Raw genomic sequence first — 50,166 nt, 5'->3', positions numbered from 1 at the left:
AGATGTACTTTTTTTGGGGAAACTATTCTCTGGCTTAATTGGCAGAAAAAATGGAAAATAAGTTCCAGTTAAGGAGTGAGTTTAAGAGGACCCTATATTTCTTTATAAAAATAGAATTCAAGGAAGATTAAAAACTAAATAGGGAAAATTTACTTTCCCATTACTTTTATGCTCCCGTTTCTTTTAGACGCCCCTTTTCTCAGGTACGCTGGGAAACAGAAGCCTTTGCGCCCGACCAAGGGATTTTTTGATCAGAGTCCGAGCGCACTGAACCCAGAAAGGAGAATGTCCCTCGGGTCGAGGCCTGTAACCTGTAGCATTACATATGCCCCAAGGAAAGTACCTATCATACTTCCGATATTGGCAAAGCTGGCCACAAGAAGAACACGCATGAACCTGTTTTTAAACATTTCTTTGAAAGTTTCTATCCCTGCAAGGGCTTTAATATCGTCAGTGGTTGGACTTCGCTGTTTTGCTTCTACCAGACCTGCAAACCAGCCTGCAGCCATCATAGGGTTCAGAGAGGTTAACCAGGCAACCGAAAAAGCTGTGAGAGCAGAGTATGGATGTCCTCCTGCCAGCAGGGCGCCGACTGCGCTCAGGACCCCGTTAATGAGGAACCACCATCCGAAAGCTATCAAAAGGAGGTTCAGGGGGGTGCCCGATGCGAGGAGCAATAAAAAAACCAGAAGCGCGAGACCAACTATTCCAAAACCGATAATTTTACCGATTCCAATGCGCTTCTTCGGAATCTCCATAAGAGTGCTAAGTGGCGGAATGCTCTTTGGGTTTTTCAGGTAGTTAATTATTCCTGGTTTATGTCCTGCACCAACAACTGCAACAATAGTTTTATTTCCGCCTGCAGCCACCTTGAGGATGCTACCTGCAAGGTATGCGTCCCGCTCATCTATGAGAGTTTCAGCCGCAGTTGGGGCAAATTCTCTGAGCTCACCGACAAGGGCTGTGACAACATCCTGTTGAGTCATCTGATCGATATCGATCTCGGCTCCTTTTCCTATTCCTATCAGGCCGCCTATGAGAGAACCAAGCATTTTTATTTTCTCCAGGAATTTCATGCGGCCCCAGAAACGCTGGAGCGTAACCTGGATATCCCTGTCAATTAAAGCTACTCTGGCTCCTAATGCTTCTGCTTCATCGATTGCGGAAATCATCTCAGAACCGGGTTTTACACCCATGTCTTCACCGATTTTTTTCTGCACATAGGCAAGCAACCAGTTAACAAGGTAAAAGTATACCTTTCCTTCAGTGAGAATTTCCTTTATTGGAAGCTGATTCGTCTCCTGGATATTTCCTTTCAGAGAATCATAACGTGCCCGGCAGAGCTCGATAGCTACAATATCGGGTTTAAGTTTCCTGATAGTATCCCTGACTTCAGCCACGCTCTTTTCCGAAACATGTGCCGTACCTATGAGCACAACCTTTGAAGGCTGAAACTCGACAGCCGGATTGTTCACATCCGGAGACGGAGGGTGGAAAGAAGAAGGAACTGAAATTTCCGAAGCTGAATCAGGAAGAGGTTCCGCAATAAACTCGGAACTTATGTCGAGTTTCACCTCGACCTCTCCGGCTTCTGCTACAGATGGCAGTACAGAAGCCCGGGTTTCCTCTGGCTTGTTGATTGAAGAATCAGAAAGCTTAGACTTTCCGACAGAAACATTATCTTCCGCGGATTCGGTTATAAGTTTGTCCATAGAGTATATTGACTCCTGAGATGAACTATGAAAATTGAATTCAGGATCCTTGTCCTGAGAATCTGTAATTTTAGACCTATCCATTATCAGTCTCTCTGTTGCGGCATATTAGAAGTGACGGATAAAAATGTATAGAGCAGAGCATTTCACCGTATTGCTATGTACTGCTGTCCAGAGTACATTACTCTACCTTCAAGCCCATTGTCAGAATACGTTACTTTATCCATTATACCTTTATCCATTATACTTCCGAATTTTAAACACTTACTGCCGCAAATTCGAAGATATCATGTGAATGGTTTAGCACACAGGTAATTTAATATATAGTATAATTAAGCCATACACATTAAATAAGTTACACATGTTATATAACTGATCTGTAAATAACTGATCTGTAAATAACTGATCTGTAAACAGTCAATCTGTACATAACCAACCTATACATCAATAGCCAATCTATACGTAGCCAATTTGTACGGATCTGAATATGAGATAAGTTATGTTATACCGTGAAATAACTAAATTATAATTGCCGGATACCAAACTATGCTTCAAAGATATTAAACTACACATCTAAGATATTAAACTATACTTCAAAGATATAAAACTATACATCTAAGGTTAAACCATACTTCAAAGATATAAAACTATACATTTAAAATAACCAGATCATAAACATGATATAATTAAATTGTAAAAAAATATAGCACAGGCAGATAAGTAGTCGTGTGATTACCTGCCAGAAATTTGTGTTTTGCTATTTTTACAGTTTTCTTTAACAATTTAGTTTTATTTAGTTTTAAAGATTTTCAGTATGTGTATGCAATCCTTTTTAGGATGAACACTTTTCTTCGGATGAACACTTTTCTTCGGATGAACACTTTTCTTCGGATGAACAACTGTCTTCGGATGAACAACTGTCTTCGGATGAACAACTGTCTTCGGATGAACATTTCCAAAAAGAAATTTTTTGGTGCATCATTCTGATCTGAGCCTCAATGTCCGGACCAGGTCTGTTCTGGAAAGTACCCCTACAAGAGACCCATTATCAATGACCAGAACTCTTCCTATGTTCTTAGATGCAACCAATTTGAGGACATCACTTGCCCGTGCATCCGAAGTAACAGATATGACATCTCTGGTCATAATATCTGAGACCCGTGTTACAGGGCGATCAAGAGTGGAAACGCGCTGGAGATCGGTAAAAGTCACAATCCCTTTGAGGTCGCCCTCCTCTATAACAGGATAACCCATATGCTTTTTCTCAAACATAAAATGAACCAGATCTTCAACATTCATGGAAGAAGGTACTGAAACTACATCTTTTGTCATTATATCTTTTACCAGAACATTTTCTAGAGTTACGGATGCCTGAGTGGAGCGTTCCTCCTCGGATGCACCAACATAAATAAAGAGAGCAATCAAAGGGAACCAGAGGTTTCCTACAAGAATGCCGAAAATCGCCATCAGGATGGCAAAAAATTTTCCTACGGCAGCTGCACTCTGCGTAGCTTTGACATAAGACATTCTCCTTGCATAGAAAGCACGGAGTACCCTGCCTCCGTCCATTGGAAATGCGGGCAGGAGGTTGAAAATTCCAAGCACTATATTCATGACGCCAAGAATCCAGATTGTCAGAAAAACTGGATTTTCAGAAAACGAAGGATTTGGCGCAATTATATTCCTATATATGAAAAGACAGACAGCACCTATAATCAGGCTCGTAAGAGGTCCTGCAAAAGCCATCTTTGCTTCCTGTCCGGGATCCCTTGGCATCTCTTCCATTGAAGAAACTCCTCCGAAAAGGAAGAGCGTGATGCTTTCAATATTGACTCCATAGCGCATTGCCAGATATGAGTGCGCAAGCTCATGCAAAAGGATTGAGGCAAAAAGCAGGATTGCGGTCAGGGTCGAAAGTGCATATTTTGTCGCAGGCGGCTCAACCCCTTGAAAGCCATAAGGATATGGATTAATTGCAAAAATATATGCAAAAATGGGAAGTATTAAAAGAAAGGTTATGTGCAGTCTGATAGGTATGCCCAGTACGCTTCCGATTTTCAGTGCAGATTTCATGAATTAAAAGGCCCCCTTTATTTAACTAATATAGACACTTGATGAAATTAGATGAAATATATGTGAAACATATATGAAACGTATATTCCTGAATACCAGTCAAAAAAACTCCAGTTAAAAAGCTCCGGTTAAAAAACTCCAGTTAAAAAGCTCCAGTTAAAAAGCTCCGGTTAAAAAGCTGTGATTCGTAAAAGTTCCAGGTTTTTTATTAAACAAAAAAATCAGCTAATTCCCTCCCCAATTATTTAAATTCATTATTAAGCGTAGCTGATCCTATTTACTATTTAGCAATAATACTATAGATATTTGCTTGCGCAAAATTGAAAAACGGGGAAAAGGAAAACAGGAAAAAAATCAAAGTTTCGCTGGTGCACCCTGCAGCAAGCTGCGTGGTATTCGACTGAAAAAAACGAAAGTGAGAATAAAAATAAAAAGCAGTAACTTTAAATTTCTGCTGTCACTTTTTTAAGATCCTGCAAAAATATTTCGATGTCTTCCGGGGTATTATGCGGCATAAGGACTAGACGGAGGGCTCTTGGTGTGCGGGTGATTGAGACATTCCAGCCGAATCTTTCAAGAAGCTGTTCTCTGACAAGATCAGGGTCAGGGACTTTCAGAGCAACTACGTTCATTACGGGTTCAAGCAGGGGTTCGAAACCGATTTTTCGAGCTTCTGTGACTAGCTTTACGGTGAGCTGCATGCAGTATTGCACATTCTTTCTGTAACCTTCATGGCCAAGATATTTCATGACAGCGCAGGTAGCGGCAGCTGAGGCTCCGCTCCTGGTGCCCGTAAGTGTGAACTGGGATTTTGTGGTAAGGTATGGAGTATTTACCTTAAGGGAGTCCATGAAAGAAGGGGATCTGAAAAGCAGAGCACCTGACGGGATTGTGGACAGGCCCATCTTGTGGGGGTCTATAGCAATGGAAGTAACGCCTGGCACTTTGAAATCAAAAGACCGGGGTTTTTCGAGGAAAGGAATTACAAAACCTCCGAAAGCCGCATCAACATGCAGGAAAATCTCGTTTTCAAGAGCTATTTCCGAGAGTTCGTCAATAGGATCCACCTGGCCAAACTCAGTATTTCCTGCTATCCCTACGAGTCCTATGGTGTTTGCATTTATATGACTTTCAACAGAAGTGAGGTCCACCTTAAACTCCGAATCCAGTGAAGCCCTTCTAACCTCTATACCCATCATGTCGGCAACCTTATCAAAAGAAAAATGAGCCGATTCAGGAATTACAATATTTGGAGTTCCTTTCAACCCTTCCTTTCCTGCGGTCACAAGGTTTTTCATTCCTCTTACAGCCTGAATATTGGATTCGGTACCTCCTGTAGTAAGGTAACCGCAAACCGAACTCTCACATGAGTCTCCGGAAGGAACATCAATTGAAGGAGCATGAAGAAGCTCCCCAAGCATCCTGACAACCTCCTGCTCAAGCCTGTGGGCTCCGGCAAAAAGCCCGGTATCACCCAGGTTAGCCTCAATAAAGAGCCTGTGAGCCTCGGTTGCGATCTTATGAGGGTGAGTACACATTGAACTTAAAACCCGATAATAATCCGTATCCTCTGACTTTGCATTTTCCAGGTAGGAAAATATCTCTCTTTCAGAAAGACCCTGCACATTCATATAGATAAAGTAAAACCAGTTTTATTTAAAAGACTTATGGAATAAACCTCGAAAAATTGATCTCCTGGACTTTATAAAAGTCCAAAATAGCTTAAATTAGTCAGTAATTATGGATATATTTGAATAAAATATGAACAAAAAGGAATATGGTTAAAAGAAAATAGAAATAGTGGAATGATTTGAAAAATTGAAAAACAAGGAAAAAAGGTAACTGTTTAGCCTTAGCAAAACAGCATCACTATCCATCTTAATTAAGATCCAACGAGCAAAGCTCTATGAATTGATTTTCTTTAATTGTTGGTTATTGGTTGTGTTTTTTCAGTTTATGTAAGTTAGTAATATATCTCTTATTCGACAAAAACAATATCAATAGACTGATTAATAGAGGTTGGATAACTACGAAAAAAGAACTGAAAACAAAAAAGAGATTGGAAAAAAGAAAGAAAAAAGAGCAAGAAAAAATTAAAATAAAAGAAGGGCTTTGAGAAATACTCAACAAAATCATCAACTTTTGAAATAAATCAAGTGAAAGGGGAAGGAAAGAAAAAGCAGGAGAATAATTAAGGACATAAAAGAGAAAAGTAAAAGTAACTATATAGGTTCTTAGATTAACTTTTTAGATTAGTTTAATTAATTCAGAGATTATTAATAAACACCATTTATTTTAATAGCTCTAAAAGAAATTTGTATATTATTTAATGATTTTTGTATACTTTTTTTATATTGCTGGAGACTGTCTAGAGGTTCTCTGTAAATGAAAAATATTGATCCTTAAATTATTAAGGATAATTTTACCTTAAGAATTGGTTTGTTTGAGAGGGACCCCTTCATTTCTACTGGAGAGGATGTTGAGAGTTGGAATAACATGTTTTGCCAGAGATATTTATATAAACGTGTTTAAAATAATATATTTATTTAAATTCTATAATTAAAACTATTTTATGTATTTTAAGTCCGAATTTTTACATATTCATAACAAAGTATATATACATTTAATGTTATAACAAAACAACATTATTTTGTTCCCTTATCAAAATAAAATTATATTTTATTTTGTTCCAGCAAATCCCAAACACGTTTCAGTGGAAACAATGGGGTCCGGGGGGTATATATACATTCCAATGGAAATAAAGGGGTCTTGAAAATATCTTATTCTATCAGTTCAATATTTCATATAACCAATAAGACTCCTCCAGAATAAATCAATCTTGAAATTCAAGTGAAATTTTAATTTCAAAACTTCGACGAAACTTTAGTTTTTTACATTCCAATCTAAAACCTAAATTTTAACCTTAATCTTTCAAAAAACGTAACTTTATATCTTAATCTGGAAACCAAATACTAAAAGTAAATATTTAAATCCTAAAATTACTAAAATCCTAAAATTACTAAAATCCTAAAAATCCTAAAGTTTAATCTTCAAAATCTCGTTTTTGCAAACTTCAATTTGAAGTTTTAATCTTTTGATTGTCAGTCTTTACTTCATTTATGTTTTTTAGTAAAAAACATGAAATTATTCAAATAACAGGCAAAAAGAAATCATAGTACTTTTCAAATCATAGTATTTTCAAATAAAGTACTTTCATGCCAAAGAAATCAATAATAGTTAGCTCAAAATTCTAAAGTCTCGAAATCCTAAATTTTGTCCCTTACAGCCATAATCATCATAATGGCCATAATGGCCATAATAGCCATCTTGGATCGCTTTTATCTTCTGTGTTTTTATCTTCTGTGTTTTTATCTTCTGTGTTTTTATCTTCTGTGTTTTTATCTTCTGTGTTTTTATCTTCTGACATCAGTCTGGTCTTTTAGAGTAAAAAAATAGAGGATAAAATGGAAGGAAAGATAAAAATTAAAAGCGATAAAAAAACAGTTGGTAGGAATACAAACAAGACAAAATTAAAATAGAATAAAATGCCCTGAAAATTATTCCACTCTTTTTCATGCCCTTCCTTTTTTTATGGGGGAAGAGACACCGCCAGCAAGCTGGCGGGGGTATTTTATAACGTATGAATTGAGAAGCAGTTCCGGGATCAAGGGAAATTTTTCTCATATCTTTTGCTCAGGTCAGGTTTCGAGAGGTCCAATATCTTCTTTGTGAACAGTATTTCCATGGAGATTTATATGGTTTACGCGGTCGAATTCTTTGAGGATTTCTTCTGCAGGACCTTTCTTATCCAGAATACTGAGGAGGTAGATTGTTATGCATGAGAGGACGAAGCCAGGGACAATTTCATATATGTCAAAAATTCCACCTGAGAGCTGCTTCCAGACGATAACGACGAGACCGCCGACAATCATTCCTCCGAGCGCTCCATTTCTGGTTGTTTTTCTCCAGAAAAGAGAGAAGAGGATAACAGGCCCAAAGGCAGCTCCAAATCCTGCCCAGGCATATGAGACCAGACCCATAACCGAGTTATTCGGATCTCTTGCTATTAGATAAGCAATTGCTGAAATTCCAATAACTGCAAGCCTGCCCATCCAGACGAGCTCTTTTTCTCCTGCATCCCTTTTTACTATTATCCTGTAGATATCTTCGGTAAAGGCAGAAGCAGCCACAAGAAGCTGGGAATCAGCAGTACTCATAATAGCTGCAAGGATAGCCGCAAGGAGAATTCCTGCAATAATAGGAGTAAACGTACTGTTTACCATCACCATAAAGATAGTTTCGCTTCCCGCTTCTCCAAGAAACTCAGGATAGAGGTAAGCTCTTCCGATTATCCCGCCTGCTACAGCAAAGAACAGAGAGATAATAACCCAGACCATTGCAATAATTCTTGCCTGCTTTATTTTGTCAGGAGATTCTATGGCCATAAAACGGACCAGGATATGCGGCATACCAAAGTATCCCAGGCCCCAGGCCAGGTTTGAGATAAGGGGAATTGAACCTCCAGAAAGAGCAGTCCAGGGGTTAAGCAGCTGCGGATCTATACTTTTAATCAGGCTTACAGTCGACTCATAACCTCCCATTCCCTTTAAGGCTGCAAGGGGCACGAAAACAATGGCGCAGACCATTAGCATGCCCTGGAAAAAGTCAGTCCAGCAGACAGCCATGAAACCTCCAAGAAATGTGTAGCTAATAATTACCAGTGCGCCGATAAGAAGAGATTGCTGATATGGAATTTCAAAAACAGTATTGAAAAGCTTTCCACCTGCTACAAGTCCTGAGGAAGTGTAAAGCAGGAAAAAGACCAGAATCAGAATGGATGAGATAATTCTCAAAGCATGGCTTTTGTCTCTGAACCTGTTTTCAAAGTATACAGGAATGGTAATGGAATCTCCTGCAATCTGGGTATATTGGCGCAATTTTTTTGCAACGAATTTCCAGTTCAGGTAAGTTCCAGCAGCTAGACCCACTCCTACCCAAATAGATTCCATTCCTGACAGGTAAGCATATCCCGGCAATCCCATTAGCAACCAGCCGCTCATATCCGACGCCTGCGAACTCAGCGCAGTAACCCAGCTGTTTAGCTTTCTTCCTCCTAAAATATAATCCGCAAGATTCTCCGTTTTCCGATAATAGAGAACTCCGATGGCGATCATAAAAAGCAGATATACTGCGAAAACAAGTACAATACTAAAATTATCTGATACCATTATTTAACTCCAGTTTTTTAGTAAACTCCAGTTTTTTAGTGAACTCCAGTTTTTTAGTAAATTTCTTGTAAGCTTCTTATATCTAACAAATATCCTGTGTTTTCACAGGTTCCATTATCTTACAGATCTCTGTCCTAATAGCTGTAGATAAGTCATTTTTTACAGTTAACGTTACTTTCGCTCAGATTACTTCCACTAAGATTACTTTCGCTCAGATTACTTCCACTAAGATTACTTCCACTAAGTTACTTTCATCTGTAAATTTGCTAGTTACAGTGATTCTGTCGGTAGCTATTTTCAGAGAAGTATATTATTTATAACACAATTTTATTTTATGCTATTTATTCTATGGGCAATAATTCATAGCAGTTTTATAATACTGTTTTGTTATCCAGACATTATAAACGGTTCGTTTTATTTCGGCGCGTTGGAAAAAATTGTAGAAAGTATTACCATTTTCGATTTATTTTCAAAAATTCTTTTTTAGCTTGAGTCGATAAGTGAAATTGCAGTAAAAAATTATTAAATCAACAATTCTAAAAACCAATCAACAATTCTAAAAATCAATCTACAATTCTACTAATAAATCTTTAAAAAACAATAGGACTTTGAAAAACATGCTATTTGAATAATATTTATAAGTTGCTACATACACATAGCCAATTTTTATGTATTTACACTCCCTAAATATGGTTACTTTTGATGTATGTCCCTTATTTTCAGTTAGACTGTATTTATTTCTTAAGCAACAGTTTTGTTATCGACGATCTTATTTACATCAAAACTGTTTTTATTTTTAACACATCCACTTTCGTTTTAGTATGGCTGTTTGTTTCCCTCACATTATTATTTTGTGCTAAATATTTTTTATCATTCATTGGAAGTAAAGGGGTTCAAAATTTTCCTATATTCTTCCATGCGAAAAAGGGGATTTAAATTTGACCTTCGGGGGTTCTGGAATTACAACTCTCTCATTTTTTTAAAACTTAGTTTGTTGGTGGCGATTTATTCCCGGCGTCTTTAAGGTTAATAGTAGTTCCATTGGAAATGCAGGGCGCTTTACCATAACTATTAATACCGTGTGCTTCCATTGCATCTACTGCAGATATACTTTGAAATCAAATGTTTATATATAAATTTCATCTAAAATTTTGGGTAAAGAATATCCCGATTACAGGTTCTATCAGGGCTTAAGAGATGATTTAAAGTGCGTAACTCACTCTCCAGTTTATCCCCTGCATGTTGAAAATAAAAAATTCAGGCATTAACTTTAAGAAACATGCATTTATCTATCCATCTCCCCTTTGTGAATCTCTCATCCATAAGGTTTGACTTATCAAAATTATACAAAACAACAAACCAGGTTTCAAGAATTACTGAGAATCAAGAGGGACAGACACTTTGAAAATTAACAATTACGCCTTTACATATATCTTTTCCATGTCTGGGTGATATTATGTCTGAACATATTTAGTCTAATATATTCTGTCTGATATATTCTGTCTGATATATTCTGTCTGGATAGTGTTCTGAGTTTTCAATATACTAACTTCGTAATAATGAAAATGGTTCAAAAACTCTTTCAAAGTCTGGATTTAAATGTTTACAGTTTTCTCTCTCATCTGTATCCATGGAAAATCAGTGATATGATTCCTTAATCAGGATTTTCAATCATTTAAACTTGACCTAATAATTGGGACTGAAAAATAGAACTTAAAACTAAAAAAATTATAGCTCAACGACTTAAAACTAAAAAAATTATAGTTCAAAAATTAAGACTGAAAATGGAACTCAAAAATCAAGATTAAAATATGGAACTGTAATAATAAAACTGAAAATTTAAAATTAAAAAAGGAAAAAGGCGTGTATGAACTCATAAAGCGTGCAGAAACTCCTTACCTTCTTTAATTAATTCTTAACTTTGCATACTCTATCTGTGTATTAAACCGTACATATAAACCGTACATATAATCCATCTTAATCCGTTGCATCTGTATATTATAATTTTTATACGAGAGGGTCATTCATGATAAAAGCTCAATCATTAGACGGCTTATTCGAAAAATTACTTGATGGAAAATCAATTTTTAAAAACAAAGAGGTTCTTCGTCCTTCTTATACACCGGACCTGTTATTACACAGGAACGAACAGATAAACAGTCTTGCAACTATCCTGGTTTCTGCACTCAGGGGAGAGACCCCTTCCAATGTCCTCATTTACGGGAAAACAGGGACAGGAAAGACTGCAGTGACAAGATATGTAGGAAAGGAACTTGAAAGGGTAAGTGAAGACAAGTCCGTTTTCTGCTCTGTTGTTTATATTAACTGTGAGGTAATCGATACTCAGTACAGGCTTCTTGCAAACCTTGCCAGGCATTTCGAAGAAGAGGTCCCTATGACCGGGTGGCCCACGGATCAGGTCTTCATGAAATTTAAGGAAGCAATCGATGCAAGAGATCAGGTTATTATCATCATTCTGGACGAAATTGACAAGCTGATTAAGAAAGGTGATGATGTCCTCTACAACCTTTCAAGAATCAATACCGACCTCAAAAAAGCCAAGGTCAGCATGATTGGGGTTTCCAACGACCTCAAATTTACAGAGTTTCTGGACCCCAGAGTCAAAAGTTCCCTGGGCGAAGAGGAACTGATCTTTCCGCCTTATGATGCCGAGCAGATCAGCGATATCCTGAAGCAAAGGGCAAAAATGGCTTACAACGACGGAGTGCTGGGCGAAATGGTAATCCCGCTCTGTGCAGCCTTTGCAGCCCAGGAACACGGTGATGCCCGCCGGGCACTTGACCTTCTGCGTGTTTCAGGAGAAATTGCAGAGAGAGAAAACCAGCCGCAAGTTCTCGAAGAACATGTAAGGCGTGCGCAGGAGAAGATCGAAATCGACCGTGTAGTAGAAGTCGTGCGGACTCTCCCTACCCAGTCCAAGCTTGTGCTTTACAGCATCATCCTGCTCAGGAATCGGGGAAGAGAAGGCAAGAACATCACAACCGGTGAGATGTATAATGTCTACCGCCAGCTCTGTCATCATATTGACGTGGATATCCTTACCCAGCGCAGGGTCACCGACCTTATGTCAGAACTTGACATGCTGGGCATAGTGAATGCCGTGGTAGTAAGCAAGGGCCGTTACGGAAGGACAAAAGAAATTTCGTTGAGCGTTCCTGTGGAAAATACTCGCAAAGTACTTCTTGAAGATTACAGGCTCAAACCTCTTGTAGATTTCAAAGCCTCAGTCTTCAGCAAGATGTTCTCATAAAGTCCGGATTATCTTCCTTATCCGGCCTTTCTGGCTTTTCCATATATTCTTAAGGCAATCTTAACTTATTCTTAATGCATTCAAAAATCCTGCTTTTTTATCCTGCTCCTTTAACTCGTTCTTAAAATGTACTCACAAAGACACTTCCTTTTGATTTTCCTGGTTTATTACGGAAAAAATTTTTCCCACAATTTTCTTTACAGAAGCTTTTCCCTCAATCTTTTAGAAAATATCTTCAGTTTTTCAGGAAATAATATATATGATCCTGTGGTTTGACTAGGAGCATATCATAATTAATATATCATTTAATATGTCATATAGATCTATATTATTCAAGTTCCCATATTATTCCAGTTCCATACTATTCCAGTTTCATACTATTCAAGTTTCTATCAGAGTTAATTATTCTAATTTACTAACTCGTATTTCTATTGAGATTCTAATTGAGATTCTAATTGAGATTTCTATTGAGGTTTCTACTCAAATTTATAGTTCAATCTTATAACTCAAATCTAATGATTCAGGTTTAAAAGGTAATTTTTGATGAAGATAATAGCGTTTGTAGGCATGCCAGCTTCGGGAAAATCCGAAGCTTCCAGGATTGCTGCTGAGATGGGTATTCCTGTTATTATTATGGGTGATGTGATCCGGAAGGAAGTACTGAAACGTGGGCTTGAACCTAATGATTCCAATACCGGAATGGTTGCAACGGATCTTCGCAAGTGTGAGGGCATGGATGCTGTTTCCAGGCGCTGCGTTTCTCAGATCAGGGAAACAGGCTCGGAACTTGTAGTTGTTGATGGTGTGCGCGGGATTGCAGAAGTGGAGTGCTTCAGGCAGGAATTCGGAAAAGGTTTTGTACTGGTTTCCATTTATGCTCCCATTGAAATTCGATTTTCCAGGGTCCAGAAGAGAGGCAGAAGCGATGATATGAACAGTATCGAAGGCCTTCGCCACAGAGACGAACGAGAACTCAGCTGGGGCATGGGGGAAGCTATAGAAGCCTCTAATGTGGAAATCGAAAACAATTCCACTCTTGAAGCCTTCAGAAAAGATGTTGTTGAGGTTTTGGGGAACTATTCAGGATCACGCCCGGAAAAATAACATTTCAAGAACAAATCTGACAGGATAATGTTCAAGAATAAACCCGGAAAATAACGTTTTAAGAACAGATTCGATAGACTAACTTCTCTGAAGATAGTAAGTCATTTCTGTTGAACAGTGTCGAAAATGCAATTCAACTGAATACTTTCCGGAACAATCATATTGAGATTATAGTGGAGTAAATTTATGATCAGTGTAAAGATTTCAGCACCTGTATATCCTACGGAAGACCTTGAAAAGGTCATTAAAGCCATTTCAGTTCTTTTTACGGGAATAGATCTTCAAAAAGAAACTATTGACTCAACGGAATCCGAAAAAGAAGTTTCTCCTTCTTTTCTCCTTACCGGAGAGGGGGGACTTGATCTCCTGTTAAATTTGCACGGACTTATTCGCAGGGAAAAAATTATAGACAGTCTCCGCAACAAGGCTTTCAATAAAGGATTATCCCGGGAAGGGCTTTTAGTTCGTTTTTTGCTCAACAAGCAAGCCGCTTTTGTCGGAGTTCCAAGTGTTCCTGCTGAAGAAGGGTCTCTGGGAGCCATTAAAGTCGTTATCAGGGCAGACTCTCCTGAGGAGATGGAAAGGCTCTTTGAGTGGCTCTTACCTCTCACCGAAGAAGGGGTGCCGGTTGTTGAAGTGGGAATGGACTATGTGGAAAGGGGCTGAAATCTCGAAGTTTAGTTAATTACGAAGTTTAGTTAATTACGAAGTTTAGTTAATTACGAAGTTTAGTTAATTATATTTCAATTCCCGCCCCAAGTTTATGTTAATAAGGGATGTAGTAAAAGGGATTATTTAAAAAGGGCTGAATTGAAAAGGACGAATTAGAAGAGACGAAGTAAAAAGGATGAATTGTCACCATGCAGCTGGATAGAATCAGTTTTTCATCGCGTGCGGTCGTTGAAGATCCTTTTAAATGGGCATACACGCTCGAAGACCATGGGTATACTGGCTGGGAGATCGTACAGGAAGGATCCCAGTGCCTGAACAGCAAGACCTTTCAGAACCTGAAGAATATTTATGATACCACCAGCCTGGAACTTACCCTGCATTTGCCTTTTTCTGATATGAACCTCGCAGGCCTTAATGACTCAATCCGTGCAGAAGTCCTCAGGCAGATGAAGAACTACCTTGCCCTTGCCTCGAACTATGTCAATCTGGCTGTGGTACATCCCGGATATCTCTCACCTTATGGGGTACAGGTTCCGCAGCAAGCCTATATGACAAACCTTGCCTCTATCCGGGAATTATGCGATTTTGCAGCAGATTTCGGGATCCTTGTGGCTGTTGAGAATATGCCTGACTTACCAAAGATTTTTGGCAAATATCCTGATGAAATGCAGGAAATGTTCGATGCTGTCGGGAGCCACAACGTGGGGTTCACCTTCGATGTAGGGCATGCCAACACCGTGGGGCTTGTAGACGAATTTCTGGATCAACTGGGAGAGAGGATATCCCATGTTCACATCCATGACAATATGGGCAAAAAAGATGAACATCTCCCTCTCGGAGAGGGTACTGTAAACTGGAAACAGGTTATGGAGAAGCTCTCAAACTATAAGGGAATTTTTGTTACCGAAATGGCTTCAGTCGAAGAAGGGATCAAAAGCCTCGAGTTCTTAAGAAAGCTATGAGTTCCCTGTGGCTTTTTTACTTGTCGCCTTTTCTTCTCAGCTCTTACCGCCATTTCTCTTTAATTTTTGCCTAATTTTCTCTTTAATTTTTGCCTAATTTTCTCTTTAATTTTTGCTTAATTTTCTCTTTAATTTTTGCCTCATTTCTTTTTCAGTTCTTCTCTTTCATTCCTTTTTCAGTTCTTCTCTTTCAGTTCTTTCTCTTTAAGGTAATGGGTCCAATCTCCATGCCCTATTATTTCAGCTTCGGGTTTTTCATCGTAGACATAGATAAAACCCCTAATTTTCTGATTTTCGATTTCAAGGTCCACATATTCTCTGTGGTACCCCCCGAAAAGCTCCATATAATCAATGGATTTTGCAATTTCAAGCTGTTTTCCGGAAAACCTGCGAACCTCTGCAACCACCGAGCAGCCTTCAGAGGGATATATTCCGGGATAAGGGCCCAGAGAGTAGAGTGCATATCCGCTGACTTTTGTAGTCCCAAGGAATTCCGACCTGTTCTGGAGATCAAAGCGCCGGCTGTTGTATAGCCCGTTTCGCAGGCTGCCGTAAAGTGCCATTACGATCTCTTCGCCTTCCGCCCTTTCGTATGAGCGCTGCCAGCAGATGTTTCGGTGGAAGGTGTTCCCGTAAAGGGTTTTGTCCTTCTCTGAGGTTATGTATTCCCCTGAGCCGTTTTCCATGGCATATCCCTTTTAAACTCGGTCTTAAACTTAATCTCAAACTTATTTTGAAAAGCCGTAAGCTGCAAATCGCTGGGTAAGGTCAAGGTTTGCAAGCAGGAAACGGTCTTCTTTGCTGTAGGCAACCTTTTTGTTTCCCGAAAGTTCCAGCACGCAGGTAGTGCCTGGCTTTGCTTCCTTTGCTTCCTTTCCGTCAACCAGGATTTTCTCAACGCGCACAGGTTCGGACTGAAGTCCCACAAAGAGGTGAAGCACACTTTCTGGCTCTATCTTTTTCGTGAATTTTGAGATCGCACATTCCAGAACGTAGTCAGTGGTTATGTTTTCTTTATCAGAAATGATGAAGCCTCTTTCTATATCTTTGGCCTGGACATTTTTCAGGCGCATGCCAACTCTTGTGCCTGTCGGGGCTTCAGTTATATCCACATCGTGGCTCTGGATTGATTTAATTTCTATTTCCCTGTCCAGTGGAAATATTTTGGTTTTATCTTTTTCCTTTGAGATTCCCTGCTTGACAACTCCAAGAACAACACATCCTTTGCCCATCACATTGAAAGCGTGGTCTATGAAGATTCTTGCAGGTAGGCTGTTAAGTTCTGCATGTTCGACTTCTATTTTCTCTGCCATCTCATTAATTATAGCTTTAAGGTCGTCCACGCCTTCAAAGGGATTCTTTGCGCTTTTGTTTGTGTTCAGGGAGATACATTCCCAGTTCTGGAGTGCGGTTCCTGCAGTGATTACCTTTAGTTTTGCCTTAAATTCGTCAACTGCATGCATGTTGGTGCTGTCCGACTTTGTCAGGGCAATAATTCCATGTTTAAAACCGAGCAGGTCCAGTGCAATGATACATTCTCCGGTATGGGCGTCCAGACCCTGAGGAGGGATGCACAGGACTGCTATATCGGAAATATTCAGTACTGTGACAAGGGATTTCAAGGTTTTCGGATAGCTGTTTGCGTCCACGAAAACCATATTCTTGCCTTCCTTAGCGTTGTTGTACATCGTTATATCGGAAACTGTTCCTTTTTTCCCGAGGTTTGCGGCAAGGGAAGTCCTGCCACTTTTTTCTGTCCCTATAATTGCAACGTTTACCATTGTGAGTCCCCTTTTCTGAATCAATGCTATGTATGGAGTCTTTCCAGACACTTTGAATTTGTGTTGAATGTAAGGATTAATTGAACCTTAATGTTTCTCAGGCAACAGATTTTTGAAATTCGCAACTCTCTTTAAAGCTGCACTGTTTAGACTATGGCTTTCGCTAACTTTGTATCTGTCACTGGTATTAATATACTTCAATCTTTTACTACTAAAAGGAAGATATACAGTTATGAGGGGTTTAAATTGAAAGTAAGTGAATTAGTGAATGATCCTTTAATTGTAGACTGGATTGACACACTTAATCCTGCTATTAATACTAAAAAGCTTTACCTTCAGGCGATGCAAAATTTCACAGATTGGTCTGGAAAGACACCTTCAGATCTGTTAATTGAAACAAAAGACGAAATAAAATCGGGTAAATTGATGAGACAGAGGAAAATAAAATCTTATCTTATCGGATTCCGAAAGCACTTACAGGATCAGAAATTATCAGATCTTTCAATCCGGTCTAAGAGCCTGTCTGCCTTCCGACGCGTACAGGGTAATTGCGTATAAAGTCAGGGGGCGAAGCCTTACATTAAGAAATTTGATTCTCTTCTTTTCTTTTTACCGTGGATAAGATCACTCTAGGCATATATAGAATAATTGACAGGGGTTTGATGAATTATGCTTTTTCTTTGCTAATACTGTTTTATATGACATTATAATCGCCAAATTCAAAAATAAATCAGGATGCCCTAAAAACATAATTATAAAGCCAAGTAATCAAATCAATAGTCATAAATAAGGTATTGAAAATTAGTACAGAAAGTGTGCGAAAAATGACAAAAAACAAAATGAAAACCAAGGAATAAAAACCAATACCGGAATAATAAAAACTAAACTTTGGATCTGTAAAACTAATCATTACTAAATAAGAAATAACAGCATAACTCAAAAAATATGAAGTAAAAATAGAACAGAACTCCATAAAAATTAGATAAAAAGCATACCAAGGGGATTTATCATCGTACATTTCATCATAAGTCATTCTAGAAAGTATCATATAATAAATAAGTACGACAACTAAAAATGGGAAAAAATAACGAACAGCAACAGTCGGAACATTATCAGTAAGATTAATTCTACCACAAGTAATTAACAAGCTATATAATACAACGTAAGTCTGAACTAACCTCTCTTTTTTATCAACCGCTCGTTCCCATAATCTCTCACCTCTTTCAGATTTCTGCTCTCGTTGATTCCCCCATTTATGCAAGTATTCGCGCATTTCAGACCGATCATATATTTTTGTAGCCAATTAATCACCAACTAAAAGATAAAAATAAAAATATATTGAAGTCAGTTGTCACTTTGCATATATCTATTTTTTCTATTTACGATAATCAGCTACCCTATATCTGCTTGAAGAATAAAGCTTTGGGACTATAGGCTGAAAGAGGTTTTTACAATACATATTAATTCAATTTTTGAATTTGCCGCGTAGTAATATTTAAAGGATTTTAGCGCATCATAATCTAACAGCAAATCTCCGATAAGAATTCTAGAATTAGTAATTCTTATAGTAATTTACAATATGTAACCACGATGTTTATTGGAAAATATTCTTTCAGTTATGACACCTTCTAAAAATAAGATTTAGTTACCAATAAATATTTATGCTTATTAAAAAGATCTTTTTACGGAAAAGGCAAGAAAATATATATTGCCTTTAGAGCTAAAATATACTGTAATATATTTCTTTTCGCACTGTTCCCAAGAAAATCAATCAAGAAAAACAAGCAGAAAAAAGAAAAAATCAATCAAGAAAGCCAAAAATAGGTTTTATGGACAGGTGAACACTGTCACCAGACCTCTCCTTCCCAGATCGCCTGAGTTTTATCATTGGTGCTCTTATTTATTTTTTTAATAATTATCAGATACTCGTTTCCTATCGGTTGCGGTTCTTCAAAAATTGCATCAATTCCAAGCCTTTTCAGATAATTTTCAAATTCTGCGGCGGTTTTAAGGTCCTTTACCCTGATTCTGGCTTCCTCATAGAGCCTCTGACCATTCTTTACACTCCGGATTGACTCTCTTAGAGGGTTAAGGATGCTTTCCCCAAGCTGCATAAAGCGCTTTTTGAAATCGGCTTCATTTTCATCCCATTCTACCGTCTGGAAACCTTCTCTAACAATTCTGGAGAGCATATAGTCCCTGCCCGTTTCATTGTAGAACTTGAAGGCATGCCTGAGATCAGAGCAGTTACTCTGGGATGAAGTATATTTCAGGGGGGCAAGAACCATTTCAGGGTCCTTTATCACCACACCTTCGTGCTCTTTTTCCCCAAGTGCCCGGATGATTTTAGCAATTTCTTCTGCGGCTGTCTGCAGGGGAATTTCTCCGAAGTATCGAACTTGCAGAAAGTCGTATTTTTCCAGAATTTCATGTTTTCTTGCTATGGAAAGAGGGTTGCCGCTATTCTTCTCTCGGATATCGAAGATGTAGAACTCCACGGATTCGATACCATAGATTTCTTTTGGAACATAAGGATTGTCAGGACCCAGCATCTCTCCATAAAGTACAAGCTCAGGAAAGTCGTCAAAAAATCTCAGGTCAAGCTTCTCTTTTGCCCTTTCAGTCGTGTAAGGGCAGACATAGCCGCTCCGGGTGATTGCCAGGATCTCGCCTTTTACGTTTGCTACCCTGACATTATACCCGTTCATTTTTTCTTCAACAGTTACCTTTTCAAGCCCACTGAAATGTTTTTTAAGCGTGGGGTCCAGTACCATGGCTCTCCGGATCTTAGGAAAACCCATAATTACTTCAAACGAATCATCTTTTTCGTAAAGCACTGTTCCCCTTTCTATACGTGAAATCTCTTTGTCGAAGCGGAAAAGGTAGTCATGCTTTCCCCAATTCCTGGCAAGATAATTTTTTTCAAAAAGGTGTTGAACTCTCCCTTCATCAAACTCCAGGTAGTCAACCAGTCGAGCAACAAAGTCAGGATCAATTTCCCCATTTTCCCCTTTATTCATATTTGTTTATCTGTGTTCAGGCATGAAATAAGTTATCATTCCCAGAGTGAGTTTCAGGACAGGTCAGGCTATAAGAAATCAGCTGGTTTGTAAAGAATAAGCCAATCTCTCAAAAATCTTTTTAAGTATGCAGCTTCTTATCTCTTCCGTACTTAAATTTTAATGTAAGCCAGGAGACTACAAAATGGCTGACGATATCGACTACGAGATTATTGGCAACGACATGCAGATCGTTGAAATTGAGCTTGACCCAGGCGAGGCTGTTCAGGCAGAGGCTGGGGCTATGGCGTATATGGGGCCCGGAATCCAGATGCAGACAAGTATGGGCAATGAAGGCGGCGGGCTCCTGGGAGGTTTGAAGAAGGGACTGAAAAGAGCCCTGACAGGGGAGAGTTTCTTTATTACAAGCTTTACACACAAAGGTTCCGGAAAAGGGCATGTGGCCTTTGCGGCTCCGTATCCGGGCAAGATTCTCCCCCTTGACCTTGGCAAGTTTGGAGGCAGCATTCTCTGCCAGAAGGATGCTTTTCTCTGTGCTGCCCGTGGAATAGAAGTGGAAGTAGCTTTCACCCGCAAGCTCGGAGCAGGGCTTTTCGGTGGCGAGGGTTTCATTCTTCAGAGGCTGCGAGGTAACGGCCTGGCCTTTGTCCATATCGGAGGCACAGTGATAAAAAAAGATCTGGCTGTAGGCGAGACTTACCACGTTGACACGGGCTGTGTAGCAGCTTTTACTGAAACAGTGAGTTACGATATAACCTGGTCAAAAGACTTTAAAAATGCCCTATTTGGCGGGGAAGGGGTTGTCCTTGCTACCCTAACAGGTCCCGGTACTGTGTACATGCAGAGCCTGCCCTTCTCGCGCCTTGCTGACAGAATCTATGCAGCTTCAGCTTCCCATCAGCATAGGGGAGAACAGACCGGTATTGGTGGAAGTGACATCCTCGGCGGTCTTCTTGGAGGAGACAGGTCATTCTAAAACAGAAATAAATGCTAAGTAGCCGCAGGTAAGCGAAAACTGATCACGGATAAAACAGGAAATATTAAAAGATCAGGAAGGCCTGTCCCTCAAGGGGCAGACCTTTTTCTTTCCCTCTCTTTTTTCTATCTAAGATTTTATTCCTGGATTGTGTTTACTACATTCCTGCGTGCGAGGAAACCAACCAGTTCTTCTTCCAGATTAAGGACAGGGACACCTCCGACATTGTGTTCCAGCATGGTATTAACTGCATCTGAAAGGGGGGTGTTGGTGTACACACTGACTACACTGCGGGTCATAATGTCTCCAACAAGCAGATTTTTGATTCTGGAGTCCTGCTGGTTGTCAGCTACCAGGTCCCTGAAAGAGCGCATCGCAAAAGCGATGTCATCTTCTGCAACAATTCCTACAAGCTTTCCATTTTCAATTACCGGCAGTCTTCCCACATCCTCATCAAGGATAAGGTGTCTGGCGTGGCTTACACGGTCTGAGGGGCTGACAGTGATCGGGTTTTTTTCCATAACTTCCCCGGCGAAGCCTGTGAAACGGTTTGCTTTCATAAATTCCTGTGGGGTCACCCAGCCCATTGCGTTTCCATTATCAGTAACAATGATCACGCCGCCGTTCTTTTTAATCAGGGTGAGGGCATCTTTAACATCGGTATCTGGCAAAACCCTTACAAAGTTGTCGGATACGGCTGTTGCAACATGCAAAGAGGATGCAGGTTTGCTCAGTTTCCTGCGAGTTCCGAGTTGCTCTGTCAGACTTCTCATGGTTAATACACCGAGCACCTGGTTGTCATGCACTACCAGCAGGCGCTTTGTATCCTTTTTTTCCATGAGATCAAGGGCGTGAGATATGGTGTCTGACTTATCAATCTTGTGTGGTTGTACCATTATGTCTTTAACTTGCATGCATTTCACCTCATGCGTATCCAGAGTTTTAGTTTCAATTTTTCGCAACTTTCGTTTTTACAGACCTTAATGCATCTGTTTTTCTAAATTTCTGTTTCGCATCCTTCTTTTGCTTTCAGCCATCCTTTTCTGTTCCTTTTTTGCCGTACATACCTCCGTACCATATGTGCTTTCGTGAACTTACTGTTATAGTTAGTTACTTCTTATCTTTTTAAAGGTGCTATAGTTTGGTACTATAGTTTGGTACTATAGTTAGTTACTATAGTTTATTACTTCTTACTTTTTAAAGGTACTTTGCTCTCTTTTGTGTTCAATTTTTTACTGGATTCTATTTCTCAATCCACTTTTCAGAGCACGGATTTCATAATGTCGGTCCTGCTAATTATTCCTACTATTTCTTCACCATCGCTGACAGGCAGGGCCGTTACCTCATCTTCAATCAATTGTTTTGCAGCAGCGCTAATTTTCTCATTTACATCAATGGATATTATTGGAGAAACCATGATGTCTTCCGCTGTTAAAGGCACTTCTTTTACATATCTGTAAGTTTTCTGACCTCCGGGCGAAGACTTCCGGGCCAGCTTGATGCTTTTTGTTGAAAGTTTGCCTTCGTTATCAGTTAAGAGGTTTAAGGCAAGGCTTCTTTTTGAGATTATTCCCACAGGTTTTCCTGCATCGTCTTTAACGATCACTCTTTCGATCTCGTTTTTGTTCATTTCGTCTATCACATGGTTGATTGTGTGGTGCCTGTGAACAGAAACGACATCTTCCGTCATCAGTTTTGGGATCCTTGTATCTATTTCTTCCGAATGTTCAGCAACATAGCGCACGATATCTGTCCTGGTGACAATACCTACAATATTGTTTTTTACCACCGGAATGTCATGCACTCCGTTCTCAAGCATTAAGGCGGCTGCCTGGGAAATGGAGGCTTCGGGATAGATGGTGATTACGGATTCTGTCATCAGCAGCTTTATAGGGATCTGGTCTATCGGCCTTCTCCTCCAGAGAGGTTCGGCTTGAGCCAGGCGGTTTCCTATATCTGATTTCGTGACAATTCCCACCATCTTGTCCTCGTTCAGGACAAGCAACGTACTGATTTTGTGCCTTAACATCAGATTTCTTGCATATGACACGGGTTCATCTACATTTACAATGTACACAGGTGAACTCATGATGTCCGCCACATTCATGAAATACCTCCTTCATTTTTACAATATATAAGTATTAACAATTATAGTTTTTGAATTAAACGTAAACTTTACAATTTTCAGCTATAAATCTCGATATTTCACATGACTTCTGCCTATTTCCTGTAAGCCTTGTAGAAGCACAGATTAATTGGGAAGTATCGGGCAGTTAGAAGGCATCTTCCGAATCTCTATTTTAAGACCAGCTACGCTCCGAGATCTCAGAAAATCCAGAATACAGAGTTTATTCTGGTCTGCCCAGCCAAGAAGTTTGCCTCCTTTTCCAAACCCTTTAAATAGAGCCCGTATCTTTTTTCATATCTTTTCCGGGCTTCAGTCTGGTTTATTTTTCAGTCTGGCTTATTTTTCAGTCTGGCTTATTTAGCTCTGTTTCGGTTTAGCAGAAGTTTTATTTCAAAACCCCTGTTTAAAAGTCAAACCCTCTCAGGAAATCGCTCTCTGTAATAATACCGCGCAGCATTCCATCTTCCAGAATCGGAAGTGAGCCTATCTTTTTCTCGAGCATGATTTCCATAGCTTTTCCCATATCTGTGCCAGGGCTGGTCCAGATCAGTTCTTTTGAAACAATAGAGCCTACAGGCTGGTCCAGAGCCTCATGAATATTTCCTGTTGTCAATTTGCTGAATGCATCCCCTCTTCCAAGGAAATGGACAATATCGGAGGCAGTGACTATTCCCGCAAAGATTCCGTCCTTTACTACAGGAAGTCTTCGGAATCTGTTCTGTACCATTACTTTTGCTGCATGTCCTATGGGCGTATCTGTTGTTACCATTGTGACATTTTTGCTCATATATTCATCAACAGTTTTGTTTGTCACAATCCCCCCCATCAGTTCCACGGCATTTCTTTCGGTAAAGATTGCGACGACCTGCATTTCATCATTTACTATTGGCAGGCCTCCGGTCCTCCTTTCAAGCATTGTTGTAACGGCATCTTTAAAATCTGCCTGGTCATCGATGTACGCAACATCAGTTTCCATAATCTGTCGTACTTCTTCGTTTATTGCAGCCAAAAGGTTGCCTTTGAAACGGTTTTCGACAAGAAGGTTCCTACTGCCGCCTCCTAGGAAATCGATGATATCAACAGAAGTAACGACGCCTTCCAGTCTTCCTGTTCCTGCGTCTGTGATCGGAATACGCCTGAATCTTCTTTCAGTCATAATCCTAACTGCGTCCATGATGGTTGCAGTGGGAGGGAGGGTTACTACGTTCCTTGTTGCCAGGGCAAGAATTCTTCCTTCATGTTCCGCAATGCGGGACTTGAAACTTGGGCCTATTCTCATTGTGCCCATGCTGCTGACCATGTGCGAGTCTTTCTGTTGCGCTTTTTTGCCTGACTTGTTCAGGTTTGGCTGAACATTCATTTTTTCGACTGGTACAAATGTCTTATTTTTGTTCAATAGGATCACCGAATCGAGTTGCAGTTAATTGCTTTTTTCATCTTCCGTTTTTCCTCTACCCGCATTTTGCAGGAATTTATTCCTTGAGCCCAATTCATATTTTAGTAGACTCATGGTTAACTATTGGAAACAAACAAACCTTAAAGCAACCTTCTCTCGAATCTTTCTGAACACTTACTTTTGTTTGTCAATCTGTACTCTTCATTAATTATAATCTTTAATCATTATAATCCTTTTGCGCGAGAACCTGTCTATTACCTTTCATAAACCTTCAGCAGGAAACCCGTTAAATCTTTAGGTTTAGCGGGCAGTTGACGTAATTTGTGATCAGTTATGTGACAGGTTTTGCTATTCCACTGGACACTTCTTTCTTAAAAGGGTTAAAATGTCATTAAAGACATTTAGATTATCGGCTCTCTGCTTAAGGATTACTCAGACCACACGTTGGCGAGGGATCCAAGGAGGTCCTGCCTGTCAACGATTCCGGATATTTTACCCTGCTCATTTACTACAGTAACTCTTCCGATATCATGCCGAATAATCATTTCAATCGCACTCTTAACGGAATCGTTCTCTGAAAGGGTATATGCAGGAGTTGACATAATCTTTTCAACTTTAGGGCTTTCGTTTGGCCTTGTTGCCCGTTCGTCTTCTACGGACCTCCTCAAAATGCCTGATTTAATTATATCCCTTCTTGTTATCATTCCGATGGGATCGCCTTTCTTTGAAACTACTGGAATACCAGTATAATCTGTCTCTATCATATAGTTCCAAATCTTGGAGACCCTTTCATCCGGCAAACAGGTTTCGACTTTTTTTGTCATAACCGTTTCTATGGTCTTCGAAACACTTCTGGGAAGTTCCACTTTTTTGAGAATATCAACGTCACTCAGGACACCTACAACCGTATGGTCTGTTGTTGATTTGACAACCGGAACCCTGTTCTGTTTCGATTGTACCATCAATTTTGCTGCTTTCACAACATCCATATCCGGAGTGACTGTCGGGGATTGCCTTGCATATCCACCCACCGTGACATCCGAGCGCGTGGACGTAATCCTCATGATATCCTGATCATTCAGCATTCCCACAAGCCTGTTTCCCTCATCAACAACAACAAGACCTCGAAGTAAGTAATCACGCATCAGTTGACGGGCATGAGTTATGAAATCCCCTTCTTTGACACTTACAGCTCCCACTGTCATAATCTCGCTGACGTTCATAGTTTACCTTCCTTCGCTTTCGTTAAGACAGATAATTTGAAAGTCGAGATTTCAAGCTCGTGATTCATTCGTAACTCTCCCCTTCTGCTTGCCGACAGTTTTCGCATAAGTATCTGCCGTCCACTAATTTCAGGTCTACTGAATGATAAGAACAGGATTCACATATTCCTGTACTGAAGTCTTCTTCAATCTCCCCAATTGAAGGAACGGAGAGGAGAGCTTCCCGGTTCATATCAATAAGATCCTTGAGTATGGTACTGAGTCCGGGTGTTACCATCAGAATATCTGTATTTGAAACCACTCCTATTATTGTACCGTTTTCCAGGACTGGTAGCCTTTTAATATTGGCTTTCAACATAATTTCGGAAGCTTTTATTACACTTGTCTCAGGTTCCACGGTTAACAGTGGGGTGGAGAGGATTTTGCTTGCATTTACTTCACCTGGTTTTCTGTCCTCTGTAACGATACCCTTCACAAGGTCCCTTTCAGTTATGATCCCCATGGCCTTTTCGTTTTCTGTAATAATTACGCTTCCGACATCGTGTTTGACCATTTCCCTTGCAATGGCAGGAATATCTGTGTTAATGTCCATTGTGATGACTGTTTTATTCATCACTTCAGCAACCGAGACCTCCCTCTCAATTTCTCTGTTGTGAATATCAGTACCTGGTTCCCCTTCAGGTTCATCAACCATTAACTGCCGCTCCCCCTTTATTCTTTCAGCATCCCAAACCCCGACAAACTCACTATTAAAATCTCCAGGTTTTCAATTTCCTATGGAAAAATATTCCAGACCCCTTTAAACTTCCCCTTTTATACCGATCTGGAGTGAAATCCTGAAAAGCCGGTGTTCCGGTAAGCTTTCCGTTCAAATATTTCTTCAGGCGCGTTTCCTTTTAAAGGTCTTTCCCGCACTTCTAAGACCTTTTTATAACACTTAATATATACGAGTCAATAGTACATAATGATAACGGCATTTCTTTTTTTTGTAAAGATCAGAATTTTCATAAAGTTGGTGCAGGAACCGGTTTTGAGGCTGAAGCCATCGATTTCTTCACGAAAGGTTTAAGAAATTCCGGCAGGAATTTTTTTCATAACCCCCACATTTCCACTGGAACTTTTTGCTCCGAATGATAATTATCGAGGCTTCTTGAAAAAATATCAGGGGGAAGTAGCAGAAGAGAAATCTATCTTGGAAAAAAGCTTTAAACAGAATAACTTATTCTGAATTATATTTATAATGCTATTGATTTTTTTCACAGGAAATTTTTCAGACCCCTGCATTTCCACTGGAACCCATTTTCTCACTTTTTATCCGCAAATTTCCGGATTTAAAATTGCTAATAGTTTGTGTAAAGAGTAAAACAGAGAAAATAGAAATTAGATCGTAAGTAAAAATGCAAAAACTGGATAAAAGGTAAAATAAAAATTCAGACAAAATTTAGTAAAATCCAGACAAAAACTGAAATGAATAAAACCAAATAGAAGCTGATAATTATTCAACAAAGAATATCTATACATAAATAAATAGTTAAAAATAGTTATAAATAGTTACAAATCATTAAATATAGCTAACCCTAGTCAACCATAGTTAAAAACAGTTAAAAACAGTTAAATACAGTTAAAAATTGGAGTGATCAGAGAATAATCACTCTACTTCTGTTCCCAACGCTAAGTTCCATTTCTTCGTTCAACCCATACTTGGCATAAGCGTCAATGATCTGGATCTCGGAGTCGATATCCAGGTCCTCTATCACATAGGCCTGTTCTCCCCAGAGAGTTAGCCGGATACTGCCTGTTTCGTCCTTAAGCTGCAGGTTTGCGACCACACTTTCGGTTCCGTCTTCCTTCTCAAATTCTCTTAGTTCTCCGATTTCGGAAACTTTTCCCTGGACAGAATAACTTTCTCCCGGGATAATGTCGGTAATGTCAGTAAATTTCTCCCTGTACTCAACCTTTTTTTCACTTCTTTGAATTATTCCTCTGGCTCCCAGGCTGAGTTCCACCTGCTGGCTGAAAGTGTTTTCCCGGGAATAAGCATTGAGAACTTCCACGGTTTCATCGAATTCAATCTCGTCAAGAAAATCGGTTTTTTCGTCCCAGAGTGTAAGCCTGATTTTGCCTGTGGAATCGCCCAGAAGGATGTTTCCAACCCTGCCGGCGGAGCCGTCTTTTTTCTCGAAAGTTCTGACTTCTGAGATATCAAGTATCCTTCCTGAAATATTGATATTATTCATGTCAGCTTTTATGTCTTCAACAGGGGTAAACTCTTCTTTATATTCGATTTCCTTTTCGCTTTTCCTGATTATGCTCCTGTTTCCTATTTGCAGCTCCACTTTCTGCGTAAAGGCATTTTCACGGGCGTAAGCATTGATCAGTTCAACAGTGTCCCCGTACTCAATCTCGTCAAGAAAATCGGTTTTTTCGTCCCAGAGAGTTACTCTGAGTGTGCCTGTGGAATCCCCAATCATCAGGTTTCCAACTCTCCCGCTGCTGCCGTCTTTGCGCTGGAAAGTCTTGACTTCGGAAACCTCCAGCACCTTTCCAGTAAGGTTTAGGTCTCCCATTCCGTCTTTTATGTCCTTTATATTCTGGTTGCTCGAAGCAACATCAACTTCCTCTTCACTTTCGGTCAGGACTCCATTATTGCCGATGTTAACTTCCACTCCGGAATAGCCCTGCTTTGCATAGCCACTGACCTGAACGGTTTGCCCTACCGTTATTTTTCCGTTTTTAATCAGGTCTGCCATATTGTCCCACAGGGTTAACTTTACTTTTCCGGTTTCGTCTCCGACGATCAGATTTCCAACTCTACCTATAGTACCGTCGTTCCGGGTAAACTCCTTGATATCAAAAACCGAAACAATTCTTGCAATAAAATTAACAGGTCCGCTCTCGGGTGTAATATTTTCTATTTTCACGCTGTCCATGCCTGCATCCGAGAATCCCAGTTCATTGGCAACCAGCATGGCAGCCATCGCCTCATCACAAAGCCCTCCCATATTCTCGACCTTTTCCTGTGTGCGCTGCAGGAAATCCTCTCTACTGATGACATGGCTGAGCTTCTTATAAATAGTATCAATATCGGTCATGGTACTCCCTTGAATGTTTAATACTTACCTTCAGTGTTTGGTGGTTCTTTTCTTCGATATGTATTCTTGCCTTAAATATCAGGTGTTTGTCCCTGAAAGACAGTTCTTATTAGTGTTATTTTGAGATGTGAAGCTTTTTGGAAATCTGATATATTTCAGGTGAAAGCTTGAGGTGAAAATTCAGAACAAATATTTTCAAACTTAAGATAAAATATCTTCCAATTTCATATGAGAAATCACCAGGTTCTATACGTCCTTTCATTAATGCATAATAAGAATATCCCTAAAAATTAAATATTATTTGGTAAGTCTTTTTCCTTTTTTGGTTATCTTTTTAAAGAGCTCTTGATACGGTATGTAAAGTGTCTTACTAAAGGCTACTGTATGCAGGGTGAAAGTATTCAATATTAGGTATGAGATTATCTTGTGTGCTGGGCGAGTATCTTGAGAGTGATTCTTTTGAGTGAGTGGCTTTTATTTTAACTCACATTTTGGAAAACATAATAAGTTATGCCGGTGCTTTTTATCGTGTGAATCTGCTTGATGAGAATAAATAACGTCCAGTTCCTTTCAAACATGGCTAATGTTCTCTCGCTGCTTTTTATTCCCGTTTTTGCCGCATCACTCGGTGCCTCTTATATCGAGATCGGGGTTATAGTGGGGATCTATTCTGTCACAACCCTTCTTTCTTCCTTTATTTTCGGAAGGCTTGCAGACCTTCACCACCTGCGTACAGTGCTTCAGGGAAGTTTTGGGTTTGCTGTAGTTGCCTTTTTTCTTCAGGTCTTTGCCACCAATCCTTCTACCCTCATGCTTGCAAGGGCTCTGGCCGGTTTCAGTGTTGGGATTCATCCAGGGGCCCTGATCGCCTATGCCCATTATCAGAAGCAGAGCCTTGGAAGGTTTATTTCTCTGGGTTCTCTCGGCTGGATGGCGGGTTTTCTTCTGGCAGGGGTGATAGGGGTAAGAATGGATCTGCTTTTTGGACTTTCATCTCTTTTTTATGCCTTATGTTTCCTGCAGGCTTTCAGGTTAAAAGACATTGAAAAACCGCAGCTGAATATTTCTTACTTTTCCCTTAACACACTGCTGAAGAATTCAGGGACCTATTTCTCTCTCTTCCTGCGGCATACCGGAGCCGTCGGGGTCTGGACTATTTTTCCCCTCTATCTCCGGGAGCTCGGAGCAGGCGCCTTCTGGATCGGAGTTATTTATGCTATAAATCCTGCAGTCCAGTTTCTGATAATGCGCAGGCTTGACCCGTTTGAAAACGAAAAGCTGATCCGTGCGGGCTACCTGCTCTCAGTGGTCGGTTTTATCAGTTATGCCTTTGCCTCCTCCTATCTTTACGTCATCCCCGGGATGTTCGTCGTTGCTTGCTCCTGGTCTTTTCTCTATGTGGGTTCAACCCGCAGGGTTGTGGAACTGAATCCGGATAAAGCTACAGCAGCAGGTCTGATCAACTCAATGATCGGGGCTGCAGGGGTTGTGGGAGCCATTCTCGGAGGAGGCCTATCCCAGCTTTTCGGCTTTAGGGCGACAATGTTCGGAGCTGCCATTTTCTCCATTTCAGGCTTCCTGTTCTACAAAACCCTTGGAAGGGCCGCAGGCACGGGGATAACAGAGGATGAGGGATAACTGAGAGAATAACTGAAAGGTAGAGAAATCAGAATTTTGAAGGTAAAGGCTTAAAATTCTCTTATCAAAAACTAATTTTAAGAAATAAAGCAAATTAAAACAAAACCTTATTTATGGTAAAGTTTCATTATGTACGTGATACTATGATTCGAAAATGCACTGATCACGGCTATTTTAGAGGAGGCAGCTGTCAGCAGTGTAAATGCCCTGGTAGATACGTGCTGGACGACGGCAGGGAAGAAAAGCTCGGCAGGTTTGTATCAGGTACTCTCCGGCATTTCCCGGCATCTGCAGGAGTTAAAATGGACAAATACGGTTGGGTGGACCTTAACACCTTCTGTGACGTTATGAATAAACGTTATAACTGGATGAGAAAAGAGTACCTTTATGCCCTTGTGGAGTCCGATGAAAAAGGAAGATATCAGATCAGCGGGTCTATGATAAGGGCACGTTACGGACATTCTGTTAACATTGATCTTGACTACGAGGAAAGCGATACTCCATACGTGTACTACGGGGCAAGCCCGGAGGAAGTTGATGTACTGCTCGAGAACGGAATTTTCCCTATCAAACAGCGCTATGTTCATCTCAGTACTTCATATGAAAAGGCAACTGAAGTCGCCCTGATCCACACTGAAAGTCCTGTGATCCTGCAGGTTGACGCCTTTAGAGCTCAGGATGACGGAATTTCTCTAAAGCTTGCAACGGATTACATCGTACTCGCGGAAAAGATACCACCTGAGTACCTGTTTGTACTCGAGGACTAATTTCTCCTTACTGGTTTTTCTTACTTTTTTTCTCACTGTCTTTTTCCTTACTCATTTTTTACTTATTTTCATCTGTTGTTTTTTCGTGTCATTTTCTATTTTTTTCCTTTTTCTCCTTTTTTCCTTTAATCAGTCTACTGATACTTCAAAAAGGCCCTCTTTTTCCTCTATCCTGAATTTCACATCAAGAAACTGTTCTGTGACCCAGATGTTTGTTGCCGCATGCAAAGTCAGCTCACGGACCGTGTAAGAACTGTTTCCTGCAAGTGCCATATACGGGATCAGCTGATCTGCCAGATGTACATCTACAGAGGCTTCTGTTCTGAGTTCCGAGATGAGCTCTTCTGCAGCGCGCCTGCCAACCTTTTCAGCAGGCAGTCCCCTTTCTCCAAGGGCACTTCCTCCGCAATAACCGGACCAGAGGGTTATCCCGCTTCCTGTGGAAAGTAATTCACAGGACCGGACCTTGATCCGTGAACCGTATCCGACTTCAAGAAGCATGGATTCGGCAGCTTCAGCCTGGCGGGATGGCACATGTGCCGGAAGATTCGATGCATGTGAAATTCCCATGACTTCTTTCCTCTGGTTTTGGTTCTCCCCTCCTTTTTGGTTTTCCTCTTCTATTCGGTTTTTTCCGGCTCTTTTGTTTTCTCCTTCCTTTCGGAAATGAAAACCACGAAGCTTACAGGGTTCAAAAACAGCTGAGACCTCTCCTCCCCCCCTGGGATAGTAACCGCGATTTTTCAGGGTCACGCTGCCTGCATATCCAAGTTGTTCAAGTGCCCTGAAGGTTACATGCTGAAGGTAGTCGATTGTCGGTGACCAGGCAACGTCAGTTCCTCCACGTATCGTTATTTCGATTTTTTCTTTTGCAAAAGGCAGGGCTGGCATAAGGCTTTGCAGAAACAGGGTTATGCTTCCTGCGGTCCCGATATCAATCTCATATTTCCCCCCCTTTATTTCCACTGGAGCAAAAAATAACTCTGAAGAACCCGGAAAAAGCCCTGAAACCCGTGCTTCGCAGATCCTGGCTGCAGTTTCCAAAGCTTTCAGGTGCTGTTGTTTCAGGCCGGGATTAGGTCTGTTTCTCCTTATGTTCGTAACCTTTATTTCTTTTCCAGTAACTGCAGAAAGGGCAACAGCTGTCCTGACTACCTGTCCTCCTCCTTCCCCATATGAACCGTCAATTTCTATCATTTCCCTCTCTCCTTATTTCACTCCGTTTTTCTCGTCCTGTGATTTAACCATATCTTTCATCCGAACTCTTATCCGGGTCCAGTTCATTTGTTTTCTCCTTCCGCATATTTCTGACTGCGTCTTTTACAGCTGGCATGAGCGGATCCACAAGCATGGAAACTGGAGGCGCATAGCAGGTTTCAAGGCTAAGAAGGTCTTTGATTGTTGTTTTCTTTCTTATTGCAAGGGAGAGGGCATCGATTCTTTCCTTTATTCCTTCTCCACCTGCGAGTTGCGCTCCTGCAAGGCAGCCGTCTTTAAAATGGAGTTTTATATAGAGATCTTTTCGACCTGGATAGTAGGAAGCTCTCGTGCGCCCGCGGGAAAATCCGGTTACAACTTTTATCCCCTGCCTTTCCGCCTGTTCGGGTGTAAACCCAACTCCTCCGAATTGCAGGTCTCCAGCAACAGCTACCCAGGGGTCAGCAAGGGGCCCGAAAGTAGAGTATTTGCCTGTAATATTATTTCCGATCACATCTGCCATACGCCGTGCAGTTGTGCCCAGCTGGCTGAGCCTGCTTTCCCCGGTTACAAGGCCCGTAACTTCCGCACATTCGCCACCTGCGTATACATGGGGGAGAAATTCCCCTCCTGCCTTTACCTGAAGCATTTCATTTACGACTATTCCTCCTGCTTTTCCAATATCTATCCCTGCTTCTCTGGCAAGGTATACTTCAGGTTTTACACCGGTTGCCAGGAGCACAAGGTCTGCAGGAAACTGCCTGTCCTTTACAAATACAGTTTTTTCTTTCCAGAAATTTTCAGGTAAAAATATAGGTTCCCCGGTAATAACTTCCACACCGAGGGCTTCAAGGTGTGCCCTGACAATTGCAGACATCTCGGAATCAAACTGGCTGGAAAGCAGGTCTTTACTTCTGGTTATAAGGATAGTTTTAATCCCTCGCTTTGTTAGGGCTGAGGCACATTCAATTCCTATTGTACCTCCACCTACGATGCATACTGTCCGGGCGGTTTCAAGGGCTTTTCCAAAGAGCATGCCGTCAGTAAGGTTCCTGAGCGTGAAGATTCCGTAAGGTAGAATATTTGCCTGGCTTTTGCGAGATATAAAGGGCAGGCTCCCTGTAGCAATCATAAGTTTGTCAAAAGGATAGGCTCCTTCTCCTGTCAGGGCGACCCGCCTGGTCAGGTCTATTGACCTCACTTTCTCGTTCAGTTTCACATCTATTTTTTTTTCCCTGAAAAAACCCGGGGGTTTTACAATCAGTTTTTCAAAACTTTCAATTTCCCTGCCCAGAACAAAAGGAATTCCGCAGTGACTGTAAGCTGTGTGGGAATCAGATGAAAGCACAGTTATTTTAAAGTCACTCTGCCTCCTGATCTTGGTAGCAGCTGCCATGCCACAGGCCCCACCTCCTATAATGACCACCCTTGTAAGGTTTTTATCTATCCTGGCCTGTGCGGAGACTTTTTCAGGGACATCTTCCTGAACTTCACCTGCGGTTTGAATAACTTTGCCTGCAGCATCCTTTACGCCAAAATCGCTTCCCATGCTTTTTATAATGGTGTTTCGCGCCTATTATAGGTTTTTAAAAGGAAAAGAACCTTCAACATCCGGAGAGCCTTCAACATCCGGAGCGTCTTCAGTACCTGGGGGGATTTCAGATGATCTGGAAAGACTTTAAGTGTCCTTCAATGTCCTATAAATTAAGTTTAATCGAACATCTTTCCTGAAAATATCCATTTGAAGGTGTTTTCCAGAAAACAAAAGAGAAAGATAATGATTTTATGGGGGGGGTGAACGAGCGAGTTGGGAGTGGGGGGGTTAATACATAAAACAGTGTATTTGTCTCGCTCGTTCAAATTTTTAGACGTTCTTTGTTTTATATATACTTTTCTAAATTTTTCTAATTAACTCTTTTTTATGAATTTTGAGAACATTTCCAGATGTCATTATCCTTAAATTTATCAAGAATGAATTAAAATAATTCAGGGTTAACTAACCTTTTAAATAACCACAAAGTTCTTAAAGCCTGCAGGCATTAAACATATGAATTTAAGACATGTGACATACAGGATTCCTGTTTCTCCGAAGTTGCTTTAAGGCGGGCGGGAGCTGTTCTGTCAGGTCATATCATAAATTAATTACTTCATCCATTCATCACCTACCGGATTCGTAAAGAATCTTACGTAACTAAACGTATGCAAACTTAATAGAAATTTCAGATTATACATGTTACCAATTCAGGGCTAATACCATTCAGTCCAAAAATAAACCTTATACTTATCACCCATGAAGTAATAGTCAAAAAGTGCTTTCAATAAACCTGATGCATTTCATTCACTGCTTTACCACTTATCGTTTAGGGATACTTGTTTAATCAAAAAGGCGTCTGGCACACTCTAGCTGCTCACGCCTCAGGTTTATCCCATCTCTGGGAATATCTCTGGAAGTCTTCAGTTATCAGGTATATTGAATGGTAAACACATTATTTGACTTGGGATTCTGAGAGTTATTTCAGATCCATCAATAAGCTTATGTTAGGGCAAATATTTTCGGGCAGATGCAAAAAGCCTCCGTGGATATTGTGGAGGTATACTGTTATACTTTGGTCGAAAATCAGGAATAGCTCTATCTTTGAGAGCTTTAAAACCAGGCTGGTACTTATCTGGCGATTTGCCTTGCAGGTAAGATTTCATCAAGCAACAGTCAGGAAGTATTCCGCCGGTTTAATTATCCTGGCATAAGCGCAACAGGCAGTTGCAGGCAGGTTCGGAACTCCTCTTTCCGGTTCATAGGGTTCATAGTAATCCTCAATTATGAAATCTGTCTTTTCAAGGGTGTATTATCTCTGATCTGGTTTTAAATCTGATTTTTACTACTATTTTTGCATTTTCTGGCCCTTTATGGTATCCAGTACGTTTCCAGGATATAGAGGATAGGTTTGTACTACCAGAAAAGTACTATGAGCCTGAAGACGGAAAAAGAATTGTATGCCGGAATTGTTCGGGTGTTAAGGGTGATTTCCCGTCGATTAATTAAAATAATCACCAAAGAAAAAACGTTCGTAATACATCGTTCGTAATACATCGTTCGTAATACATCGTTCGTAATACATTGTTTATAATACATCTTTCATGATAATTCTTTATAATAGTTTGGGAGAATTCACATGCAAAATACTGATACTACAAAATACATTATTCATTCTAAAATCAATGCTGATGGGGTAATTGAGCGTCCTGATATCGTAGGCGCAATTTTTGGTCAGACCGAAGGGTTGCTTGGAGCCGATCTTGATCTGCGTGATCTGCAGAAGACCGGAAGGATCGGCAGGATCGAGGTAATGGTTACCGCCAAAGGTGGAAAAACCAAAGGAAATATCTTTGTTCCTTCGAGCCTTGATAAAGTAGAGACGTCGATTCTTGCAGCATCTCTGGAAACCATTGACAGGGTAGGTCCTTGCAGTGCCAAAATTGAGGTTTTCCAGGTCGAAGATGTAAGGGCTGTAAAGCGCAAAAAAATTATTGAAAGGGCAAAACTCATCTTCACGAAAATGTTCGATGAGACTGTGCCCGAATCTCAGGAACTTGCTGACGAAGTCCGGCAGTCCGTAAGGGTTGACGAACTGACTTATTATGGCAAGTCAAGGATACCCTGCGGGCCGAACGTACTCAACTCGGACGCTATCATTATTGTTGAAGGAAGGGCTGACATCCTGACCCTGCTTCGCTATGGTATAAAGAACACCATCTGCGTGGGCGGAACTAACATTCCACCTGAGGTCGCTGAACTTACTAAAAAGAAAACTGTAACTGCTTTTACTGACGGAGATCGGGGTGGAGAACTCATTATACGTGAACTCCTGCAGGTGGCAGATATCGACTATGTTGCCCGCGCTCCAGATGGCAAGGGTGTAGAAGATCTTGTCCAGAAAGAAATAATCAGGTCTTTGCGCCGAAAAGTTCCAGTGGAACAGATTATTGAGAAATACGGAATCCAGGAAAAAGAAACTGAAGATAGTGCCTGCAGGCTGGAACACATTTCCAAGAGAAAGATAAGAGCACCTGAAGTTGCTCCCAGAATTGCGGAGAAGAAGTTACACAAACGTGTGAAAGTTCACAGGGTATCCTCAAAGACAGACGTTTACGAAGAGGAATCCCCTGAAGAAATGGAAGTGGCGGCTTCTGAGAAAACTTCGGAAAAAGTTCCAGAAAGGCCCTCTGAAAAAACTCATGCAACGGTAGAAAGAGTTGAGGCAAGAAAGACTGTCTCAAAGCCAGTTATAGCAAGAGCAGTTCCAGTCACCAGGGTTTCCAGAGGAAAGGCCTCAGCTGAGAAGGTTTCAGCTGAGAAGGTTTCAGCTGTGAAAGTTCCTGGTGGAGAGGCCGTAAGGGTTTCACCCGCTCCTGCCAGACAGGCTCCGACTCCTCTCTCTCCTGAAGCGGTGAGGTTCAGACCGCATGTAGACGCCCTTAAAGGAACATTGACGGCAAGGATTCTGGACTCTGAAGACCGGGTAATAGAGGAAATGGCAGTCAGAGACCTTGCAAGCAGGTTAAAAACCTACAAAGACAATGTGAAAAGTGTAATTTTTGATGGTGTAATTACTCAGAGGCTCGTTGATATTGCTTCTAGTAATGCAATCAAGAATCTTGTAGGGGTAAAAATCGGAAATCTTGCTAAAGTTCCTGCAGATATGGAAGTTATGACCTCCAACATGCTCTGAGCAGGTCTTTTTACTTCCTTTCTTCATCTTTTTTATTTCTTTTCTTGTTGTTTTAAAAAAATCGTTTATTTACGTCTGTTTTTCTTCATAGAGTCAATTTTTCCCTGAAAATAGGGTACCGTACCCAAAAATAATTCCAATAAATATATGCCATTGAGTATATTCTCCTGGTCAGGAACTAATTATTTCACTGTTCTTATTTTATGTGTATCATTTATATATATCTCCGGGGAAATCACTACGATTTGGCATGGATTCACACTATATTACTAAAATTCACACTCTATCCTACAATTCTTCATCATTTATCATTTACATTATATGAAAAAATTTATTAACAAAAACTAGGAAACAAATTTCCTCGGGTAATTCTTTTATTCGGTTCAAGATAATATTTAATTGATCTTGTAAAATTGTAGGTGTTTAATTGAAAAATTGTAGGTCTGTTCGCTATGCACAAGGAAGAACTGATACAACTGCACACATATATGGCTCAAATGAAAAGATACTTTGAGAGGCACGGTGTAACGCACGAGTTCGATGACTACAAGGCTTTATCGATAAGCCCCGTCCACATCCACAGGAGCAAGGCGGATCACAAGCGCGCAATTTTTATTTTGGGAGGCGAGCTTGCCACTCTCATGTCACGGGATGACCCTATCTTCGAGGAAGCGTCTACCCATATGAGAGATTCTTTGAATTCCGTCATTAAGCTCATCGGTAATAACTGATAGGGCCCTTGATTGTAGTAAAGAGTTCGTTGTTCGATAATATGGGTTCGAGATATTTTTGTTTTGAGATCAAGAGGCGGTATGGGTGCAGATGCATTTTCATAACCATACCGTCTTCTCCATCTGAATAATACTTTTTTTCAGTCCAGCAGGATACGAATCCTATCGATCTGTATAATTTTTGTGCGTCAGTGTTACTGTTTCTTACTTCCAGTCTCGCGTATCTAAGCCCGTTTGCAACAAAAACGTCACATATGGCATGAATAAGTTCCGTGCCTATTCCCCTTCCCCGATATTCTTTTTTTACGCCAACGGAAAAAATATGCCCTTCGTTTTCCGCGGAACGGTAGCCCACTACATACCCTACTACTTTTCTATCATGTTCCGCAACAAGGAAGCCGTCTCCAACCATTTCGTAAAAGTTCATATACACCAGGGAATTATGTTCCGAAAAAGCCTCTTCTTCAATTTCGACTATTTCCTGGAAGTCCTCAGGTGTGAAACGTCTTATCATAATATCATTATATATTCCTGCCATTTTATTACTTCTTCGAGGGAAGACCAACTCTCTCAAGGAAGCCTGTATGGCTTTCTGTTCTATATATTTTCTATTCAGGAATATCTTTTTTTGGCGCAGGCTCCGCGCTTCTGTAATGTTTTACCGGGCTGAAAATCAGGCTAGATAATCAGCTTTAAAGTTTTCAGCCCCAAGGTCTTCAGATTTAAAGTTTTCAGGTTTAAAGTTTTCAGGTTTAAAGTTTTCAGGTTTAAAGTTTTTTAACATGCCGGACGTCTACAGCAACACCTCTGCCTGATTCTTCCATTTCTCTCCCGCTCATCATAGCCCTTCCTACACAGAGAGCTTTTTTCCCGAGAACTATTACCTCATCATTTGGTCGTATTTCGGGGTCTGCTTCAAGCACGCCAGGGGCAAGAATGGAACCGCGTGGGACAAAGTCGTCAATCTTTACCACATATTTCTCACTTTTTAGTACCAGTTCCGCTCCTTCAGGAGAAAGGGCAAGCATCCCGTACTGCGGGATTAAAGTTGCAAGCTGTTTTTTCCCGGTAAAGAGCTGGTACTTCGGGAAACGGCCTTTAACCATGGGGTTTCCGACTTCTTCCGAAAAGAGAAACTCTGCGCCTTCTCCGAATTGATAGCCTGCAACCGCCTTTACGAAATTCTTCTTCTCTTCTTCAGCATTCTGTTTTTTCTGGCTGAAATTCTCGGAAATGCAGATAGATTCAACAGTATTTTTCAGGTTCGAAAGAGACTCATAGGACGTGAGACTTTCCCCGGCAGTATATACTATGTCAATCCCCAGTTTTTCAGCTACCCTTTCACAGATCTCCCTGTATGCCCCTTCCACATGGGCAACTATTGTTTTATACTCGTGTTTTGAGAGATAGGCTTCAAGGCATCCGGAAACCCAGGCTTTTTCATCTTCGTCCCAGTGTCCCGTAACCGCAGTATCGTAATGGGCTGCCGGGTAGGTTAATTCGAGTTCTCTGGGCACAATTCCCAGGGGTGAGGTTATGATTACCTCGTGGACAAACTTCCGGTATTTTCCAAGGGTAAGGATGAACTTCTGGTGGGACTGGGAAATTGAATAGGGTTTTTTAGCTGCACACGGGAGGAGCAGGAGGATATCAAGATCCGGAGGTGCATACCTTTCCTGCACACGCTGTGCAAACCTGACCACTTCGATCCTTGAAAGGGCTTCGGAAGTATCTGCAAGGAGCTGGTTTTGCCGGAAAGCGGGAACTCTTTCTTCAAGGTAGGAATATTCGAAATCCCCAAAGCGCAGCAGGGCTGTAAGCCAGGGCCTGACCCTGCACTGTCCTTCCACGTACTCCCGCAGTGTCCCCGCCCTAATTTTTTCGCGGACAAGAGCAAGTTCGGCGTCAAGGGCGTCTCTGTTATGGGCTGAAAGAAGCTTTGCCCTTTCGGCTCTCGGGAGAGTTAGAAGCTCTGCGGGCGTTGTGGCGGCACATACCCTGCACCTGCAGGGAAACTCTACCAGTGAGTCAAGATAGAAACTACCTGCAGTTGTAAGGTAGATGTCAGAATAGGCTGCAATTTCTGCCTTTGTATCATCCATAACATCTATCCCGATGTAGGCGAGCATTGCTGCATTTTCAGGACGGGCCAGGTTGGGAGCATAGAGAGCAGTATCCGGAGGGATCTGGTTTTTCAGGTCTATTAAGGATTCCAGAAACCGTCGAGCGTTATTTTCCAGAGTCCCTGTCCCTTCCATTATGTAAAGGTCGCTCTTCTGAATCTCTCCTTCTGCTCTAAGAAAAGAACCTGTAGGACCTTCATCTTCAGCATTTCCATCACTTGTGGCAGTAAATGTTTCTACTTTATTGAGTGATTCTGTTGGAATGGCAGGCGTATAAGTCTGATGGGGAAGGATTATGAGAGTCCCCTTTCCTGTTTTCTCACGAATTTCCTTTATGCGTGCTGCAAGTTCTTTCCGGTCAACAGTCCAGAGGCTGCCTGCATCAACAATAGATCCAGGGTTTTCAAGGTTTCCTAGTGCTGCCGTATGCAGGGCACAGGGAGTGCGGAGTTCGGGAGAGAGCAGGAGTTTTCCTATACGTGCTGCTCCATCTCTATTTTCTATTTCAAAGTACTGTGTCATATTTGTCCTCTTATGTCTATCAGGATGTAAAGGTTTGCCCTGCACATTTTTCTGAAAAAGTTCTTATCTCTCTTTCTTTTTCCTTACTTTACCTTCACTTTAATCTGAATATTTTTCCTTACCTTCACTTTAATGAAAAGCTGTCAATTTTCTTCTATTTTTTAAATAGATCTCAGGAGGAAGGAGGATGGTATATTCTTATATATTATTAATATTGATTATCTGCTGCAACTTATCTCTCATTTCTGTCCCAACTGTGGCAGAACTTTCTATTTTTCACATCCGAATTCCAGATTTGAGGTCTATAATGGATATAACTGCAGAGCTTCGAAAAATCGTTGGCGAGCGGCTCTCGGTCTCGCCTTCTGAACTTTATTGTTATTCTTCTGACGCATCCCAGGTCAAAGGGATGCCTGATTACGTGGTACGCCCTACAAGCACGGACGAAGTCAGCCGCATTGTCAGGCTTGCTTATGAAAATGAAATCCCCGTGACTGCAAGGGGAGCGGGCACCGGACTTGCCGGAGGCGCAGTCCCTGTTGGAGGGGGCATTGTGCTGGACATGTCGGGAATGAACCGCATTCTTGAAATCGATATTGACAACATCCAGATAGTCGTGGAACCGGGAGTAATCCAGGATGTCCTTAATGACGCCTTAAAGCCATACGGCTTTTTCTTTCCCCCTAATCCGGGCAGTTCTGCCATGTGCACTATCGGGGGCATGATCGCTTATAATGCAAGCGGAATGCGCTGTGTCAAATACGGCACCACCAGGCACTATGTTCGCGATCTGGAAGTGGTGCTTGCTGATGGGGCTGTCATTCACACAGGCTCAAAAATGTTGAAATCCGCTGCAGGTTATGACCTGACTCAGCTTATTATAGGCTCTGAAGGCACGCTCGGAATCGTCACTAAAGCCAGCCTGAAGATCGCGCCTCTTCCCAAGACCCGGAAACTTGTAATCACTTCGTTTAGAAATGCTGAGATTGCAGGGCAGGCAGTTGTAAAGACTTTTTCAAACGGGGTCATCCCCTCAGCCTGCGAGATCCTTGACAGGGTTTCCCTGCAGGTGCTTAAACGCTACGATCCGAAACTTGTGCTTCCCTCGGAGGGCGATGTAATCCTTTTCGAGGTCGACGGCACCGAAAACTCGGCGCGTGAGGCTGCAGAGCAGATTATAGAGGTCTGTTCTCCCCTTGCCATCTCCATAAAGCTTGCGGAAAGTGAAAAGGAAATGGCCGATATCTGGGCAGCCAGAAAGCTTGTAGGGGCTGCTGTTTCCCGCCTTGATCCCACGAAAACCAGGATTTATGTGGGGGAAGACGTGGGAGTTCCTATAAAGAAGATTCCGGAACTACTCAGGAGAGCACAGGAAATTTCTGAGAAATTTAACCTGCCTGCCATGAAGTACGGGCATATTGGAGACGGAAACCTGCACCTTGCCCTTTTCATTGACGTCCTTAATAAGGACGAGTGGGATCGCTTGAACCGGGCTGCTGATCTGATCCACAGGACTGCAATAGAACTTGGAGGTACGGTAAGTTCCGAACACGGTGTGGGGGCTGCCCGCGGCCAGTATATGGAAGCCCAATGGGGTCCGGCCCTTGAGGTAATGCGTGCAATCAAGAAAGCCCTTGACCCGAAAGGAATCCTGAACCCGGGCAAGCTGGGGTTGTGAGAGCCGTGAAAAACGAAGGAAAAAAGGAAACTAAGAGAGCAGAAGAAATGAAAGAAAGTGGAATAAGTGAGGCCAGAGAGAAAAGTGAGACTAACGGCAAAGAGCAGCCCTTTGAAATTGACCGCCGTTCGGTTTATAAATGCGTGCAGTGTGGAACCTGCCGTTCAGTCTGCCCGGTCTTTGATGTAGTTGGCTGGGAGTCCGCCAATACACGCGGAAGAATGCTTATCATTAAGAGTCTGCTCGAAGGAAGGCCGCCGTCAGAAGATGTCCTCTCAAGCCTTGCTTCCTGCACAACCTGCGGGATCTGCGCTGCCAAATGCCCTGCCGGAGCAAACCCTCCAGACGTAGTGGAAGCTGCCCGTGCCCAGCTGGTAAAATGCGGTGTGACAACTGAGGCCCAGGAAAAACTGAAGGCTGCGATTACGACCAGTGGGAACTCTTTTGGGGAAACACGAAGTCGCCAGCACTGGCTTTCCGATACAGAACGTTCAAACCTCCCGGAGAAGTCTGACTATGTCTACTTTGTGGGTTGTTTCGACTCCTACCGTTATCCGGAATTTGCAAAAAAGACTTTTGAGGTTTTGCAGCGCTTTGGAGTCACCCTCCTGCCGGACGAGCAGTGCTGTGCTTCTCCCCTCCTCCGTACGGGTTTCCGGGAAGCTGCGGGGAAGATTATGGAGCATAACCTTGAGCAGATCCGGAAGGTAGGAGCTCACACCGTCATCACGGGCTGCGCCGGTTGTTACACCACTCTCAAAAACAACTACCCCGAAGAGCTCAGGGTCATCAGCCTCCCCGAGTTCCTTGCCGAACACCTGGAAGAACTGAACCTGAAGCATCTTGACATCACAGTTACCTACCACGACCCCTGCCATCTGGGCAGGCACAACAAGGTATATGACGCCCCCCGGAAAGTTATTCAGGCTATCTGCACTCTCAAGGAGATGAAAAACATCAAAGAAAACTCCCGCTGCTGTGGCGGTGGGGGCGGAGTCAGGATAGGATATCCCGACATCTCCCTTGCACTTGCAAAAAAGCGTATTGAAGACGTGCCCGAAGGCGTGGACTACCTCGTCACCTCCTGCCCCCTCTGTGTGAGAAACCTCAGAGACGCAGGTGGGGATATCGAGATCATCGATATTGTAGAACTCGTGGCAATGGCACTGGAGTGAATTAGCTACTGATTTGTGGTTGATTTTTTTCCGGGCCGGTTTTCATTCCGGCTCAGTAATTCCTTTTTTGCTCCTGAGAAGAGGTTTGTTCCTGATGTAAAATCAGTAATTGTTTTTTTGCGACTTCTATTTTTTAATTGTAAATATCACAGAATTTTTATCTTCCTGATTTTATCTTCCTGAGTGGACACAATGATAATCCGTCCGCTGTCGGTCAACGCTATATTTTTATTTCTTGAAGGCGACTGTTGTTTATTGAGCAATACAGACAAACGTAAGCTTTAGGAATTTATGGGAGGATAGGATCTATGAGTTGTAAACCAATTAAGTTTCAGAACGTTCCCCCTGATGTGTTTAAATGTATGAAGAAAAAGCTTCAGGACTATGATATCCATGTCCCACCGGGAAACAGAGGGGAACTTTCGGGCAAGGGGGTCACTGCAGATTTTGAATGGGATGGGACGTCTTCCCTTACCATCACAATCACGGAAAAACCATTTATTGTCAGCTGTGACACTGCAGCCCGGAAAATAAAGGCTTTCGTGAAAGAGTGCCACGGTTCCTGAAAGCATCCGGATAAAGTTTCTTCGGACAGGAGGAAAGAAGGAGATGGGTGAAAGGAAACTGGACACGGAGGGGTGCCAGGGGATCAGGTTTAGAAATGTAACTCCGGACGTGTTTTCCTGTCTGAAGAAAAAACTGCAAGCATATGGGATAAAGGTACAGCCGGGAAACTCCGGAGTGCTTGAAGGCAACGGTATAGTTGCCCACTTTAGCTGGGATGGGGGGAACAACCTGCTAATTGAGGTCAAGGAAAGATCCCTGGATACCTACTGCGGGCAGGTAAGCGGAAAACTGAGGTCTTTCTTGCGTGAGTGCCAGGGGTACTGAGGAAATTAGCAAAATCTGCTCATTCCCTTCATTCCCAAATTCAGGATAAAAAAGCCTATTAAGCCTTTTTAATAAAATTTATTCTTTCTTCTTATCAAACAATTATGGGCATTTCCCACAAGGTCGAGCCTTCCTGCTTTTTCCAGGGCTTCATATACGAGTTCATAGTTTGCAGGACTCATGTAGTGCATCAGGGCTCTCTGCATGGCTTTTTCTTTTTTGCCCTTCGCAACGTATATTTTTTTGCCGGTGAACGGGTCAAGCTCTGTGTAATACATGCAGGTCGATACTGTCATCGGTGTTGGGGTAAAGTCCTGTACCTGTTCTGTGTAGCCCCCATGGTCCCTCACATACTCTGCCATTTCGATCATATCTTCAAGGGTACATCCCGGGTGTCCTGACATCAGGTAGTTTACTATATACTGTTCCTTGCCGCATTTTTTGTTAAGGACTGCAAACTTTCCGGAAAATCTCTCATATACTTCTTTCCCTGGCTTGGACATTGCATCGGTTACTCGCTTTGAGAAATGTTCAGGCGCAACCCGCAGCTGCCCGCTTATGTGGTGGGCGCAAAGTTCTTCGAGGTACTCTTCATCCTCAAGAGCCAGGTCGTAGCGCACTCCGTAGCCTGTAAAGGCGTGTTTGACGCCGGGCAGGTTGCGCAGGTTGTGGAGGAGTTCGAGCAGTTTTTTATGGCTTGTGTCAAGGGCAGGGCAGATGCGGGGGTAGAGGCAGGCTTTATCCAGGCAGGCCCCTTTTTTCTCCCAGCTTTTGCAGCCCATGGCGTACATGTTGGCAGTGGGTCCGCCGACGCCGTTGATTATGCCCTTGAAGTCCGGTTTTTCCGTAAGCTTCTTTGCTTCCCTGAGGACGGACTCGATGCTGCGGCTTGCGATCATGCGCCCCTGATGCTGGGTGATGGCGCAAAAGGCACAGCCTCCGAAACAGCCTCTGTGCGTTGTCAGGGAGAATTTTACCATCTCAAGGGCAGGGATGGGCTCGGGGTAGAAGGGGTGAGCTTCGCCTGTAAACGGTAGCTCATATACATGGTCAAGCTCCGCTTCTGTCAGAGGGCGCGTGGGCCTGTTCTGCACAATAACGGTTTTCGGGTGAGGCTGGACAACACCTTTTCCGGTGACCGGGTTCTGTTCCATGAAGTATGTGCGGAAAGCATTTGCAAAGTCTGCTTTGTCCTGAGAAACTTCGGTAAAAGAAGGAATTTCTATGTATTCTTTGAAAAATTCGGCTGAGCTCGTAGCTACACCTTCAGCTACATCCCGAGCCATTCCCTCGGCTGTACTTACTGATTCTCTCTCCCCTTTTTGTTCCCGTTTGTCCTGTTCCTGTCCATCCTGTTCTTTAGCGGTCTTTTTGTCCTTTTTGAGTTCTTTCCAGGCTTTGACTTCCATCTTCCAGACCGTGCCGGGGATGTCTCTGATCTCCCTGATGTCTTCTCCGGCTTGAAGGCGCTTTGCAATTTCTACAATCTGGAGTTCTCCCATTCCGTAGACAACGAGGTCTGCAGGGGCGTCGGCCAGAATTGACTGCCTTACTTTGTCCGAAAGATAATCGTAATGAGCAAAGCGCCGCAGGGAAGCTTCAATTCCTCCAAGCACTATCGGCACTTCGGGGAAAGCTTCTTTTATCCGGTTTGAATAAATAATCACGGCGCGGTTTGGACGAAGCCCTGTTTCGCCTCCAGGGGAATATGCATCCTTATCTCGCGGCTTAAGGCCCGGAGTCAGGTTGCTGACCATTGAGTCAGTGTTTCCTGCGCTTACGGAAAAAAAGAGTCTGGGTTTTCCAAGTTTCTTGAAATCCTCGGGATTATCCCATTTTGGCTGGGCAATTATTCCTACCCTGAAGCCGACATCTTCAAGGACCCTTCCTATTATTGCAGTCCCGAAACTGGAATGGTCTACATAGGCGTCTCCTGTAATCAGAATGATGTCAAGTTCCTTCCAGCCGCGAGCTTTTACTTCTTCAGGGCTCATCGGGAGAAACTTTGATACAGGGAGAGCTGGATAAAAGCTTTTTTTCTGCTTTTTTTCCTTCTTTTCGGTTTTAGTTTCAGGCCTCAATTCGGATTTTTTCCCTTTTCCCGCTGAGGTTTCAGGAACTGTCCTTTCGGGTTTTATTGAGGTCCGAGTCCCGGATTTTATTTCTTTTCCGGTTTCTACTTTTTTTGGAACAAAAAAACTGGTTTTTCTGGCGGACCTTTCTCTATCCGGTTTTTTCTCCTTTTCTTTATCTGTTTTTTCCAGGTTGAATTTTTTATTTCCTCTCGGGACTGCTGTATCTTTTTCCATAATCTGCTTCCGGACTTCCAGTCTTTTAATCTTTTTCTTCCAGTCTTTTAATCTCTTTTTCTTATTCGCTGCCTTCAGACTCCCATCATCATCTTTAGCATTGTATAAGAAGCCAGGATCTGTTTGTTCCCGTCCCTGTCATTCGGGGCTCCATGCCCTGAGTACAGGTTTTTTACATCGAGTTTTGTGAGTTTTTCTACGGAACCAAGCATTTTGTCAGGCTCTGAACCTTCAAAGTCCATTCTTCCAAAACCTCCGCCTGGAAAGACGGTGTCTCCTGAAAAGAGGTTTTTTGAGACGGGTTCATAGAGGCAGATGCTCCCTTTTGAATGGCCTGGTGTGTGAATGACTTCGAGGTATTCCCCGTTTCCTATGGGAATTTTGTCCCCTTCTTCATAGATGACTGTTGGTCTTACAGCCGGAGCGCGGTCTCCGAAGAGCACTGAAACACTTAGATACTCGTCGTTTACGCCTTCAAGGTCTGCCCTGTGGATTCCAACTTTTGCTCCACTCTTCTCTGCAATTATTGCAGCTGCGGCAGTGTGGTCATAGTGGCAGTGGGTCAGGACGATTAATTCAAGGTCAGTAAGCTTGATAGATTTTTCCAGCTCCCTGATGATCAGGTCACTGCTCATTCCCGCATCGATCAGGACTTTCCCGTTTACAAGGTAGACACTGGAATCATAGGCGGTGGGGCAAATATATCGGACTTCCATATTTCTTCCTCTTCTGTTCCTCTTTCTGTTTTCTCTTTTTCCCTTCTTCTTTCCTTTTTTCTTTCTTTTTTCTCAGAAACTATTTTAAAACCTTAGATGCCGAAAACCCTGCGCGCGTTTTCAGTGGCAGCCTTCGCAATTTCTGCAGGTTCCATTTCCTTAAGCTGCGCTATAACAGGGATCGAATCCACTATATACGCAGGCTCGTTTCTGCCTTTGCGTGGGGAGAGGAAAGGACTGTCGGTTTCCAGGAGCAGGTTTTCAAGGGGTACCTCAGCTGCAAGGGCCTGGTGATGTTCGGAAAAACAGACAAGGGTAGCCAGGGAAATATAGTAGCCCGAGTCCACGATTTCCTGCATGGTCTCAAGGGAACCGCTATAGCAGTGATAGACTACGGTATCCATCTCTTTTACTAGTTTAAGGGCTTCAGCTTCAGCCATCCGGGCATGTACTACAAGAGGTTTGTCCAGATTTTTTGCGATCTCGATTACTTTTTTGAACGAAGCTGTCTGTCGTTCACGTTCTTCATTTGTTTTGCAGTCCTGAAAGTCCAGGCCGGCTTCTCCGATGCCCACTGCGTTTCCTGCATTAGCCTCTATCTGGGCAATGATGGCGTCTATATCTTTATCACTGCCTTCCCTGCCGATGTCAGGGCTTAGCCCCAGTGCAGCATGGATATCCTCATTCTTTTCCGCAAGCTCAAGACTTATGCGGTTGCCTTTCAGGGAAATTCCGGAGTTGATCATCCCGATAACTCCTGCTTTCCGGGCACGGAGGATAGTCTCTTCCCGGTCTGGGTTGAATTTGGGAAAATCAAGGTGACAATGAGAATCAATGATCGGATAAGGCATGGGTTTGTATTCCATTTCATTTTATTTTACTTTATACATGCTTGAGGAATACAAACCCGAAAAACTAACAGGTATCAGACCTTATCCGGTTTCAGGCTTCGAGCTGTTACTTCCGGTATCATTCTCCAGCATTCTCCAGCTCTTTGGCCCTTTTCTCTTTGCCTTTTAACTTTTTTCTTCTTTTTTATACAGCAGGTTCATAGCGTTTACAAGGGCTTCCACGGAAGCCATAACTATATCCGGGTTTGCGGACCGTGCTGTTACAATCCTGCCCTTTTCGTTTTCGAGACCTATGTACACATCGGCAAGTGCATCTGCCCCACCGGTAATAGCATCGATCCTGAAATCCTGAAGTTTGAAATGGTTGCTTTCGCCGAGGATATCCCTTACGGCCTTGAGGGCGGCGTCTACAGGGCCAACTCCGGTTTTTGCTGAAATGATTTCTTTTCCGTCGATATCAGCTTTGACCACAGCTGTAGGTGTGAGGATGTTTCCTGTCATGACGGATACTTCTTTGAGCTTGATAAATTCTTCATCAGAGCTTGCTTTTCCGAGCACTGCAGAGGCAACTGCATAGAGATCGGCATCTGTTATCTGTTTACCTTTGTTTGCGATTTCTTTGATCCTGAACACAATCTCGTCAAGCTGCTTTTCATTGGTTTTTATGCCAGCAGACTCAAGGGACTGTTTGACTGCATGTTTGCCTGTGTGCTTTCCAAGGACGATGCGCCGTCTGTGCCCGACCATTTCCGGGGTCATTATACCTGGTTCGAAGGTGTCGGATTTTTCAAGTACTCCCTGGCTGTGGATTCCCGATTCATGGGAGAAGGCGTTTTGCCCTACCACAGGAGTGTTTGGCGGGAGTCTGATTCCGGTGTAGTTTTCAATCATTTTCGAGGTTTCGAGAAGGTATTCTGTCCGGATATTGGTTTTTACACCGTAGATTGACGTCAGGCTCATCACTGTCTGGGAAAGGTCAGCATTTCCTGCCCTCTCTCCAATACCGTTTATAGTGACCTGTACCTGAGATGCCCCGGCTTCAACGGCCATAAGGCTGTTTGCTACTGCAAGCCCGAAATCATTGTGGCAGTGTACGTCTATTGGAATCGTTATTTCGGCTGCAATGTCTTTTATTTGTCTGTACATTGCAGATGGAACCATGATTCCTACCGTGTCTGGCACGTTAATGATATCGCATCCTGCCTCCTGGACCGCCTTGAAAACCTCTATGAGATATGCAGGGTCGGTTCTGGTGGCATCCATTGCAGAAAACATGCACTTCAGCCCGTGGTCTTTGATGTACTGGACAGCTTCCACAGCCAGTTGAATTACTTCTTCCTGGCTCTTTTTAATGGTATATATCCGCTGTACCTCCGAGGTCGGGACGAAGGTGTGCACAAGGCCAACATCACTTTCAAAACAGGCATCGATATCTTTTTTTAGTACACGAGCAAGCCCACATACTATGGTATCAAGCCCTGCATTAGAAATCGATTTTACGGATTCTTTATCTCCTTCTGAAGATATGGGAAATCCGGCTTCTATTATGTCTACCCCTAGTTTGTCGAGTTGATGAGCAATTTCCAGCTTCTGGGTCGAAGTCAGGGATACGCCCGGGGTTTGTTCTCCGTCACGCAGTGTTGTGTCAAAAATAGTTACTTTTTTATTCTGCATGGGTTCGATGTAAAAATCGATCCCTTCTTTCAGTGTGTACATCCATAGTAATCATCAAATTGAATGTACACTTCTGGTATATAAACATCATGTCGATGTTTAAATATTTAGTTGAACTTTACTTCTTTGAGTTTTCGATCGAACACTATTTATAGTAGATGCTCCATTCTAGGGTTGCTTCTCGGGCGTCACAAGACATCCCGAAAGTGAAAAACGGAATTTGAAAAACGGAACAGGTATCTAAAAACGAATCTAAAAAACGTAATAAGAGATGCCTGAAGGGATTGTTTTTACAAACAATCACTACTAAAAACGGACGTCGGTAAGGATTCAAAAGTCCAACTCTTTTGAAATCTTTTGACCCTCCAATTTTCCTCTTTCAAATTTGTTCAACCTTCTTTGAAGGGAAAAGCTTATATACAAGACACGTCTTGTATGTATCCCTCACACAGCTCAAATGTGTGGGTTGAAATTCAAAATCTCTTTCATCTTTTAATGGAGACAGGAGTTATTTTTTCTGTCTGACGAG

At 42.0% G+C, this 50,166-nt stretch carries 37 protein-coding genes and 1 pseudogene; 14 read left to right on the top strand and 24 right to left on the bottom strand.

What is annotated here, in order from left to right:
* Positions 1–251: 251 nt before the first annotated feature.
* The 6 genes and pseudogenes from EO98_RS00235 to EO98_RS19475 form a co-directional block, all read right to left on the bottom strand.
* Positions 252–1,796 (bottom strand): TraB/GumN family protein, encoded by a 1,545-nt coding sequence (locus EO98_RS00235; protein ID WP_048139567.1) that lies wholly within the window; start codon positions 1,794–1,796, stop codon positions 252–254.
* Positions 1,797–2,690: 894 nt separating this feature from the next.
* Positions 2,691–3,785: a CBS domain-containing protein gene (locus tag EO98_RS00230; protein ID WP_048139565.1), complete on the bottom strand. Its 1,095-nt coding sequence runs from the start codon at positions 3,783–3,785 to the stop codon at positions 2,691–2,693.
* Between the two features lie 443 nt (positions 3,786–4,228).
* Positions 4,229–5,416: a tyrosine decarboxylase MfnA gene (gene mfnA / locus EO98_RS00225; RefSeq protein WP_048139563.1), complete on the bottom strand. Its 1,188-nt coding sequence runs from the start codon at positions 5,414–5,416 to the stop codon at positions 4,229–4,231.
* A 1,664-nt stretch (positions 5,417–7,080) separates the two neighbouring features.
* Positions 7,081–7,212: a hypothetical protein gene (locus EO98_RS19350; RefSeq protein WP_255350245.1), complete on the bottom strand. Its 132-nt coding sequence runs from the start codon at positions 7,210–7,212 to the stop codon at positions 7,081–7,083.
* A 271-nt stretch (positions 7,213–7,483) separates the two neighbouring features.
* A complete protein-coding gene (putP, locus tag EO98_RS00220) occupies positions 7,484–9,013 on the bottom strand; it encodes a sodium/proline symporter PutP (RefSeq protein WP_048139561.1) in 1,530 nt (509 codons plus the stop codon).
* A gap of 152 nt (positions 9,014–9,165) precedes the next feature.
* Positions 9,166–9,249 (bottom strand): annotated as a pseudogene (locus EO98_RS19475) (pentapeptide repeat-containing protein); the annotation flags it as partial.
* A gap of 1,790 nt (positions 9,250–11,039) precedes the next feature.
* Here EO98_RS19475 and EO98_RS00215 point away from each other — a divergent pair.
* From EO98_RS00215 to EO98_RS00200, 4 genes are all read left to right on the top strand, one after another.
* Positions 11,040–12,284, top strand: a complete 1,245-nt coding sequence (locus tag EO98_RS00215) for an ORC1-type DNA replication protein (protein WP_048139559.1) — start codon at positions 11,040–11,042, stop codon at positions 12,282–12,284.
* A gap of 543 nt (positions 12,285–12,827) precedes the next feature.
* Positions 12,828–13,388, top strand: coding sequence for a dephospho-CoA kinase (locus tag EO98_RS00210; RefSeq protein ID WP_048139557.1), 561 nt, complete (start codon positions 12,828–12,830; stop codon positions 13,386–13,388).
* 186 nt (positions 13,389–13,574) lie between these two features.
* Complete coding sequence (locus EO98_RS00205; RefSeq protein WP_048139555.1) at positions 13,575–14,054, top strand: RNA-binding domain-containing protein; 480 nt, start codon at positions 13,575–13,577, stop codon at positions 14,052–14,054.
* A gap of 194 nt (positions 14,055–14,248) precedes the next feature.
* On the top strand, positions 14,249–15,022 hold the full coding sequence (locus tag EO98_RS00200) for a sugar phosphate isomerase/epimerase family protein (RefSeq protein WP_048139553.1): 774 nt from the start codon (positions 14,249–14,251) through the stop codon (positions 15,020–15,022).
* Between the two features lie 176 nt (positions 15,023–15,198).
* Here the strand turns inward: EO98_RS00200 and EO98_RS00195 are convergent, their stop codons facing one another.
* Both EO98_RS00195 and EO98_RS00190 read right to left on the bottom strand, forming a co-directional pair.
* Positions 15,199–15,708 carry a gamma-glutamylcyclotransferase gene (locus EO98_RS00195; RefSeq protein ID WP_048139551.1) on the bottom strand — a complete coding sequence of 170 codons (510 nt, stop codon included), beginning with the start codon at positions 15,706–15,708 and terminating at the stop codon, positions 15,199–15,201.
* Positions 15,709–15,750: 42 nt separating this feature from the next.
* A complete protein-coding gene (locus EO98_RS00190) occupies positions 15,751–16,803 on the bottom strand; it encodes an elongation factor Tu (protein WP_048139549.1) in 1,053 nt (350 codons plus the stop codon).
* Positions 16,804–17,049: 246 nt separating this feature from the next.
* Between EO98_RS00190 and EO98_RS18955 the strand changes: the two genes are divergently transcribed.
* Positions 17,050–17,361, top strand: coding sequence for a hypothetical protein (locus tag EO98_RS18955; protein ID WP_156160963.1), 312 nt, complete (start codon positions 17,050–17,052; stop codon positions 17,359–17,361).
* 172 nt (positions 17,362–17,533) lie between these two features.
* Here EO98_RS18955 and EO98_RS00180 read toward each other — a convergent pair whose 3' ends face one another.
* Together EO98_RS00180 and EO98_RS00175 are read right to left on the bottom strand one after the other, a co-directional pair.
* Entirely contained in the window at positions 17,534–18,106 is a 573-nt protein-coding gene (locus tag EO98_RS00180; protein WP_048139545.1) for a hypothetical protein, read from the bottom strand.
* A gap of 544 nt (positions 18,107–18,650) precedes the next feature.
* Positions 18,651–19,823, bottom strand: a complete 1,173-nt coding sequence (locus tag EO98_RS00175) for an RNA ligase (protein WP_048133525.1) — start codon at positions 19,821–19,823, stop codon at positions 18,651–18,653.
* Between the two features lie 184 nt (positions 19,824–20,007).
* Between EO98_RS00175 and EO98_RS00170 the strand changes: the two genes are divergently transcribed.
* Positions 20,008–20,799, top strand: coding sequence for a TIGR00266 family protein (locus EO98_RS00170; protein WP_082098411.1), 792 nt, complete (start codon positions 20,008–20,010; stop codon positions 20,797–20,799).
* A 137-nt stretch (positions 20,800–20,936) separates the two neighbouring features.
* On the opposite strand, the gene EO98_RS00165 is transcribed toward EO98_RS00170, so the two are convergent.
* The 6 genes from EO98_RS00165 to EO98_RS00140 form a co-directional block, all read right to left on the bottom strand.
* The gene (locus tag EO98_RS00165; protein ID WP_200895220.1) at positions 20,937–21,713 is read right to left on the bottom strand and encodes a CBS domain-containing protein; all 777 of its coding nucleotides are present in this window, start codon (positions 21,711–21,713) and stop codon (positions 20,937–20,939) included.
* A 347-nt stretch (positions 21,714–22,060) separates the two neighbouring features.
* The gene (locus EO98_RS00160; protein WP_048139543.1) at positions 22,061–22,906 is read right to left on the bottom strand and encodes a CBS domain-containing protein; all 846 of its coding nucleotides are present in this window, start codon (positions 22,904–22,906) and stop codon (positions 22,061–22,063) included.
* A 424-nt stretch (positions 22,907–23,330) separates the two neighbouring features.
* The gene (locus EO98_RS00155; protein ID WP_048139541.1) at positions 23,331–24,332 is read right to left on the bottom strand and encodes a CBS domain-containing protein; all 1,002 of its coding nucleotides are present in this window, start codon (positions 24,330–24,332) and stop codon (positions 23,331–23,333) included.
* A 419-nt stretch (positions 24,333–24,751) separates the two neighbouring features.
* Entirely contained in the window at positions 24,752–25,546 is a 795-nt protein-coding gene (locus EO98_RS00150) for an HPP family protein (RefSeq protein WP_048139539.1), read from the bottom strand.
* Positions 25,547–25,610: 64 nt separating this feature from the next.
* Positions 25,611–26,240, bottom strand: a complete 630-nt coding sequence (locus EO98_RS00145; protein ID WP_048139537.1) for a cyclic nucleotide-binding/CBS domain-containing protein — start codon at positions 26,238–26,240, stop codon at positions 25,611–25,613.
* 943 nt (positions 26,241–27,183) lie between these two features.
* Positions 27,184–28,638, bottom strand: a complete 1,455-nt coding sequence (locus tag EO98_RS00140) for an OB-fold nucleic acid binding domain-containing protein (protein WP_048139535.1) — start codon at positions 28,636–28,638, stop codon at positions 27,184–27,186.
* Positions 28,639–29,181: 543 nt separating this feature from the next.
* Here EO98_RS00140 and EO98_RS00135 point away from each other — a divergent pair.
* Together EO98_RS00135 and EO98_RS00130 are read left to right on the top strand one after the other, a co-directional pair.
* The gene (locus EO98_RS00135; protein ID WP_048139533.1) at positions 29,182–30,276 is read left to right on the top strand and encodes an MFS transporter; all 1,095 of its coding nucleotides are present in this window, start codon (positions 29,182–29,184) and stop codon (positions 30,274–30,276) included.
* A gap of 143 nt (positions 30,277–30,419) precedes the next feature.
* Entirely contained in the window at positions 30,420–31,043 is a 624-nt protein-coding gene (locus EO98_RS00130) for an RNA 2'-phosphotransferase (protein WP_048133518.1), read from the top strand.
* A gap of 129 nt (positions 31,044–31,172) precedes the next feature.
* On the opposite strand, the gene rtcA is transcribed toward EO98_RS00130, so the two are convergent.
* Together rtcA and EO98_RS00120 are read right to left on the bottom strand one after the other, a co-directional pair.
* Entirely contained in the window at positions 31,173–32,240 is a 1,068-nt protein-coding gene (rtcA, locus tag EO98_RS00125; protein WP_048139531.1) for an RNA 3'-terminal phosphate cyclase, read from the bottom strand.
* A gap of 43 nt (positions 32,241–32,283) precedes the next feature.
* On the bottom strand, positions 32,284–33,789 hold the full coding sequence (locus tag EO98_RS00120) for an NAD(P)/FAD-dependent oxidoreductase (protein WP_048139529.1): 1,506 nt from the start codon (positions 33,787–33,789) through the stop codon (positions 32,284–32,286).
* Between the two features lie 1,621 nt (positions 33,790–35,410).
* Here EO98_RS00120 and dnaG point away from each other — a divergent pair.
* Both dnaG and EO98_RS00110 read left to right on the top strand, forming a co-directional pair.
* Complete coding sequence (dnaG, locus tag EO98_RS00115; protein ID WP_048139526.1) at positions 35,411–36,967, top strand: DNA primase DnaG; 1,557 nt, start codon at positions 35,411–35,413, stop codon at positions 36,965–36,967.
* A gap of 452 nt (positions 36,968–37,419) precedes the next feature.
* On the top strand, positions 37,420–37,698 hold the full coding sequence (locus tag EO98_RS00110) for a UPF0058 family protein (RefSeq protein ID WP_011024502.1): 279 nt from the start codon (positions 37,420–37,422) through the stop codon (positions 37,696–37,698).
* Here EO98_RS00110 and rimI read toward each other — a convergent pair.
* Entirely contained in the window at positions 37,682–38,212 is a 531-nt protein-coding gene (gene rimI / locus EO98_RS00105; protein ID WP_048139573.1) for a ribosomal protein S18-alanine N-acetyltransferase, read from the bottom strand. The genes EO98_RS00110 and rimI overlap by 17 nt on opposite strands.
* A gap of 253 nt (positions 38,213–38,465) precedes the next feature.
* Positions 38,466–40,343: an archaeosine synthase subunit alpha gene (gene arcS / locus EO98_RS00100; protein WP_048139524.1), complete on the bottom strand. Its 1,878-nt coding sequence runs from the start codon at positions 40,341–40,343 to the stop codon at positions 38,466–38,468.
* Between the two features lie 307 nt (positions 40,344–40,650).
* On the opposite strand from arcS, the gene EO98_RS00095 reads away from it, so the two are divergent.
* The 4 genes from EO98_RS00095 (at position 40,651) to EO98_RS00080 (ending at position 44,087) form a co-directional block, all read left to right on the top strand.
* Positions 40,651–42,021, top strand: a complete 1,371-nt coding sequence (locus EO98_RS00095; RefSeq protein ID WP_048139522.1) for an FAD-binding oxidoreductase — start codon at positions 40,651–40,653, stop codon at positions 42,019–42,021.
* Positions 42,022–42,068: 47 nt separating this feature from the next.
* The gene (locus tag EO98_RS00090) at positions 42,069–43,196 is read left to right on the top strand and encodes a (Fe-S)-binding protein (protein ID WP_048139571.1); all 1,128 of its coding nucleotides are present in this window, start codon (positions 42,069–42,071) and stop codon (positions 43,194–43,196) included.
* A gap of 308 nt (positions 43,197–43,504) precedes the next feature.
* Positions 43,505–43,762, top strand: coding sequence for a hypothetical protein (locus EO98_RS00085; protein ID WP_048139519.1), 258 nt, complete (start codon positions 43,505–43,507; stop codon positions 43,760–43,762).
* A gap of 43 nt (positions 43,763–43,805) precedes the next feature.
* Positions 43,806–44,087: a hypothetical protein gene (locus EO98_RS00080; RefSeq protein ID WP_048133510.1), complete on the top strand. Its 282-nt coding sequence runs from the start codon at positions 43,806–43,808 to the stop codon at positions 44,085–44,087.
* 68 nt (positions 44,088–44,155) lie between these two features.
* On the opposite strand, the gene EO98_RS00075 is transcribed toward EO98_RS00080, so the two are convergent.
* The 4 genes from EO98_RS00075 to EO98_RS00060 all read right to left on the bottom strand — a co-directional run bounded on the left by EO98_RS00075 (position 44,156) and on the right by EO98_RS00060 (position 49,679).
* Positions 44,156–46,081, bottom strand: coding sequence for a YgiQ family radical SAM protein (locus tag EO98_RS00075; protein WP_048139569.1), 1,926 nt, complete (start codon positions 46,079–46,081; stop codon positions 44,156–44,158).
* A 389-nt stretch (positions 46,082–46,470) separates the two neighbouring features.
* Complete coding sequence (locus tag EO98_RS00070; RefSeq protein WP_048132378.1) at positions 46,471–47,112, bottom strand: MBL fold metallo-hydrolase; 642 nt, start codon at positions 47,110–47,112, stop codon at positions 46,471–46,473.
* Positions 47,113–47,204: 92 nt separating this feature from the next.
* Positions 47,205–47,978, bottom strand: coding sequence for a TatD family hydrolase (locus tag EO98_RS00065; protein WP_048139518.1), 774 nt, complete (start codon positions 47,976–47,978; stop codon positions 47,205–47,207).
* 150 nt (positions 47,979–48,128) lie between these two features.
* Positions 48,129–49,679 carry a 2-isopropylmalate synthase gene (locus EO98_RS00060; RefSeq protein WP_048139515.1) on the bottom strand — a complete coding sequence of 517 codons (1,551 nt, stop codon included), beginning with the start codon at positions 49,677–49,679 and terminating at the stop codon, positions 48,129–48,131.
* Positions 49,680–50,166 lie beyond the last annotated feature (487 nt).

It is taken from the genome of Methanosarcina sp. 2.H.T.1A.6 (genome assembly GCF_000979455.1).
Classification (GTDB): Archaea; Halobacteriota; Methanosarcinia; order Methanosarcinales; family Methanosarcinaceae; genus Methanosarcina.
This window is presented reverse-complemented; position numbering and strand designations above follow the sequence as displayed.

Bases quoted from the DNA above. Each gene is read 5' to 3' on its own strand.
- EO98_RS00135 (WP_048139533.1), top strand. From the start codon at position 29,182: ATGAGAATAAATAACGTCCAGTTCCTTTCAAACATGGCTAATGTTCTC.
- EO98_RS00080 (WP_048133510.1), top strand. From the start codon at position 43,806: ATGGGTGAAAGGAAACTGGACACGGAGGGGTGCCAGGGGATCAGGTTT.
- EO98_RS00165 (WP_200895220.1), bottom strand. From the start codon at position 21,713: ATGCAAGTTAAAGACATAATGGTACAACCACACAAGATTGATAAGTCA.
- EO98_RS00150 (WP_048139539.1), bottom strand. From the start codon at position 25,546: ATGAACGTCAGCGAGATTATGACAGTGGGAGCTGTAAGTGTCAAAGAA.
- EO98_RS00065 (WP_048139518.1), bottom strand. From the start codon at position 47,978: ATGGAATACAAACCCATGCCTTATCCGATCATTGATTCTCATTGTCAC.
- EO98_RS00205 (WP_048139555.1), top strand. From the start codon at position 13,575: ATGATCAGTGTAAAGATTTCAGCACCTGTATATCCTACGGAAGACCTT.
- EO98_RS00230 (WP_048139565.1), bottom strand. From the start codon at position 3,785: ATGAAATCTGCACTGAAAATCGGAAGCGTACTGGGCATACCTATCAGA.
- EO98_RS00085 (WP_048139519.1), top strand. From the start codon at position 43,505: ATGAGTTGTAAACCAATTAAGTTTCAGAACGTTCCCCCTGATGTGTTT.
- EO98_RS00175 (WP_048133525.1), bottom strand. From the start codon at position 19,823: ATGAATAAAGGGGAAAATGGGGAAATTGATCCTGACTTTGTTGCTCGA.
- EO98_RS00200 (WP_048139553.1), top strand. From the start codon at position 14,249: ATGCAGCTGGATAGAATCAGTTTTTCATCGCGTGCGGTCGTTGAAGAT.
- EO98_RS00215 (WP_048139559.1), top strand. From the start codon at position 11,040: ATGATAAAAGCTCAATCATTAGACGGCTTATTCGAAAAATTACTTGAT.
- EO98_RS00195 (WP_048139551.1), bottom strand. From the start codon at position 15,708: ATGGAAAACGGCTCAGGGGAATACATAACCTCAGAGAAGGACAAAACC.
- EO98_RS00075 (WP_048139569.1), bottom strand. From the start codon at position 46,081: ATGAGCCCTGAAGAAGTAAAAGCTCGCGGCTGGAAGGAACTTGACATC.
- EO98_RS00060 (WP_048139515.1), bottom strand. From the start codon at position 49,679: ATGTACACACTGAAAGAAGGGATCGATTTTTACATCGAACCCATGCAG.
- EO98_RS00145 (WP_048139537.1), bottom strand. From the start codon at position 26,240: ATGGTTGATGAACCTGAAGGGGAACCAGGTACTGATATTCACAACAGA.
- EO98_RS00235 (WP_048139567.1), bottom strand. From the start codon at position 1,796: ATGGATAGGTCTAAAATTACAGATTCTCAGGACAAGGATCCTGAATTC.
- EO98_RS00190 (WP_048139549.1), bottom strand. From the start codon at position 16,803: ATGGTAAACGTTGCAATTATAGGGACAGAAAAAAGTGGCAGGACTTCC.
- EO98_RS00210 (WP_048139557.1), top strand. From the start codon at position 12,828: ATGAAGATAATAGCGTTTGTAGGCATGCCAGCTTCGGGAAAATCCGAA.
- EO98_RS00140 (WP_048139535.1), bottom strand. From the start codon at position 28,638: ATGACCGATATTGATACTATTTATAAGAAGCTCAGCCATGTCATCAGT.
- putP (WP_048139561.1), bottom strand. From the start codon at position 9,013: ATGGTATCAGATAATTTTAGTATTGTACTTGTTTTCGCAGTATATCTG.
- mfnA (WP_048139563.1), bottom strand. From the start codon at position 5,416: ATGAATGTGCAGGGTCTTTCTGAAAGAGAGATATTTTCCTACCTGGAA.
- EO98_RS00070 (WP_048132378.1), bottom strand. From the start codon at position 47,112: ATGGAAGTCCGATATATTTGCCCCACCGCCTATGATTCCAGTGTCTAC.
- EO98_RS00090 (WP_048139571.1), top strand. From the start codon at position 42,069: ATGAAAGAAAGTGGAATAAGTGAGGCCAGAGAGAAAAGTGAGACTAAC.
- dnaG (WP_048139526.1), top strand. From the start codon at position 35,411: ATGCAAAATACTGATACTACAAAATACATTATTCATTCTAAAATCAAT.
- EO98_RS00120 (WP_048139529.1), bottom strand. From the start codon at position 33,789: ATGGGAAGCGATTTTGGCGTAAAGGATGCTGCAGGCAAAGTTATTCAA.
- EO98_RS00160 (WP_048139543.1), bottom strand. From the start codon at position 22,906: ATGAATGTGGCGGACATCATGAGTTCACCTGTGTACATTGTAAATGTA.
- arcS (WP_048139524.1), bottom strand. From the start codon at position 40,343: ATGACACAGTACTTTGAAATAGAAAATAGAGATGGAGCAGCACGTATA.
- rimI (WP_048139573.1), bottom strand. From the start codon at position 38,212: ATGATAAGACGTTTCACACCTGAGGACTTCCAGGAAATAGTCGAAATT.
- rtcA (WP_048139531.1), bottom strand. From the start codon at position 32,240: ATGATAGAAATTGACGGTTCATATGGGGAAGGAGGAGGACAGGTAGTC.
- EO98_RS00170 (WP_082098411.1), top strand. From the start codon at position 20,008: ATGGCTGACGATATCGACTACGAGATTATTGGCAACGACATGCAGATC.
- EO98_RS00095 (WP_048139522.1), top strand. From the start codon at position 40,651: ATGGATATAACTGCAGAGCTTCGAAAAATCGTTGGCGAGCGGCTCTCG.
- EO98_RS00130 (WP_048133518.1), top strand. From the start codon at position 30,420: ATGATTCGAAAATGCACTGATCACGGCTATTTTAGAGGAGGCAGCTGT.
- EO98_RS19350 (WP_255350245.1), bottom strand. From the start codon at position 7,212: ATGTCAGAAGATAAAAACACAGAAGATAAAAACACAGAAGATAAAAAC.
- EO98_RS00110 (WP_011024502.1), top strand. From the start codon at position 37,420: ATGCACAAGGAAGAACTGATACAACTGCACACATATATGGCTCAAATG.